Here is a 57,671-nt window from a genome sequence, read left to right as displayed (position 1 = left end):
GAACGGCAGCAGCCGGATCTCGATGTCGCCCCGGTTGGTCTTCAAGGTGGCGTAAAGCTGCTCGGCCACGATCTGCCTTCCTCTTCTTCCCTCGCCTGCCGTCAAATCCTTCGCTGACGTCCGGCGATCCTCCCACGGACCGGGAAACGTACGGCCGGATGCCCGGCGAACCGGCGCGTTCACCGCCGAACCATGGCATTGTCGTCGGCACACTTCACATGGACCGTTTTGACCGCAAATGACGATCATGACCCGGATGCCCGTCCCGCGTGCCGGGCATGGACCCAACAGGCATGATTTTGGACTGGGCGGACAGGCGGAGTACCTACCCGCCACCAAGGAGGAGGATCTCGTGACCCGCATCGACAGCGTGCGCGCCGCAACCGACTCGGCGAAGGACAGCGCGCAGCACGCCGCGGAAGTGGTGGCGCCCTACGCCGACATGGCCAAGGAGCAGGCGGCCCACTACGCGCACGAGGCGCGCGTACGCCTCGCACCCAAGGTGACGAAGGCGGCCAAGCAGGCCCGTGTCCAGTACGCGTCCCACCTCGCACCGCGCATCGAGCAGGCCCGTACGCACGTGCCGCCGCGGGTCGACGAGGCCGCGCAGCGCGCCGCGGTCTCCACCCGGAAGGCCGCGCGGAGCGCCGCCGACTACACCGCACCCCGCGTCGAGCACGCCCGGGCGGTGACCATGCCGGTCGCCGAGCAGGCGTCCGCCCGCAGCGCGGCCGCCCTGGCGGCGCTGCGTACCCAGGTGACGGCCAAGGAAATCCAGAAGCTGGCCCGGAAGCACCAGCGGCGGGCCAAGGCCGGCCGGGCCGCGAAGGGGTTCCTGGTGCTGGGCGTCCTGGCGGGCGGCGCCTATGCAGCCTGGCGCTGGTGGGACAAGCAGGCCAACCCGGACTGGCTGGTCGAGCCGCCCGTCGCCACCGAGGTGGGCGACGAGCGCTCGCCGCTCAGCTCGGTCGACGGCAGCCCGCGCGCCGGCCTCGACCCGGAGGTCGAGGCCAAGCAGGCCGAGGCCGAGGCCGAGGCCGAGTCCGAGGCCGGCAAGGGGGACACCCCGGGCCTCGACGACCGGCCCTGACAGGCCGGCAGAACGGCAGAGCGACGGAAAGAGCGCGGCCGCGGAGACCGCCTGAGCGGTTTCCGCGGCCGCGCTCGCGTGTGCCCACCGACGCGTACGGAGGGACGCCGGGGACGCCTACCGGCTGACGGCGAAGCGCATCAGGGCGTGCTCGTCACCCTGCTTGATCTTCCCGGTCTCGTTGATCACCTGAAGCTTCCAGCCCGCGCCCTCACGGATCGCCTTGGCGACGGCGACGCCGTTGTCCTGGGTGAGCATGCTCGGCCAGATGTCGGCGACCTGCTGCGAGCTGCCGCCCGTCGCGTCGTACACCTTGAAGCTGATGTTGCGCGCGTTGCTGAACGAGCTGCGCTTCTTGTAGGCGGCCGCGATGAAGACGATCGACGTGATGTTCGAAGGAATCCTGGCGAACTCGACGGTCACCGTCTCGTCGTCGCCGTCACCGTGCCCGGTCTGGTTGTCCCCGCTATGCACCAGCGAGCCGTTGCCCAGCGGGTCCAGGGAGTCCAGTCCGGCCAGCCGCACCGGGTCGCCGCCCTGCAGCGCGATGGCGATCAGGTCGAGGTCCGTACCGGCCTTCTGCCGGATCTTCCCCATCAGACCGCCGCTGCTCCCGACGGTCGGGTCCCAGGACGCCCCGATGGACAGGTGAGTCACCCCGCCCAGGTCCGCCGGGCCGTCTTCCTTCGTCAACGTGATCATGCCTGAGTCCTTTGTGGCTCGACTGTTTATGTATGAAGTGTGCCTGGTGCAGCGGAGAAGGAACGCAAAAGAACCCCTCCAACCACGTTTCCGCAGGTTGGAGGGGTTCAATCAAGTGGAGCCTAGGAGATTCGAACTCCTGACATCTGCCTTGCAAAGGCAGCGCTCTACCAACTGAGCTAAGGCCCCGGGTCACCGTCGGGACCAGAGTACCGGGTACCCCCCGGGTTCTTCCAAAAGGATAGGGACTCCCCGGGAACGACCACGCTCCGTAAGATGCTCGCAAGGTTCGCAGCAGCGAAGCCGCAGCGATGGGGAGACGCCATGGACGCAGCGCAACAAGAGGCGACGGCAAGAGCCAGAGAGCTTCAACGCAGTTGGTACGGAGAGCCGTTGGGGGCGCTCTTCCGTCGGCTGATCGATGATCTCGGCCTGAACCAGGCCCGGCTGGCCGCTGTTCTCGGGCTCTCCGCCCCCATGCTGTCGCAGCTGATGAGCGGCCAGCGGGCCAAGATCGGGAACCCCGCGGTGGTCCAGCGCGTGCAGGCGCTCCAGGAGCTGTCGGGCCAGGTCGCGGACGGCAGCGTCAGCGCGGGCGAAGCCACCGACCGGATGGAGGAGATCAAAAAGTCGCAGGGCGGGTCCGTCCTGACCGGCACCGGCCAGACCACCTCCACCGGCGGCGCTCCCACCGTCCGCCGCGTGGTGCGCGAGATCCAGTCGCTGCTGCGGTCGGTCGCGGCGGCCGGCGACATCATCGATGCCGCCGACGCCCTCGCCCCGACCCACCCGGAGCTGGCAGAGTTCCTCCGGGTGTACGGAGCGGGCCGCACCGCGGACGCGGTCGCGCACTACGAAGGACACCAGAGCTAGCCGGTCGGGAGCACGACGGCACAGCCGCACGACGGCGGACCGGGGCCTCGCACACAGCCGGGGCCCCTGGTCCCCTCGAAGCCGCGGAGACAACGGGAACGGGGAGCGGGCGCAGCGCAATGGGTGAGGTTTTCGCCGGTCGGTACGAGCTGATCGATCCGATCGGGCGGGGTGGGGTCGGCGCCGTCTGGCGGGCCTGGGACCACCGGCGCCGCAGGTACGTCGCGGCCAAGGTGCTCCAACAGAGCGACGCGCACACGCTGCTGCGCTTCGTCCGCGAGCAGGCGCTGCGCATCGAGCACCCGCACGTGCTGGCCCCGGCCAGCTGGGCCGCCGACGACGACAAGGTCCTGTTCACCATGGACCTGGTGAGCGGCGGCTCGCTCGCCCATGTCATCGGCGACTACGGCCCGTTGCCCCCGCGCTTCGTCTGCCTGCTGCTGGACCAGCTGCTCTCCGGACTCTCCACGGTGCACGCCGAAGGGGTCGTGCACCGCGACATCAAGCCTGCCAACATCCTGATGGAGGCGACCGGTACGGGCCGGCCGCATCTGCGCCTGTCCGACTTCGGCATCTCGATGCGCAAGGGCGAACCCCGGCTGACCGAGACCAACTACGTGGTCGGTACGCCCGGTTACTTCGCCCCCGAGCAGATGATGGGCGCCGAACCCGACTTCCCCGCGGACCTGTTCGCGGTCGGCCTGGTCGCGCTCTACCTCCTCCAGGGCCGGAAGCCGGACTCCCAGGCGCTGGTGGAGCACTTCGCCACGCACGGCACCCCGGGCGCCCCCGAGGGCATTCCCGAGCCGCTGTGGCAGGTTCTCGCCGGTCTGCTCCAGCCCGACCCGCACGCCCGCTTCCGTACCGCGACAGGCGCGCGCAAGGCCCTGACCGCGGCCGTCGAGATGCTGCCCGAACCCGGCCCGGACGACGAGCCGGTGGAGGTCTTCGATCAGATCGGGCCGCTGCCCGAGGGATTCGGCCCCGACGGGCCCGTCACCGCCCCGCAGCAGCCCTCGGCGCCCGCACCGGGTCCGGTGGCCGGAGCGGCTCAGCAGGACGCCTCCCCGCCCCCCGTGTCGATGTCGGAGACGGGCAGCTTCCACCTCGCGCCCCCGCCCGTGGCCGCGCAGCAGCCCGTGGCCCCGCAGCAGCCCGCGGCCGCGCAGCAGCCCGCGGCCGCGCACCAACAGCCCTACCCGCAGCCGGGGTTCCAGCAGCCGCCGGCCGCACCCTTCGCCGCCGACGGGCCGCCCGCGTACGCCGCCGGCGCGCCGGACCCCTCCCAGGCGCCGACCTCCGGCGTACCGCACGATCCCTCCGCCACCCGCCCCTACACCGCCCAGCACCAGCAGCACCCGCCGGTGCCGGCCCCTCCGGTGCAGCACGCGGCGCCCCACCCGCCCGTACGGCGAACGCGCCCGGGACCGCCCCCGAAGGTGGCGGTCCCGGTGCTGGTGGTGGCGCTGATCTGCTTCGCGGTCGGGATCTGGGCCCTCACCCAGATCTGACGGCTACCAGCCCTGCGGCGGAGGCTGGTGGCCCCCGCCGGCCGGATGACCGGCGGCCGGAGCGGCCGACGCGCGGCGGCGGGCCAGCAGGGTCCAGACGCCCAGACCGAGCACCAGCACCGACCCCGTGCCGATCCCGGCCGCCGCGACCACGGTCATCGGGCCGCTCTTCGCGGCCTGCTCGGCGTTCTGCCCCTTCCGGGCCACTTCCCGGTCCTGGTCGGTGACGCCGAAGACCCCGGCGTCACCCTCGTACGGGGATTCCTCGGGCTGGTTCTTCACCTGGACCGACAGCTCGAACGGGATCGGCTCGGCGCCGTAGGAGTCCTTCAGCTTCGGGCTGAGGGAGACCGACAGGTAGTACCAGCCCGCGAAGCGCATGGCGCTGACCTGGGACGAGGAGTCGAACCGGTTGCGGTAGGCCACCGGCGGCAGCGGCCGCAGGGACGCGGACGCGGGGCCTCCGGAGTAGGAGAGCGTGGCGTCGGAGACCGGCCCCTGAGCGGGGTTGGCCAGCGCCAGGGTGAGCGCGCTGCCCACGAAGTCCGTGCCGCCGCTCGTGCTGTTGGAGAGCCCCGCGGTGGCGTGGATCTGCTGGCCCCAGTCCACCGGCACCCGGTAGAAGCGGGTCTGCCCCGGGGCGACCGTGTCCTGCCAGCGGCCGTTCTCCAGGCTGGTGGCCTCGGAGAACCCGGACCCGCCGGACCGCTTCTGCTGCTTCCCGGTCAGCGGCTTCGCCGAGGCCGAGGGCCAGCTCTCCGGGGCCTCGGTCGGCATGGACGTACCGCTCTTGAGCTTCGGCTCCTCAAGGAAGCGCAGCTCCAGGCCCCAGGCCTCCTGGCTGGAGTCCGCCTTGCTCTCCCGCTCGACGAGAACGTCGTACGGACCGCCCTCCTGGCAGGTGCTGCCGCCCTCCTTGACGGTCCGGGAGGCGTACGCGGTGATGGGACGGGCGTACGCGCCCGAGCCGAAGCTCGCCCGCCCCGTGTCGCACTGGGTGTTGTCGGTCTCCCGGAGGCTGATGCTGATGCCGTCGCCGTAGGCGACCGCGCCGCTGTCGCCGGGCACCGCGACCGCCGAGACATAGGCGGCGGAGACGTCGTCCAGCGTGACCCGGTAGTAGAGCTTCTCGCCGGGCTCGATCAGGCTGCGGTACGAAACGCCCTCGTCCAGCGTGGACGCCTCGACGTTGGTCACCGCGCCCTGCACGTTCTTCGCGTCGGGGTCGAACGCGTACACCCCGGGGCCCGCCGCGTGGGCCTGCCCCGGCAGGACCGCCGCCGCGCACATCGCCGCGAGTGCCGCGGCCATCACCCGGCCCCTGTTGCGCTGCCTGTTCACGCGCTTCCCCTCGTCGTCCTCACCCACCGGTACCCCTCGGCCGCCCAGCTGCCCGGCGCCCCCGACCGCTCAGCCGCGGCGGCCACTGCGGCCACGGCTGCCGCGACGGCGGACGAGCAGGAGCCCTCCGGCCGCGACGACCAGGGCGCCCGCCCCGGCAGCGGTCGCGATGCCGGTCCATCCTGCCCCGCCCGCACCGCCGCTGTCTCCGGCCACAGCCGCATTACCCCTCTTGTCCCTGTTCTTCCCCTCGGCCTCCCGGACCAGGGCCAGCGGCGTTCGAGCCGATGGATGACATTCGGACCCTCGCCGTCCGGATCGCCGGCCCCGGGGCACACCACCGCGGCACGACGCCGGTGACGTGCCGTCACCTGGCGCGCCCTCAGCCATGAAGTCCGAACCCCACCAGCTCATTTGCTTCAGCAAGGTAGCGATTCGCTCTAGTGAACTCACGAGTGGTGCGTCACGGTCCCGCACCAGCGAAAGGGGCCGACGCGTCGGCGCCGGCCCCGGACAGCACGAAGCCCCGGCCGCTCAGCGACCGGGGCCCGTAACAGACTGTGCCGTCTCACACACCCGAACCTGCGGGCACGGAGTCGGTCGCCTCCGTCCACAGATCCTGCTCGGCGCGATCCGCCTGGATCTGGCGGTACACGAGGAGCCCGCCGATGGCGGCCAGTGCGACCAGGAGAAGCTTCTTCACCGCGCGACCTCGTCTTTCCTTGGCGTAAGGGCCTTATGGCGCCGACTATACACACCGGCCGATACCGATCGGTGACCTGCCCGGACCCCTGTGACGCCCCCTCCACGGCGTCCGGAACGGCCTCCCGGCAGCCCTTCCCGACCGCCCACGGGGGCCCGTCCAGCCCGGTTGCACCATACGAGTGGTGTTAATCCGAAGATCGGCGCAGAGCGGGCGTCGCTCCCCGGAATCGCGGCCGGGATCCACATGATCGGAGAAGTCAGCAACCGGACCGTCCGAAAGCGAGGGGCCATGAGCACCTTCAAGCCCAAGAACCTCTGGACCGCCTTCATCACCGCGCTCTTCGCCCTCCTGGCGTCGCTGGGCCTCGCCACCGCCGCGGCGAGCACCGCCGGCGCCACGAACGCCGCCGCGCAGCCGGGCACCACGACCCACGAGCACACGGGTGCCACCGCGGCAACCCCGATCGCTCCCTCGGTCCGATGGACCCTTCCGCGTGACCGGGCCCTGCCGCCCACGATGAAGCAGCGCATCCGAGCCGAGGCCCACGGCTCCTCCCCGGCCACCCGCCACCTGTCCCTCGACCCCGCGCAGGCAGCACGGACGACCGCCCTGAGCGGCTCCCACCACACAGCCCCGGAAGGCGACTCCCCGGCCCCGCCCCCCTGATCGTGGCGGCCCACCGCACTCCGGGGCCCCTGGTCCGGTTCACACCGGCCGGGGCCTTTTCGTGTGCCCGGCGGCCGACGAGCGGTCCCTCCCGGGCCGGACGACCATGGAAGGACCCGGCGCCCCGCCGAAAGGACCCTCCGATGAGCTCTCGTGGCAGTACCCTCGCGGCCCTCGGAGCCGCCTCCGCGCTCCTCATGGTCACCGCCTGCGCGGCGGCCACCTCGTCTGGTACGACGCCGAGCCCCGGCAGCGCCGTACCCGCGGCGGCGACGACCACCGACCCGGACGCGGGGGCCCCACCGGGCGCGGAGATCCTGGGCCGGGCCGCCGTCGGGGAGCCGTTCGAGCTGACCATCGACTCCTCGGACGGGACACGGCCCGACGAGTTCGAGATCACCGTCGAGGACGTCACCTGCGGCGAACCGCTGGACCCCGAGGTCCTGGCGCACGACTCCCTGAGCGCACCGACAGAGCCCCCGACGCCCGAGGACGGGAAGCAGTTCTGCGTGGCCCGCATGGAGGTGCTCAACGTGGGCAAGGGCGAGGCCCGATGGACCGCCGAGGACACGGTCACCCTGAACGTGGGCGACACCGCCTACAGCCAGACCCCGAACGACGTCCAGCTCACGGCCGCCTACGAGGAGTACTGGTACGACCAGGGGAAGCCCCGGCCGTCGTTCGGTCTCAACCCGGCGAGCAAGGGCCCGGTGAACGCCGTCTTCCAGATCCCCGCCGCCGACGAGCCCACCAGCCTCTGGTTCGCGGCCGCCAGATGGCTGGAGCTCACCGGCCCCGAACCCGGCTACCTCATCCGGATCCAGTCCACCACCCGGAGCTGATCCCGCCCACGCGAAAGGCCCCCCACCGTCTCCGGTGAGGGGCCTTCAGTCTGGTGGGGCTAACAGGATTTGAACCTGTGGCCTCATCCTTATCAGGGATGCGCTCTAACCAACTGAGCTATAGCCCCGCCGCGCTGTACTGCTCCGCGCTGACCTCTGAAGATTAGCGCACGTCGGGGCCAGTCCCAAAATCGATACCCGCGGCCCTACTCGTCCTCGGCCAGCGTGAGCTCGACGCCGCCCACGAAGCCCGCCGACAGGTTGTAGATGAAGGCGCCCAGCGTCGCCAGCGCGGTGGCCAGAACCACGTCGATCACGGCGATGACCGAGGTGAAGATGAGCACGCGCGGCAGCGACAGGAACGACTGCAGGTCGAAGCCGTTGCTCTCGTTCGAGCCGGTGGCCTCGCTGATCGTGCCGCCGACGGTCTCGAAGACGCCCATCGCGTCCATGACCATCCACAGCACCGCCGACGCCACCACCGTGCAGATGCCCAGCGCGATCGACAGCAGGAAGCTGACCTTCATCACCGACCACGGGTCGGCCTTGGCCACCCGCAGACGGGCCTTGCGGGTACGGGGCGTCGTCCGCGCCCCCGTGCGCGGCTTGCGCGTCGCCTGGGCGCCGCCCACGCCCTGCGCACCGCCCAGCGTGCCGTCGCCCTGTCCGGGGCGCTGCCGGCCGCCCTGGGTGCCGCCGCCGGGCGCCTGGTACGCCTGGGGCGGGTGGTACGGCCCCGACGGCCCCGGTGCGGGCTCACGCTCACCGGGCAGGGGCCCGGTCGCGTAACCCTCGTACTGGGGCTGAGGCCCTCGTGTGTCCGTCACAGTGCCCCCTTGGGAGTCCGTGGCAGGGCCACGGGCACCGTTCGCTCCAGCTCCGGAAGCGGCCGAACCGGCGCCCGTGGCTCCACTCACGCTCTTACTCCTCGTGCTCCCCGGTCGAGGGCTCCGTGCCCTCGACAGTGCCCTCTGCCGTGGTTACGGCGTGGGCCTCGGCCGTCTCGCCCTCGGCGTCATCGGTCCCGTCGACCTCTTCCGCCTCACGGCCGGCCTCGGCGTTGCGCGCGATGCCGACGACGGCGTCACGCTTGCCCAGATTGATCAGTTGGACGCCCATGGTGTCACGGCCCGTCTCCCTGACTTCATTGACTCGCGTACGAATCACACCACCGCCGAGCGTGATGGCGAGAATCTCGTCGGTCTCCTCGACCACCAGCGCACCGACGAGCGATCCGCGGTCCTCCACGATCTTGGCGGCCTTGATACCGAGGCCGCCGCGGCCCTGGACGCGGTACTCGTCGACGGGGGTGCGCTTGGCGTACCCGCCGTCGGTAGCGGTGAACACGAACGTACCGGGCCGGACGACATTCATCGAGAGGAGTTCGTCGCCCTCGCGGAAACTCATCCCCTTCACACCCGAGGTGGCACGGCCCATCGGGCGCAGCGCGTCGTCCGTCGCGGTGAACCGGATCGACTGGGCCTTCTTGCTGATGAGCAGCAGATCGTCCTCGGCCGAGACCAGCTCGGCGCCGATCAGCTCGTCGTCGCCGCCGTCCGGCATCTCGCGCAGGTTGATCGCGATGACACCGCCCGAGCGCGGGGAGTCGTAGTCCTTGAGCGCGGTCTTCTTCACCAGACCGCCCTTCGTCGCCAGGATCAGGTAGGGCACGGCCTCGTAGTCGCGGATCGCGAGGATCTGGGCGATCTTCTCGTCCGGCTGGAAGGCCAGCAGGTTGGCGACGTGCTGGCCGCGCGCGTCCCGGCCGGCGTCCGGGAGCTCGTACGCCTTGGCCCGGTAGACCCGGCCCTTGTTCGTGAAGAACAGCAGCCAGTGGTGGGTCGTCGAGACGAAGAAGTGGTCGACGATGTCGTCTTCCTTGAGCTTCGTCCCGCGCACGCCCTTGCCGCCGCGCTTCTGCGAGCGGTAGTCGTCCGTCTTCGTGCGCTTCACATAACCGCTGCGGGAGATCGTGACGACGATGTCCTCCTCGGCGATCAGGTCCTCGATGGACATGTCGCCTTCGAAGGGCACGAGCTTGGAGCGCCGGTCGTCGCCGAACTTCTCGACGATCGCCGCCAGCTCCTCGCTGACGATCTGGCGCTGCTTGGCCGGCGAGGCCAGGATCTCGTTGTACTCGTTGATCTTCGCCTGGAGCTCGTCGTGCTCGGCGGTGATCTTCTGGTGCTCCAGTGCGGCCAGCCGGCGCAGCTGCATCTCCAGGATCGCGTTGGCCTGGAGCTCGTCGATCTCCAGCAGGCCCATCAGGCCCTCGCGCGCGATCTCCACCGTGTTCGAGCGGCGGATGAGGGCGATGACCTCGTCGATGGCGTTCAGGGCCTTGAGGAGGCCGCGCAGGATGTGCGCCCGCTCCTCGGCCTTGCGCAGCCGGAACTTCGTCCGCCGGACGATGACCTCGATCTGGTGCGTCACCCAGTGGCGGATGAACGCGTCGATGGAGAGGGTCCGCGGCACACCGTCGACGAGCGCCAGCATGTTGGCGCCGAAGTTCGTCTGGAGGTCGGTGTGCTTGTAGAGGTTGTTCAGGACGACCTTGGCGACCGCGTCCCGCTTGAGGACGACGACCAGGCGCTGCCCCGTACGCGAGGAGGTCTCGTCGCGGACGTCCGCGATGCCGCCGACCTTGCCGTCCTTGACCAGGTCGGCGATCTTCTGCGCGAGGTTGTCGGGGTTGGTCTGGTACGGCAGCTCCGTGACGACCAGGCACTGGCGGCCCTGGATCTCCTCGACCGCGACGACCGCGCGCATCGTGATCGAGCCACGGCCGGTGCGGTACGCCTCCTCGATGCCCTTGCGGCCCACGACCAGCGCGCCGGTGGGGAAGTCGGGGCCCTTGATGCGCTCGATCAGCGCGTCCTGCAGCTCCTCGTGCGAGGCCTCCGGGTTCTCCAGGTACCACTGGGCACCGGCGGCGACCTCACGGAGGTTGTGCGGCGGAATGTTGGTCGCCATGCCGACCGCGATCCCGGCGGAGCCGTTGACCAGCAGGTTCGGGAAGCGCGCCGGCAGGACCGTCGGCTCCTGGTTGCGGCCGTCGTAGTTGTCCTGGAAGTCGACGGTCTCCTCGTCGATGTCCCGGACCATCTCCATGGACAGCGGCATCATCTTGCACTCGGTGTACCGCATGGCGGCGGCCGGGTCGTTGCCCGGGGAACCGAAGTTGCCGTTGGAGTCCACCAGCGGCATCCGCATCGACCACGGCTGGGCGAGGCGCACCAGGGCGTCGTAGATGGAGGAGTCACCGTGCGGGTGGTACGTACCCATGACGTCGCCGACGACGCGGGCGCACTTGTAGAAGCCCTTCTCGGGGCGGTACCCGCCGTCGTACATCGCGTACAGCACCCGGCGGTGGACGGGCTTGAGGCCGTCCCGTACGTCAGGCAGCGCACGCGAGACGATGACGGACATCGCGTAGTCGAGATAGGAGCGCTGCATCTCCGTCTCGAGCTGGACGGGCTCGACACGCATCCCCACGCCGGGGATGGTGCCCTCCTCCTCGGGCGTCACGGATTCGGGTGTCACAGGGGTGTTCTCGTCGGCCATTGCTGGTCAAAGTCCTTTCGAGCTGCGGCGTGGCTGGTGCGGCCGACTCAGATGTCGAGGAAGCGGACGTCCTTGGCGTTGCGCTGGATGAACGAGCGCCGCGCCTCGACGTCCTCACCCATGAGCACCGAGAACAGGTCGTCGGCCTGCGCCGCGTCGTCCAGCGTGACCTGGCCGAGGACCCGGTGGTCGACGTCCATGGTGGTGACGCGCAGCTCCTCGGCGTTCATCTCGCCGAGACCCTTGAAGCGCTGGATCGAGTCTTCCTTGATCCGCTTGCCGTTCTGCTTGCCGAGCGCCACCAGGGCGTCGCGCTCCCGGTCCGAGTACGCGTACTCGAAGTCGTCCCGGCCCCACTTGATCTTGTAGAGCGGCGGGCGCGAGAGGTAGACGTGCCCGGCCTCCACCAGCGGCTTCATGAAGCGGAAGAGGAAGGTCAGCAGCAGGGTGTTGATGTGCTGGCCGTCGACGTCGGCGTCCGCCATCAGGATGATCTTGTGATAGCGGAGCTTCTCGATGTCGAAGTCCTCGTGGACCCCGGTGCCAAACGCCGAGATCAGCGCCTGGACCTCGGTGTTCTGGAGGATCTTGTCGACCCGGGCCTTCTCGACGTTCAGGATCTTGCCCCGGATGGGCAGGATCGCCTGGTACATCGGGTTGCGGCCGGACTTCGCCGAACCACCGGCGGAGTCACCCTCGACGATGAAGATCTCGCACTTGGTGGGGTCGTTCGACTGGCAGTCGCTGAGCTTGCCCGGCAGCGAGGCGCTCTCCAGGAGCCCCTTGCGCCGCGTCAGGTCACGCGCCTTGCGGGCCGCCACCCGGGCGGTCGAGGCGGCGATGCCCTTGCGGATGATGTCGGCGGCCTCGTTGGGATTCCGGTCGAACCAGTCCGTCAGCTGCTCGTGGACGACCTTCTGCACGAAGGTCTTGGCCTCCGTGTTGCCCAGCTTGGTCTTGGTCTGGCCCTCGAACTGCGGCTCGCCCAGCTTCACCGAGATGATCGCGGTCAGACCCTCGCGAACGTCCTCACCGGTGAGGTTGTCGTCCTTGTCGCGCAGCAGCTTCTTGTCCCGCGCGTACCGGTTGACCAGCGAGGTCAGCGCGGCGCGGAAGCCCTCCTCGTGCGTGCCGCCCTCGTGCGTGTGGATCGCGTTGGCGAAGGAGTAGACGCCCTCGGTGTACTGCGTGTTCCACTGCATGGCGATCTCGACCGACAGGAGCCGGTCCTTGTCCTCGGCCTCGATGTCGATCACCGACTGGTGAATGACGTCGCCCTTGCGGGAGTTGAGGTACTTGACGAAGTCGACGATGCCGTTCTCGTAGTGGTACGTGACGGACCGCGTCGCCTCCTCCTCGGGGACCTCGGTCGCCTCGGCGCTGTCCGCACCCGCCGTCGCCTTCGCCGACTCACGCTCGTCGGTCAGCTTCAGGGTGAGGCCCTTGTTGAGGAACGCCATCTCCTGGAAGCGGCGCGAGAGGGTCTCGAAGCTGTACTCGGTGGTCTCGAAGATGTCCCCGTCGGCCCAGAAGGTGACCGTCGTACCGGTTTCGTCCGTGGCCTCCTGCTTGGCCAGCGGAGCGGTCGGGACGCCGAGCTTGTAGTCCTGGGTCCAGCGGTAGCCGTCACGCTTGACCTCGACGGCGACCCGGGTGGACAGGGCGTTGACGACGGAGACGCCGACGCCGTGCAGACCGCCGGAGACGGCGTAGCCGCCACCGCCGAACTTGCCGCCCGCGTGCAGCACGGTCAGCACGACCTCGACGGCCGGCTTCCCTTCGGACGGCACGATGTCGACCGGGATACCGCGGCCGTTGTCGATCACGCGCACCCCGCCGTCGGGGAGGATCGTGACGTCGATGGTGTCCGCGTGACCCGCCATCGCCTCGTCGACGGAGTTGTCGACGACCTCCTGCACGAGGTGGTGCAGGCCGCGCTCACCGGTCGAGCCGATGTACATGCCAGGTCGCTTGCGGACCGCGTCCAGCCCTTCCAGCACGGTGATCGCGCTGGCGTCGTACGAGGCGTCGACGGTGGCGGCGACCGCTCCCGCTTCAGCGGCTGTGGACGGAATGTTCTCGTTGGGGTTGCCGGAATCGGCCACGAAGCGCCCTTTCTGGCACAGCACAGGCCGTTCTCCGGACAGGCGGGAGCGGCTGCGTCGTTCGGCTTGTATCGACGACTCCCGCCTCGGCAGCGGGATTACTCACCAGTCTACCGGTAGCGCTGACATGAATGGGGGTTTGCCGGTACCTGAGTACGCATGTGCCGCCCTGAATGAGCGGCTGACGACTCCCCATATTCGGGAAGGGGCTCCAAGAGGCCCTGAAGGGCTTTGAGCGCTTCGGCCTGTCAACCCACCGCTACGGTGAGGGACGCTCCGGCCGTACCGCCCGGTTTCCCGTCGCGCGAACCCCGCCGAACCCACCCACAAGCTCGCCCGGGACACGACAATTTTACGCCGAAAGTGCAGCTCAGGGTTGCCATCGGCCAAGCGGCACGACCACTGCGGCCAACGCTCCAGGGCTCAGCCGTAGGTGTCGCCCGGGCCCTTGCTGCCGGGGGCCCGCAACGGTCCGTACCGGCGCTCCGGGCCCCCCGGCCCGACCACCTTGATCATCCGTACGGTGCCCTGCCCCAGATCCGTGTTCAGCCGGGCCACCAGCTGCGGGGCCAGCAACCGCAGCTGCGTCGCCCACGCCGTCGAGTCACAGCTCACCGTCAGCACCCGGGCGGCCGGATCGTCGTCGTACCGCAGGGGCACGCAGTGCTTCGCCAGATCGTCGCCGACGATCTGCGGCCACCGGCCCATCACCCCGCCGACCGCCGCAGGCGTCTCCCAGCCCCGCTCGGTGATCAGCCGGCTGATCGCGGAGCCCAGCGCCTGCGGATCCCGGCCGTCCGACCGGGCCCCCGAACGCAGCCCGCCGCCCCGCCGGGCCTGCTTCTTCTGCTGCGCCGCCGCACCCCGCGCCCGGGCCTGCTCCTTCGCCGCCCGCAACGCGACCCGGGCCAGATCGACCCCGGACACCTCCGGCGGCTTCGCGCCCCCGGCCTCCGGCGTACCGCCGGCCGCGCCCGCCTCGCCCGGCCGCTCGTCCCGGCCGGTCATACGCGCTCCACCTCGCCCGCGGTCACCGCGTACCGCGTCCCCGCCAGCACCCCCGGCACGTCCTCCGCCACCGCGGCCGTCACCAGCACCTGCTCGCCGGGGGCCACCAGCTCCGCCAGCCGCTCCCGGCGGCGGGCGTCCAGCTCGGCGAAGACATCGTCCAGCACCAGCACCGGCTCGTTGCCCTCGGAGCGCAGCAGCTCGTAACTGGCGAGCCGCAGCGCCAGCGCGTAACTCCACGACTCGCCATGACTCGCGTACCCCTTGGCCGGCATCCCGCGCAGGCCCAGCAGCAGATCGTCGCGGTGCGGACCGACCAGGGTCACGCCCCGCTCGATCTCCTGCTTCCGGACCCCCGCGAGCGCCGCGATCAGCTGCTCGTACAGCTCGTCGCGGGTGCGCTCGGCACCCACGTCCTCGCCGACCGAGCTGCGGTACTCCAGCGCGACCGGACCACCGCCCGGCGCCACGTCCCCGTACGCCTTGTCGGCCAGCGGCTGGAGCGTGGCGATCAGATCGAGGCGCTGCGCGAGCAGCTCGGCGCCCACCCGGCCCAGGTGCTGGTCCCAGACGTCCAGGGTGGACAGATCCATCGAGCGGCCGCCGTGCCGTCGCGCCATCGCCGCGGACTTCAGCAGGGTGTTGCGCTGCTTGAGCACCCGTTCGTAGTCGGAACGGACCCCGGCCATCCGGGGCGAGCGCGCGGTGACCAGCTCGTCCAGGAACCGCCGCCGCTCGCCGGGATCACCCTTGACCAGCGCCAGATCCTCCGGGGCGAACAGCACGGTCCGTACGATGCCGAGCACGTCACGGGGTCTGACCTGCGAGGACCTGTTGATACGGGCCCGGTTCGCGCGACCCGGGTTCAGCTCCAGCTCGACCAGCTGCGAGCGCTCGCCCTGGGTCACCGCCGCCCGGATCACCGCCCGCTCCGCGCCCATCCGCACGAGCGGGGCGTCCGAGGAGACGCGGTGGCTGCCGAGGGTGGCGAGATAGCCGACGGCCTCGACGAGATTGGTCTTGCCCTGCCCGTTGGGCCCCACGAACGCGGTGACGCCCGGGTCGAGAGGGACCTCGACCCGGGCGTACGAGCGGAAGTCGGCCAGCGAGAGGTGCGTGACGTGCATGGTGGCCGACCTCTCCCGACAGTGCTTCGCAGGTTGTTGTGTGCCGGCGCGTGGCCGGCGGGCCGATCAGTGCTCGGACTTGGACTCGACCGCGTGGCCGCCGAACTGGTTGCGCAGCGCGGCGATCATCTTCATCTGCGGCGAGTCGTCCTGACGCGAGGCGAACCGCGCGAACAGCGACGCCGTGATCGCGGGCAGCGGCACCGCGTTGTCGATCGCGGCCTCCACCGTCCAGCGGCCCTCGCCCGAGTCGGCGGCGTAGCCCCGGAGCTTGTCCAGGTGCTCGTCGTCGTCCAGCGCGTTGACCGCGAGGTCGAGCAGCCAGGAACGGATGACCGTGCCCTCCTGCCAGGAGCGGAAGACCTCGCGCACGTCCGTGACGGAGTCGACCTTCTCCAGCAGCTCCCAGCCCTCGGCGTAGGCCTGCATCATGGCGTACTCGATGCCGTTGTGGACCATCTTCGCGAAGTGGCCGGCGCCGATCTTGCCCGCGTGCACGGATCCGAAGTCGCCCTCGGGCTTGAGCGCGTCGAAGATCGGCTGGACCTTCGCCACGTTCTCGTCGGTCCCGCCGTACATCAGCGCGTAGCCGTTCTCCAGGCCCCAGACGCCACCGGAGACGCCGCAGTCGACGAACCCGATGCCCTTCTGGCCCAGCTCGGCGCCGTGCTTCTCGTCGTCGGTCCAGCGCGAGTTGCCGCCGTCGACGACGACGTCGCCGGGCGAGAGCAGCTCGGCCAGCTCGTCGATCGTGGACTGGGTGGCGGCACCGGCCGGGACCATGACCCAGACGACCCGCGGGCCCTTCAGCTTGCCCACAAGCTCTTCGAGACTGTGGACATCGGCGACATCCGGGTTGCGGTCGTAACCGATGACGGTGTGGCCTGCGCGGCGGATGCGCTCGCGCATGTTGCCGCCCATCTTGCCGAGGCCGACGAGACCGAGCTCCATCAGAGATTCCTTAAGCGTCGTGGCGATAAGCGTCGGGGCGTTTGCACCCATGACCGAGCCTACGCCCGGCGGGGGACAGCGCGGCGGGCCCGCTCCGCGCCGAGCGGGCCCGCCGGAAACTGCCGCGGAAACGTCCCCCGATCGGGCGGGGGACGCGGGATCAGCCGGAGAGGCGCACCGGCATGATCAGGTACTTGTACGTGTCGTCCGCCTCGGCGTCGACGGCCGGGCGGCCGCTGAGCAGGGCGGGCTTGGTGGAGGTGGTGAACGAGAGCTGGGCGACCGGGGAGTCGATCGCGCTCAGCCCGTCCAGCAGGAACGTCGGGTTGAAGGCGATCGAGATGTCGTCGCCCTCCAGCACCGCGTCGACCCGCTCCACAGCCTGTGCGTCGTCGCTGGAACCGGCCTCCAGGATGAGGACGCCCTGCTCGAAGCTGAGCCGTACGGGGGTGTTGCGCTCGGCGACCAGGGCCACGCGCTTGACGGCCTCGACGAAGGGGGCCGTCTCGATCACCGCGACGGAGTTGAACTCGGTCGGGAACAGCGTGCGGTACTTCGGCAGGTCGCCTTCGAGCAGCCGCGTCGTCGTGCGGCGCCCGGCGCCCTCGAAACCGATCAGGCCCTCGCCCGCACCGGAGCCGGAGAGCGCCAGGGTGACCGTGTCACCGCTGGTGAGCGCCTTGGCGGTGTCCAGGAGCGTCTTGGCGGGCACCAGGGCGACCGCGGAGGCGTCGGCGTTCTCCGGCTTCCACAGGAACTCGCGGACCGCGAAGCGGTAGCGGTCGGTGGAGGCGAGGGTGACCGTGTCGCCCTCGATCTCGATCCGCACACCGGTGAGCACGGGCAGCGTGTCGTCGCGGCCGGCGGCGATGGCGACCTGGGCGGCGGCCGAGGCGAAGACCTCACCGGGGACGGTGCCCGTGGCGGTCGGCATCTGCGGCAGCGCGGGGTACTCCTCCACAGGCAGTGTGTGGAGGGTGAAGCGGGAGGAGCCGCAGACGACCGTGGCCCGCACACCGTCGGTGGAGATCTCCACCGGGCGGTTGGGGAGGGCGCGGCAGATGTCGGCGAGCAGCCGGCCGGAGACGAGCACCGTGCCGTCCTCGTCGATCTCCGCGTCGACGGAGACCCGCGCGGAGACCTCGTAGTCGAAGCTGGAGAAGCTGAGAGCTCCGTCCTCGGCCTTCAGCAGAAGGCCCGCGAGAACGGGCGCCGGCGGACGGGCCGGGAGGCTGCGGGCCACCCAGGCCACCGCCTCCGCGAGTACATCGCGCTCCACCCGGATCTTCACCGGAACCGCCTCCTGCTGTTGCTCGCTCGCCCTGCTGGCCTTCGTCGTCTGGACCGGAGCCCGCTGCCGGGACGGCCGAGGCTCCGGGGTCCAGTCTGACGTACGGCGCCGACAGCCGTTGCTGCTCGGGGTCAAGTCGGGCCAAGAGGTTCGCGGCGGCCGACGGTCGAGTTGTACACAGGCCCCACTTCGAAGCGGATTCCTGGCTAACTCTGGGTGGTAGTAGTAGTAGGCCTTGTGGATACCGTGGATAACGTCGTTTGCGCAGGTCAGCGACTGTTTTTTGTCCACCGGTCCTGTGGGTGGCACCCGTGGACAACCCGGGCCTTCTGTGGATGGGCGGAAGTTCTGCACACCCGATGCACAGGAGGGGGCCACTTCTCCCCAGACCTGTCCCCAGCTTTACCCCTGTTCCCCACAGCCCAACCCAGCCCCTTGGTGTGACGCCTTTCACTCCGGGCGGTGAGAGCGAGTGTTGCGTTGCCGAACAGTGGACAGGGGTGTGGAGAAGCAGGGCAAAGCTGGGGACAACACTGCCCAGCCTGTGGGCTGCCGGTGGACAACATCGACACCCCCTTGTGGACGAAGATTCTGTCCACAGGCTGTGGATCATCGTTGGCCACAAATCCCCAACCACGTGACCTGGCCTGATGGAGTATCGGCAGCGGGCCCTGTGGACGCAATATGGACAACTTCCCGGTCCCCAGGCTGTGGACGGAAAATTGTTCGCACATCTGTGGAGAAGGGCCTCTGAGCTGCCCGTATTCGAACAGCGGGGGTGCGGCGGGGCGCTCGTCGCGGGCTCCGGAAACGCGAAAAGCGTCTGCCGCGGACCGTGGGAGGTCCGCGGCAGACGCCTCGGAGAAACGCTTCGGGAGAAGCAGCGGACGAAGGCCTCAGGAGAGGCCGGCAAGCCGGTTGCGAGCGGGTGAGGGCCTGCAGGAGGGCCTGCAGGAGGGCTTGAGAGGGCTTGCGGGAGGGGCGCGGGGCGGGAGCCGGGGTCAGCCGTTCTTGATGCGGTTGGTCAGCTCGGTGACCTGGTTGTAGATGGAACGGCGCTCCGCCATCAGTGCCCGGATCTTCCGGTCCGCGTGCATCACCGTCGTATGGTCACGGCCGCCGAACTGCGCGCCGATCTTCGGCAGCGAGAGGTCGGTCAGCTCGCGGCAGAGATACATGGCGATCTGGCGTGCCGTCACCAGCACCCGGCTGCGCGAGGATCCGCAGAGGTCGTCCACGGTGAGCCCGAAGTAGTCCGCGGTGGCCGCCATGATGGCCGGCGCCGTGATCTCCGGGGCCGACTCCTCGCCGCCCGGGATCAGGTCCTTGAGGACGATCTCGGTCAGTCCGAGGTCCACCGGCTGCCGGTTCAGCGAGGCGAAGGCGGTCACCCGGATCAGGGCGCCCTCCAGCTCACGGATGTTGCGCGAGATCCGCGAGGCGATGAACTCCAGTACCTCCGGCGGGGCGTTGAGCTGCTCCTGCACCGCCTTCTTGCGGAGGATCGCGATCCGGGTCTCCAGCTCGGGCGGCTGGACATCGGTCGTCAGACCCCACTCGAAGCGGTTGCGCAGCCGGTCCTCCAGCGTCACCAGTTGCTTGGGCGGCCGGTCGGAGGAGAGCACGATCTGCTTGTTCGCGTTGTGCAGCGTATTGAAGGTGTGGAAGAACTCCTCCTGCGTCGACTCCTTGCTCGCCAGGAACTGGATGTCGTCGACCAGCAGGATGTCCACATCCCGGTAGCGCTTGCGGAAGGTGTCGCCCTTCCCGTCGCGGATCGAGTTGATGAACTCGTTGGTGAACTCCTCCGAGCTCACGTACCGCACCCGGGTCCCCGGGTAGAGGCTCCGCGCGTAGTGCCCGATCGCGTGCAGCAGGTGGGTCTTTCCGAGCCCCGACTCCCCGTAGATGAACAGGGGGTTGTACGCCTTCGCGGGCGCCTCGGCCACGGCGACGGCCGCGGCGTGCGCGAACCGGTTGGACGCCCCGATGACGAAGGTGTCGAAGAGGTACTTCGGATTCAGCCGGGCATGCGGTTCGCCGGGGCCCGGCGCGGGGGCCGGCTGAGCGCCCATCGGACCGGGGACCGAGCCGCCGGTGCGCCCGGGGCCGTGGCCCGGACCGGTCTGGCGGTGCTGCGGCTGCTGCTGGTCCTGGCGGTCGGGGCGCTGCTGCTCGTACCCCTGGCGCTCGGGCGGCTGCGACCGGTAGTCGTGGCTCGGCTGCTGCGGACGCCCGGTGCCGTACGGCTCGCGCCACTGCTCGGCGGACTGGTCCCGGTACTGCTCGCTCTCGCGGTACTGCTCGGCGGGCTGCTCCCGGTACTGCTCGCTCTCCCGGTACGCGTCACTCTCGCGGTACGGCTCACCGGCCGGCTGCTCGCGGTCCTGGTAGCCGCTGTGCCGCGGCTGCTGCCAGGAGAGATCCTCCTGGGTACGCGGCCAGGCGCCAGGCTCCGGGCGTTGCTGCTGGTAGTCGGGGTAGGCCGGACGGGCCGTCGGCATGCCGTCGTCGGAGGGCCGGTGGCCGTATCCGTCGTACGCGTCCCCCCGAGGAGCGTCGTCGCGCGGCTGCGCCGGGTAGCGGTGGTCCTGCTGGCTCCCGTGCGGCTGATGCGACGGGTGCATCGGAGGCGCCGGCGGAGCGGGGGAATCGCCCGCCGAGTCGTCGACGGTGATCGCGATCCGGATGGGGCGGCCGCACTCCCGGGTCAGCGACTCGCTGATGAGCGGCGCGAGCCGGCCCTCCAGGACGCGCTTGCCCCATTCGTTGGGGACGGCCAGCAGTGCGGTGTCGGCGACGAGTGCCAGCGGCTGGCAGCGCTCGATCCACTGCTTGTCCTTCGGCTCGATGCCCTGCTGGCCCTCCCCGAGGAGTTGTTCCAGCACTCGCGGCCACACTGCGGCAAGATCGGCAGGTACGTCAGCCACAAGGCACGCTCTCTCGCATGTCCCACGAATGTGTGGTTCTCGGGACGGGATGGGTCGGGTGGGGTGAGGCCCGGCAGTCGGGAAGGAAAAGAACCGGAGTTCAGCCACGGTAGTCAGGCCGACCCGCGCGGTTCAAGTTGTTGTCCACAGGCTGTGCACAATGGGGGGCCGCGCGGAGCTGGTTTGACCGGATGGCGTAGCCGCGCGTACCGTGACCAGGTCGAGTTGTCGATGGCTGCTGCCGCCTGCCTCCGATGGGCAAAGATCACGATCTGTGATTGTGAAGCGGTGCACTAAGGCGTTTACGCGAGTTCCTCGTGGGCGCACGGTGACAGCCAGGCGATGTCCCGCCAAGACACGAATCATTTCTGGAGCCCCCGAGTGAGCAAGCGCACCTTCCAGCCGAACAACCGCCGTCGCGCCAAGACCCACGGCTTCCGTCTGCGCATGCGTACCCGTGCCGGCCGTGCGATCCTCGCGAACCGCCGCGGCAAGGGCCGCAGCAGCCTGTCCGCCTGATCGCTAACAGGTCCATGACGTGCTGCCTACCGAGAATCGGCTGAGGCGGCGCGAGGACTTCGCGACCGCGGTACGACGAGGACGTCGAGCCGGACGTCCGCTGCTCGTCGTCCATCTACGCAGCGGTGAAACGGACCCGCACGTGACGGGGGAGACTGTTCCCCCGCCGCGTGCGGGTTTCGTTGTCAGCAAGGCCGTGGGGGGAGCCGTCGTCCGCACCGCGGTGAAACGGAGGCTTCGCCACCTGGTCCGGGACCGGCTGGCTCAGCTGCCCCCCGGTAGCCTTGTTGTCGTACGGGCGCTGCCCGGTGCGGGCGACGCCGACCATGCACAGCTGGCCCGAGACCTGGATGCCGCTCTTCAGCGGCTGCTGGGAGGGGGCGCGCGATGAAGTACCCGCTGCTTGCTCTCATCAAGCTGTACCAGTGGACGATCAGTCCACTCCTCGGGCCTGTCTGCCGTTATTACCCGTCGTGTTCCCACTATGGATATACGTCGATCGACAGGCACGGCGCCATCAAGGGAACAGCGCTGACCGCTTGGCGCATCCTGCGGTGCAACCCGTGGTCACCCGGTGGTGTGGATCATGTTCCGCCTCGTAAGCGTCCGCGGTGGCACGAGCTGCTGCGCAACGCCCTGCGCGGCGAAAAGGGCGGGGAGTCCGCCGCTGAAGTGCCGTCCGGGGGGTCGGTCTCCGAACCTCCGAGCCCGGCCGCAGAGACCTCGCCCAATGCTCAAGGAGCCTGATTAGTGGACACGATTGCCAGTCTGTTCAGCTTTATCACCACACCTGTCTCATGGATCATCGTCCAGTTCCACAAGGTCTACGGAGCGCTCTTCGGCGATGACTCCGGATGGGCCTGGGGCCTGTCGATCGTGTCCCTGGTGGTGCTGATCCGGATCTGCCTGATCCCGCTCTTCGTGAAGCAGATCAAGTCGACCCGCAATATGCAGGTGCTCCAGCCGAAGATGAAGGCGATCCAGGAGCGCTACAAGAACGACAAGCAGCGTCAGTCCGAAGAGATGATGAAGCTGTACAAGGAGACGGGCACCAACCCGCTCTCCTCGTGCCTTCCCATCCTGGCGCAGTCCCCGTTCTTCTTCGCCCTGTACCACGTGCTGTCGTCCATCGCCTCGGGCAAGAAGATCGGCGCGATCAACCAGGACCTGCTGGACAGTGCGCGTCAGGCGCACATCTTCGGCGCTCCGCTGGCCGCGAAGTTCACGGACAGCGTCGAGAAGGTCACCTCGCTCGACGCGTCCCTCACCGACGTCCGGATCGTCACCGCGATCATGATCGTGCTGATGTCGGCCTCGCAGTTCTTCACCCAGCGCCAGCTGATGACGAAGAACGTCGACCTGACGGTGAAGACCCCGTACATGCAGCAGCAGAAGATGCTGATGTACATCTTCCCGGTCATCTTCGCCGTGATGGGCATCAACTTCCCCGTCGGTGTCCTCGTCTACTGGCTGACCACCAACGTCTGGACCATGGGTCAGCAGATGTACGTGATCAACCAGAACCCGACGCCGGGCAGCAAGGCGCAGGACGCCTACCTTCAGCGGGTGCTCAAGAGCGTGACCTCCCACGGCGAGGTGCGTGGCCGTACCCGGCGCAAGATGGTCAAGGCGATCGTCGCCAAGGGCTCCGACCGCAACGACATCGAGCGCAAGTTCATCACCGGTCTCGGCAAGCTGGGTCTCGCGGCCCAGGAGGACGGCACGGTGGCGAAGAGCGAGACCGCCGCGGCCGACGCCGAGGGCGGCCAGGCGCACAGGCGCCAGCAGCCCAAGCGCCAGACCAAGGCGAAGCGTCAGACGACCGGTCACGCGACGGCGGGAGCCAAGGCCACGGAGCCCGAGGCCGCCGGTTCCAAGACCTCGCTCGAGAAGGACGCACCGCAGGACAGCAAGCCGAAGTCGGCGGGCAAGTCCGCCTCCGGCTCCTCACGCCAAGCCAAGTCCGGACAGCGCAAGGGTCCGCAGCGGCCCAAGCACCCGTCCAAGAAGTAAGAAGGAGTCCATCCGTGACGGAAGGCACCACCTCCACGGCCCCCGCTGAGGCGGGCAGCGACACCCTGACGCGCCTGGAGCAGGAGGGCGAGATCGCGGCCGACTACCTTGAGGGACTGCTCGACATCGCCGACCTCGACGGCGACATCGACATGGACGTCGAGGCGGACCGGGCCGCGGTGTCGATCATCAGCGAATCGGCACGCGACCTCCAGAAGCTCGTGGGCCGCGACGGTGAGGTCCTGGAGGCGCTCCAGGAGCTGACGCGGCTGGCCGTGCACCGGGAGACCGGTGACCGCAGCCGTCTGATGCTGGACATCGGCGGCTTCCGGGCCAAGAAGCGCGCGGTCCTCGCGGAACTGGGTGCCAAGGCCGCGAACGAGGTCAAGAGCACGGGCGAGCCCGTGAAGCTGGACCCGATGACACCGTTCGAGCGCAAGGTCGTGCACGACGCGATCGCCGCGGCCGGTCTGCGGAGCGAGTCGGAGGGCGAGGAGCCGCAGCGCTTCGTCGTCGTTCTCCCGGCCTGACCGGATCCTTGTACTGTCGGCCCCGTCTGTACGCAGGCGGGGCCGATCTTTGTCAGCCTGATAGTCAGCCACCCACAGTGCGCTAGTGCGGTATGGAAGGACGGTCCCCGTGACGGAGGCAGCAGAGCTCCCCCAGGCACCTGCGGAGGCGCGGGAGGTGTTCGGAGAGCTCTTCCCGGAGGCTGTCCGGTACGCGGAGCTTCTGGCGGATGCCGGGGTCAAGCGCGGTCTGATCGGCCCGCGTGAGGTCCCCCGGCTGTGGGAGCGGCACCTGCTGAACTGTGCGGTGCTCTCCGAGGTCGTGCCCGAGGGCGTCACCGTCTGCGATGTGGGCTCGGGCGCGGGCCTGCCCGGCATCCCGCTGGCCCTGGTGCGACCCGACCTCAAGATCACCCTGCTGGAGCCGCTGCTCCGGCGGACGAACTTCCTCCAGGAGGTCGTCGAGCTGCTCGGCCTGGACCATGTGACGGTCGTGCGCGGCCGGGCCGAAGAGGTTCTCGGGACGCTGCAGCCCGTTCAGGTGGTGACCGCCCGTGCGGTGGCGCCGCTGGACCGGCTGGCGGGCTGGGGCGTTCCCCTGCTGAAGCCGTACGGGGAGATGCTCGCGCTCAAGGGCGACACCGCGGAGGAGGAGATCGCCGGCGCCAGGGCCGCGCTCAGCAAGCTGGGTGTTGTGGAGACCGAGGTGCTTCACGTCGGTGAGGGTGTGGTCGATCCGCTCTCCACGGTGGTCCGTGTCGTGGTGGGCGAGAGCCCGGGCGGTGTGAGGTTCGCCGCAAAGAGGGCCAAGGCCGCTCGCACAGGGCGCACCCGCCGACGTCGCTGAGACGGGCCGCGAAGCGGCGTCGCCATCCGGTCGAGCGCTCCGGACGGTCGGCGTGCGGAGTGTCGTGGCCTGGTAGTTGCTCCGCAGGGGCATCGTGTTTCACGTGAAACGTCGCTCTCTGCTGCAGGGAATCATCAGCCGCGGTCGTGCGGCTGCCACGCCGCGCGACCGCAAGCCCGGACGGGTGGCCGAGTTGTCCACACGCACGGATTCATCCACAGAACAGCGGGCCTCGCTGGTTCACGACCCCGAAAGCATGGCAGGCTCTGTTCATTGCGAGCCTGAAGTCGAGGAGAGTGAATCCTTGCGGTCCGACGCCAACATCGCGGGACCGATGACCGAACCGGTCCCCGGTCCCCGAACCGAGTCCGTGGGTGAGGGTGTTTCACGTGAAACACCGCCGCCGATGGACGACACACCCATCGGCCATGCCGCTCAGCTGGCGGTCGAGGCCCTTGGCCGCGCCGGCGAAGGGCTGCCCCGTCCTGACCGCACCCGCGTCATGGTCGTGGCCAACCAGAAGGGCGGGGTCGGCAAGACGACCACGACGGTCAACCTTGCGGCTTCTCTCGCCCTGCACGGGGCGCGCGTTCTGGTGGTCGATCTCGACCCGCAGGGCAACGCCTCCACGGCTCTGGGCATCGATCACCACGCCGATGTCCCCTCGATCTACGACGTTCTGGTGGACAGCCGCCCCCTCTCCGAGGTGGTCCAGCCCGTGCCGGACGTCGAGGGTCTCTTCTGTGCCCCCGCGACCATCGATCTCGCCGGTGCGGAGATCGAGCTGGTCTCGCTGGTGGCACGGGAGAGCCGCCTTCAGCGGGCGATCCAGGCGTACGAGCAGCCGCTGGACTACATCCTCATCGACTGCCCGCCCTCCCTGGGACTGCTGACGGTGAACGCCCTGGTGGCCGGTGCCGAGGTGCTGATTCCCATCCAGTGCGAGTACTACGCGCTGGAAGGGCTGGGACAGCTCCTGCGCAACGTCGATCTGGTGCGGGGCCATCTCAACCCGGAGCTGCATGTCTCGACGATCCTGCTGACGATGTACGACGGCCGGACGCGGCTCGCCTCCCAGGTCGCCGAGGAGGTGCGTACCCACTTCGGTAAAGAGGTGCTGCGGACGAGCATCCCGCGGTCGGTGCGTATCTCGGAGGCGCCGAGCTACGGGCAGACCGTGCTGACCTACGACCCGGGATCCAGCGGCTCTCTCTCGTACCTCGAAGCCGCGCGGGAGATCGCCCTGCGGGGCGTCGGCGTGCACTACGAGGCTCAGCACGCCCACACGAGCAGTCAGAACAACCAGCAACACGTTGCGGAGGGCCTTCAGTGAGTGAGCGTCGTAGAGGACTGGGGCGTGGGCTCGGTGCGCTGATCCCCGCCGCTCCTCAGGAGAAGCAGGTGCAGACGCCCGGAAACGGCGCGGCGTCCGGCACGGGCCCGGTGCTGACGGCGGAACGCGGGGTGGCCGCCGCGAAGGTGACCGCGCTGCCGTCCTCTCCGGTGGTGCCGGAGCCGGCGTCGGCCCCGGAGGACCGGTCCGAGCAGGGTGTCGGGACGTCCGGTGCGTACTTCGCCGAGCTGCCGATCGGGGCGATCACCCCGAACCCGCGTCAGCCCCGTGAGGTCTTCGACGAGGACGCGCTGGCCGAGCTGGTCGTCTCCATCAAGGAGGTCGGCCTTCTCCAGCCGGTCGTCGTCCGCAAAGTGGGCGCGGACAACTATGAGCTCATCATGGGTGAGCGTCGGTGGAGGGCTTGCCGTGAAGCGGGCCTGGAGCGGATTCCCACGATCGTCCGCGCCACGGACGACGAGAAGCTGCTGCTGGACGCGCTGCTGGAGAACCTTCACCGGGCTCAGCTGAATCCGCTGGAGGAGGCCGCTGCGTATGACCAGCTGCTCAAGGACTTCCAGTGCACCCATGACCAGCTGGCCGACCGGATCGGCCGCTCCCGTCCGCAGGTGTCGAACACGCTGAGGCTCCTGCGGCTCTCCCCGCCGGTGCAGCGCCGGGTTGCCGCAGGGGTTCTCTCCGCCGGTCATGCCAGGGCCCTGCTGTCCGTGGACGATTCCGAGGAGCAGGACCGGCTGGCCCACCGGATCGTGGCCGAGGGGCTGTCGGTGCGGGCGGTCGAGGAGATCGTGACGCTGATGGGCTCGCGGCCCACGAGCTCCCCGAAGTCCAAGGGACCGAGGGCCGGCGGGCGTCTGTCCCCCGCCCTGACCGACCTGGCAACACGTCTGTCCGACCGCTTCGAGACCCGGGTGAAGGTCGACCTGGGGCAGAAGAAGGGCAAGATCGTCGTGGAGTTCGCCTCGATGGAGGACCTGGACCGCATTCTCGGCAGCCTCGCTCCCGGCGAGGGCCGGGTGCTGGAGCGCCGACTCGCCGAGGCGTCCGAGGAGGACGCCGAGGGCTGAGCCTCAGGGGTTCCTCGAAGGGCGGGCCGTGTGCCGGTGCATACCGGAACACGGCCCGCCCTTTGCCCTCTCTCGGTATCCGCATCACCTCTGGGTGGATACGATGCGTTCTGGGACGGCCCATCCACCGTGATCGATCTCAGAGGAGGGCGGAGGCCTTGCGAAGAGTGAGCCGCAGTCGGCTCGTCACAGTCGGTCTCGGCCTGGGTGCCGTCGGGGGATTCGTCGGCAGCCTGTTCCACGAACGGAGCGCGCTGGCGGCCGCACGGGGTGCGGCGGGCGAAGGAAGTGAGGAATCGCCGTCATGGGGCGTCGGCTCGTACCACTCACCCTGGACAACCTTCCGGATCTCCCCGAGCGTTGCCGCTCGTGCGTCTTCTGGGAGCTTGACCCGGTCAGTGGGGAAGCCGCGGTAAAGGCGGGCAAGCCGGAGCTGGAGAAGGAAGCCTGGATTTCCGCGGTTCTCCTGGAGTGGGGGTCCTGCGGCCGGGTGGTCTATGTGGACGACGTGCCGGCCGGGTTTGTGCTCTACGCCCCGCCCGCGTACGTGCCCCGTTCGACGGCGTTCCCGACCAACCCGGTCTCCCCCGATGCCGTGCAGCTCATCACCGGCCTGATCGTTCCCGAGTACCAGGGCCAGGGGCTCGGCCGTGTCATGGTTCAGACGGTGGCCAAGGACGTTCTGCGCCGGGGCTTCAAGGCGATCGAGGCGTTCGGAGACGCACGGTCGGAGCGGGGAACGTGCGTCCTTCCTGCGGATCATCTGCTGGCCGTCGGCTTCAAGACCGTGCGGCCGCATCCCGTGCACCCACGGCTGAGGCTGGAGCTGCGGACGACGCTCTCCTGGAAGGAAGACGTGGAGATGGCGCTCGACCGGCTTCTGGGAGCGGTTCAGAAGGAGCCGGTGTTGCGGCCGCTGTGAGTTGCCGCGCCTCCTGTTGCTATGCGAAACGGGCCCGCCCCTTTCCAGGGGTGGGCCCGTTTCACGTGAAACATCGCGCCGCGGCGCCGCTGGGCGGTCAGGCGCTGATGAAGCCTTCGAGGTCGCGGAGGATCGCGGCCTTGGGCTTGGCGCCGACGATGGTCTTGGCGACCTCGCCGCCCTGGTACACGTTCAGGGTGGGGATGGACATCACGCCGTACTTGGCGGCGGTGGCCGGGTTCTCGTCGATGTTGAGCTTGACGATCTCGATCTGGTCGCCGTGCTCGGCCGCGATCGCCTCCAGCGAGGGGGCGATCTGGCGGCACGGGCCGCACCAGGCGGCCCAGAAGTCCACCAGAACCGGCTTGTCGCTCTTGAGAACGACCTCGTCGAAGTTGGCATCCGTAACGTGCTTCAGGTCGCCGGCCACGGCGGCCTCCTTAGTCTCTTGTGGTGGTGGGGTGTGGTGCGGACGTTCAGACGGCCGGGGTCTTCTCCGGCTCGGCGGGCTCGGCGTCGGCCAGGGCCGCGAGGAAGCGCTCGGCGTCCAGGGCGGCGGAGCAGCCGGTGCCCGCGGCCGTGATGGCCTGACGGTAGGTGTGGTCGACCACGTCGCCGGCGCCGAAGACGCCGGTGAGGTTGGTGCGCGTGGAGGGCGCCTCGACCTTCAGGTAGCCCTCGTCGTCGAGCTCCAGCTGGCCCTTGAAGAGCTCGGTGCGCGGGTCGTGGCCGACGGCGATGAAGAGGCCGGTCACGGGGAGGTCGGAGGTCTCGCCGGTCTTGGTGTTGCGCAGGGTCAGACCGGAGAGCTTCTGGTCGCCCTTGATCTCGGCGACCTCGCTGTCCCAGGCGAACTTGATCTTCGGGTCGGCGAAGGCACGGTCCTGCATGGCCTTGGAGGCACGCAGGGTGTCACGGCGGTGGACGATCGTGACGGACTTGGCGAAGCGGGAGAGGAAGGTCGCCTCCTCCATCGCGGTGTCGCCGCCGCCGATCACGGCGATGTCGTGGTCCTTGAAGAAGAAGCCGTCGCAGGTGGCGCACCAGGAGACGCCGCGTCCGGAGAGGGCGTCCTCGTTGGGCAGTCCGAGCTTGCGGTGCTGGGAACCGGTGGTGACGATGACCGACTTGGCACGGTGGACCGTACCCGCGGTGTCGGTGACGGTCTTGATGTCACCGGTGAGGTCGACCGCGACGACGTCGTCGGGAACCAGCTCGGCGCCGAAGCGCTCGGCCTGGGCACGCATGTTGTCCATGAGCTCGGGGCCCATGATGCCGTCCTGGAAGCCGGGGAAGTTCTCCACGTCGGTGGTGTTCATCAGCGCTCCACCGGCCGTGACGGCGCCCTCGAAGACCAACGGGTTCAGCGAGGCACGGGCGGTGTACAGCGCGGCGGTGTACCCGGCCGGTCCGGAGCCGATGATGATCACATTACGGACGTCGCTCACGGGTTTCTTCCTCGTTTCTGCAGACTGCCTAACTGCCTACGGGGTCGGTCAACGACTCACACCCCACCCAACGGATCCTACGGCTGATGCATTCCCGAAGACGCCGCGGCGGTCGTGGGCGGCCTTCAGGGGCGGTTGTAGGACCGTGTGAGCAGTAGCTGGCCCGAGGACTCCGGGGCGGTGTCCACACAGGCGGAGGCGACGAGGTAGGCCTGCACGCGTGAGGAGTCGCTCGTGTGCGGCAGGACGACGAGATAGGTGTCGGTTCCCCGGTACGTTCCCTCCTCCAGGGCGAGGGCCGGCGTGGTGCGGCCGGTTGCCTTCTGGACGCAGGGCGGCACGGCGACGGCGGGAGCCTTCATGGGGCTCCTGGACGGCTCGGCTTCAGGCGTGAGGGCTTCGTTCGACGACTTGGTGTCGGCCTCCGGGGGCACCTTCTTGGCACCCGGGCTCTCCTGGCTCGCCTCGTCGCCGAGGAGGTCTCGCACCTGGGCTTCGAGTGTGCCGTCCGCGTAGACGGGCGCGCTGCTGTCGGCGGCGCTGACTCCGCTGTCGGTGACCGACTTGGCCGCGTCGTCGGAGGGAGTGAGGTTCTGGAGGAAGAAGACGCTCATCCCGATGACCGCGGCGCCGAAGGCGGTGCCGAGAACCACGGTGCGTCGACGGCGGCGGGCGGGACGACGGCCCGGTCCTGTCGCGGCTGAGGACCGGCCCGCGGGACGGTCCGGGGCAGTGGTGCTGCCACATACGGAAGCGGCCCCGGTGGTCGTCCTGCCGACCGTCGCACCTTCGTCGGTCGTTGTTTCACGTGAAACAACGACCGGCTCGTCCTCGGTGGAAGAGGCGGGGCGGGCTTCCGCCGCGAGAGCCGCGTCGATGCGGGCGGCGATGTCCTCGGGCATCGGCTCGGGGTCGGGCATCGTGCCGAGCAGTCCGCGGATCTCCTCCAGGGAGTTCCGGACCTCTGCACAGAGGTCGCACTCCGCGAGGTGCTGCTGGAGTTCCGCCGTCCGGGAAGGGGTGAGCAGTCCCTCGGTGAGATCGGAGATCTCGGAGACCTCCGGGTGCTGAGCCGTGTCGGCCGTGGGTTTCACGGGCGCCCACCTCCTCCCTTCGTGGCGGCAGGATCGCTTGCTCCTGTGTCTCTGGAGTCTGACGCAGGTGGGACGGATGCTTCGCGCGTCCGGTTCCTTCCGTCCGCGCCGTTCTCCCCGTCGGGGGTCTGTCCTCCGGTTTCCGCGCGCAGATGGCGGACCAGAGGGGCCAGTCTTGCCCGGCCCCGGGCGCACCGGCTCTTCACGGTGCCGGTCGGAACCTCCAGGATGTCGGCGGCCTCCGCCACGGGGTAACCCTGCATATCGACGAGGACCAGGGCTGCCCGTTGTTCGGCGGGCAGCGTGTCCAGGGCCTTCTGGAGCTGACGGTGGAGGTCCTGCCGTACGGCGGGGGCCTCGGCGGATTCGTGGGGCTCCAGGAGTTGGTCGAGCCGTTCGGCGTCGTCCACGGGGGATGTCTTGCGGGAGGCGGCCTTGCGTACTCGGTCGAGGCAGGCGTTGACGGTGATCCGGTGGAGCCAGGTGGTGACGGCGGACTGGCCGCGGAAGGTGTGGGCGGCGCGGAAGGCCTTGACGAGGGCGTCCTGGACGGCGTCGGCTGCTTCTTCCCGGTCCCCCAGGGTCCGCAGCGCCACGGCCCAGAGCCGGTCGCGGTGACGGCGTACGAGTTCACCGAAGGCGTCGGGGTCGCCCGCCACATGCTGGGCGAGCAGATCCGAGTCGCTCGGCGCCTCGGGTGGAACGGAATCCACCGTGCTCCCCCTCCGAACCGGATCCGATGTCACATATGGGCCGCTCCCGGCGAAGCGGTGCGACGGGGAGAAGCCTGCCGTCACGGGCGTGACGGCCGCAACCCTTGTCGCCGCAGGTGCTCGGTGGGTCGGGGCGGACCGCCCCACAGTAGCGGGCTGGTGGGGGCGGTGATCACGGGCCGGTACGCGAAGTCAGGCGTACCGGCCCGTGATCAGCCGAGGACGGAGATGTCGGTGATGCCGCCGCGGTATCCGCCCGCGCCGTCCGACGGGAGTTCCGTGATGTGGATGAGGACGTAGCGCGTGCGGACGGGCTCGTCGAGCGTTTCCTTGAGCGTCGAGCCGGCGACCGTCCGCTTGACGATCTGCTGGTCGAAGTCGGCCGTCGAGGAGGGCGACGTGGCGTCCGGGGACGCGGCGGAGACGGTCGTCGTCTGCCCGCTGCGGTACATGGACACATCGACCCCGGAGACGTCCCGCACCTTGCCGAGGTCGACGATGATGCCGCTGCCCTGCTTGCGCTGGGGGAGGTTGCCGAAGTTGGCGAAGCCCTTGTACTGCGGGGTGACCCAGTGGGTTCCCCGGTCACCGTCCACGGTGTTCGCCACATCGCGCTGCTTGATTCCGGAGCCGTCGGGCATGAACTCCGTGGCCCCCGCGATGTCCAGGGGTTCGGCGGACGGTGCGGGCTTGTCGTCCTTGTTCTTGTCGTCCTCGTTCGGCTCGGTGACGCCGGTGTCGTCGGAGCCCTTGGTCCGGTCGAGCAGCGCTTCCGCGAGCTGCCAGCTGCCGAGGCCCAGGGCGGCGATGAGGAGAGCGGACACGGTCCACTTGAGTACGCGGCCGGTACGGCTCTGCAGGGGCGCCGGAGGGACCGGCATCACGGGCTGCGCGGCGGAGGACGGGTGGGAGGACGGGCGTCCGTACGTGCCCTGCTGATAGGTCGTGCGCTGGTAGGCCGGCGGCGCGGTGAACGTGGGCTCCGGCGGAAGGATGCGCGGCATCGCCGCGACGGCCTTGGCCAGTTCGTCCGGCGTGGTGCAGGGCGGGTCCTGGCGGGAGGCGGTGGCGCCGTCGTTGGCGAGCGCCCGCATCGCGAGCTCGGAGAGGCCGCGGTGGACTCCGGCCCGGACCTGGTCGGGGGCGATGAGGCCCAGGCCCTTGGGCAGCCCGGCGAGCCCGTGGGCATCGTCCCCGTACGGCCAGCGGTGGGTCAGGGCGGCGTACAGGAGGGCGCCGATGGCCTCGGTGTCCGTGCGCAGAGGGCGCTCGGCGGTGATGCCTCGCAGGGCGGCGTTCACGGCGAGGCCGCGGATGCGGTACTGCCCGGTGGAACTGCGCAGGACCGCGCCGGGGGTGAGGCGCAGATGGGAGAGACCTTCGCGGTGGGCGGCGGCCATCGCCTGGGAGAGCTGGCTGACGAGCTGGTAGGCGTCGTGGGCCTCCATCGGTCCGGCGGCCAGCAGAGCGGTGAGCTCGGTGGCGTCCGGCAGCCATTCGTGGACCACGTAGACGAGGTCGTTCTCCTCGACGGCGTCCAGGACCTGGACGAAGCGGGGGTCCCCGAGCAGGGCCGAGGAGCGTGCGGCGGCCAGCACCGAACGGGCCCGCGGGTGGTCGGCGGGAAGCAGATGGACACCCACGGCCCGGCGGAGCTTCTCGTCGACCGCGCGCCAGCTGCTGAAGCCGTCCAGTCGGGTGACGCACTCCTCCAGGCGGTAGCGCCCGGCGAGTTTGTGACCGCTGTGCAGATCGGGTGACGCCGGAACGATCTCGGAACGCTTCCGCCCACCGTCCGTGTTCTCGGTGTCCTTGGGGCTCGCGCCCTTGGTGTCCTCGGCTTCCGCCGTCCCGTCGGTCGTGGCCTCGTCCGCCTTGGCGGTCAGCGGCTTGTCACCGCTGTTGTCGGCCACGTCGACGGCAGCCGTGCTACGTTCCGCCACCGTCGTTCCTGCCTCCCCATCCGTTGCGCGATGCCAGCCAGCCCTGCACAGTCACGCCAATTGTGCCCACACTCCGGCGCTATGCACGACACGCGGAGTGCGGCGATGGTTGTGCGGGCGGGTGCTCATTCAGCGTCCGAGCCGTCCACGGACCATGCCGACCAGGCCGTTGACCTCCTCGATGCGCATCTTCTTCGCCGCGACGAAGAAGATGCCGAGGAGAAGGACGCCGCCGCAGATCAGTGCGGCCAGGGAGCCCAGGGCGCCGGTGCCGGCCAGTTCCAGGACCCCGAAGCCGGCGGCGCCGCCGACGAGCGCGGCGGGCACCGCGGCCATGCAGAGGCGGGCGTAGGTCCGCACGATGTGCGCGCCGTCCAGGTCGCCGCCCAGCCGGTTGCGCAGGCGGCGCCAGGCGACGCCGACGCCGACCGCGTAGGCCAGACCGTAGGAGAAGGCCATGCCGACGACCGCCCAGCGGGCGGGCAGGACGACGTAACAGAGAGCGGAGGCCGCGGCGTTCACGGCGGCCACGATGACCGTGTTGTAGAAGGGGGTGCGCGTGTCCTCGTAGGCGTAGAACCCGCGCAGCACGACGTACTGCACGGAGTACGGGATCAGGCCGAGCGCGAAGGCCATGAGGATGAAGCCCATGGACCGGGCGGCCTCGATGCCGCTGGAGGCGTACAGCAGGGTGGCCATCGGCAGGCCGAGCGCGAGGAAGGTGAAGGCCACCGGCACGATGGCGACGGCCGAGTTGCGCAGTCCCTGCGAGATGTCGTCGCGGACCGCACCCGGGTCGTTGTCGTGGGCCGCCCGGGAGATGCGGGGCAGCAGCGCGGCCATGACCGAGACGGTGATGATGGCCTGTGGCATGCCCCAGATCAGCTGGGCGTTGGAGTAGGCAAGGAACCCGGTGCCGTCGTGGCCCGAGGCGGTGCCGGCCGCTGTGGCGAGCTGAGTGACGACCAGGACGCCCGCCTGGTTGGCCAGGACGAAGAGCACGGTCCATTTGGCCAGCTTGACGGTCTTGCCGAGGCCGTGGCCCTTCCAGTCGAAGCGGGGGCGGAACCGGAAGCCCGTCTCGCGCAGGTAGGGGATCATCGCCAGGGACTGCACGACGAGTCCGAGCAGGGTGCCGATGCCGAGCAGCCGGACGCCCTCCGGCGGGATGGTGTCGACGCCCATCCGCGATTCGGCGGAGGTTCCGTAGACCCAGATGAACAGCCCGAACGTGATGATCATGACGATGTTGTTGAGGACCGGGGTCCACATCATCGCGCCGAACTTGCCGCGGGCGTTGAGGATCTGACCCATCACCACGTGCACGCCCATGAAGAAGATGGTGGGCAGGCAGTAGCGGGCGAAGGTGACGGCCACGCTGTTGGCGGCCACGTCGTCGGCGATCGTGCTGGACATCAGCTGGATCAGCACCGGTGCGACGAGAACGGCGGTGACGACGATCAGGCCGAGTGCGACCATCACCAGGGTCAGGAGCCGGTTGGCGAAGGCCTCGCCGCCGTCCTCGTCGTCCTTCATGGCGCGGACGAGCTGGGGGACGAAGACCGAGTTCAGACCGCCGCCGACGGTGAGGATGTAGATCATCGTCGGCAGGGTGTAGGCGATGGTGAAGGTGTCCCCGAGCATCGCGGCGCCGAGCGCGGCGGTGATCACCAGGGACCGGACGAATCCGGTGAGCCGGGAGACGAGGGTTCCGGCGGCCATGACCGCGCTGGACTTGAGGAGCCCGGAGACCTTGCCGCCGCCCTTGGCGGGCGCGGGTGCCGGAGCCGGTTCGGGCTGGGGCGGTACCGGAGGCTTCCCCGACCCCTCCTGGTCCCGGAAGAGATGCGCGAAGGCGTCCGGCTCCTGTCGGTCGTCCGAGGCCCGGGTCACGAGGTCGTCGACGCCGACGAACTGTGTGGTCGCCGGACGGTCCCCGTACGGCAGGTGCCGGGAGGGCCCCGCCGGCTCGGGGGGCGGGGTCTGGGCCCAGATGCGTGGGTCCGGGGCGTACGGGGCGGGGGGCGGCTGCTGGTAGAGCGGCGCCGGCTCCTGGTAGGTGCCGGGAGGCGGCGGTGGGTGGGCGGCGCGGTCGTAGAGCGCCTCGCCCACCGGGTCCTGGGCGGTCAGGTCCTGCGCCCGGTAGGGGTCGTCGTCGTAGGCCTGCTGGAGGTACGGGTCGGGTTGCTGGAGGTACGGGTCGGGCGGCACGGAGCCGTCCTGGCCCGCGCCCGGAGGAACCGGAGGCCCGCCCGGAGACGCTGCTCCGCCCGCGCCCTGCCCGCGGTCACCGTCGTACGGCGCGTTCATCGAAACCCCTACCTCATCGTCCCCGGCCGACCGGCCACGACAGACATCGCTCAACGGTCCACTTTCTCACCCGTTCCCGACGGGGCCCCGCTTTCCGGTCCGGTGTCCGGAGCCGGGTCACTCGGCTGCTCGGGTCCGTCACCGTTGCCGTCCGCCGTGTCGCTTGCCACGGCGCGCTTGCGGTGGGTGTACATCCTGATGCCCGCCAGCACCAGGAGCAGCAGTCCGCCGGCGATCACGAGCAGCACGGTGGGCGTCACCTCGGAGACCTTCACGGTGAAGGTCATCTCCTCGCCGTACGGCGTGCCGTTCTCCGTGAACAGCCGGGCGGTCACCTGGGCCCGGCCGTTGGCGCTGGTCGCCGTGTCGAACTTCACGGACTGGCTGTGCCCGCCCGCGATGCTGACGGGCAGCTTGGCCGTGGTCCCGTCGTCGTTGAACTTGAGCCGGAGGTTGTCCGAGGTCAGCTGGAGAACCAGCCGGTCCACGCCCTGCACCAGCTTGTTCTGCACGGTGACCGGGATGGTCGCGCTGCGCCCGGAGAGGGTGACGTCGGACTTCTCGATGAGCTGCACCTCGGAGGTGAGGCTCTGCAGGTAGTCGCGGACCGCGTCCCGGTACTGCTGTGCCTCCAGGGACCGCCCGCGCCAGGACGTCGACATCGAGCGGTTGACGGCGTTGCCGAAGGGCGTCACCACGCGCTCGGGCTGCGTCAGGATCGTCTCGAAGCTGTCGAGGGACCCCTGGGTGGTGCGGATGTCCTGGAACGCCTGTGTGGGCAGTTCCTGGGCGCGGAGCTTCTTCGGGTACGCGGAGGCGCGGGGGACCTTGGTGGTGGCCCTCGGGTCGGGCTTCACCTCGGCGGCGGCGACCAGGTCGAGGGGCTGTGTCCACCGGTTGCCGGACAGCCCCTCCAGGGCGCGTGCCATGGTCTGGGCCTGCGCGGCGCTGGGCATCCGTGGCGGGGCCACGACGATGCTGCGCTCGTTGTCCGGTGTCTGCTCGGTCAGCGCGAGAGTCTGGGCCAGGAACTTCTGGACCGCGAGGGTGGAGGCGCCCGCCCTCGACATGTCGCCGTCGAACAGGGTCGACAGCCGGGCGTCCGCGACGACCGCGGTGGTGCCGCCGCCGATCGGCCGTGCCGCGCTCGGCGTGTACGGAAGCGCCGCGGTCTCCCGGAAGCTGTCGCTGCGGGCGATCACGTTGTGAGCGCCCGCCGACGTCGCCACATCGACGATGGAGGAGTCCACTGCGCCGTTCACGGGCCAGGCGAAGTCGGTGGACGGTTTCACGTGGAGGATGGTCTCCACGGTGGTCGCAGCCACCGTGGAGGCGTTCTGCAGATGACTGAGCGTCCCGGAGACGGCTTTGCCGCGGTGGGCGATGGAGGCCAGATCCGGGTCGGCGAACGGCAGCGCGATCACCTTGCCGTCCTCGACCACCTTCTCCAGGGCGGTGAGCCACTGCTTGGCGACGGTCTGGTTCTTGCCCGGGACGGTCGTGTCACCCGACTCGACCTCGTACTTCCCGGCCATCGCCGCGACGCTCGCCAGGAGGTCCGGGTCGATGACCCAGGTCACGGGGAGCCTGCTGCCCAGGGCCACCATCTGTTCCAGGCGGCCGCCGGGCGCCAGCTCCTTGGCGAGATCGTCGTCGGTGAACACGGGGGTCTGCTGTTCGTCCGAGCGGGTCTCCGCCGTGACGTGGGGAGACGCGATCAGCGGCCAGAGGAAGGTGAGCTTCGTCCTCTTGTCGCTCGCCTCGGGCTGCCAGGGCAGGAAGGAGCGCTGGATGCCCAGCACCTGCTCGTAGGGGGCGGTGGTCGTCCGGCCGGAGACCGAGACGCCGAGCTGGTAGACGCCCGGGTCGTCGAGGCCCAGCTTGTCGACGGGAACGGTGAGCGTGAAGTCCTGGCTGATGCCCCTGGCGAGCTTGGGGAACTTCACCGTGTACTTGCCGCCGACGGCGACCGGGTCGACGCCGGGAACGTACGCGGAGCGCTTCGCGGCGTCGTCGACCTCTCCACGCCCGGTGAGTTGTGGCCCGACCCGGAGATCGACCTCGGCGCTGCTGATCGTCTCCTTGCCCCTGTTGGTGACTGTCCCGGAGACGGTCAGGGTGTCGTCCTCCGAGGGCACGCTCGGGGCGAGCGTGTTCAGGGACACATCGACCGTGCGGGAGCCCGTGGGGGCCTTGGCGGGCTCGGCGGCCGGGGCGGCACCCGAGGCCGGAACGGCCAGGAGGCCGGCCATCAGCGGCGCTCCGAGCACCGCCGAGGCCGTGCGCCGGAGCCACCGGCGGGCAGGAGAGGGACGAGTCCCCTGGAAATCTGCCGCCTCGGCCACGCGCCTACCCGTCCCTCGTCGTCGTCAGCTGCTGTCGATCGTTCGGTTCTGCGTCCCCGCATGGTAACGAGACGCGGGGGGCCGAAGTGCTGGGGTCCATCGCACATGATCGCGGCTATCCCGCAGGGCCGCCGTAAACGATGACGTCACGACGGGCCCGTGCACGTACCCTTTTCTGTTGTGCCGAACGCCAACGAAGAGAACGCCAGTGCACTGAGCCAGGTGCAGCACCGCGCGGTGAACGAGCTGCTGCGGGTGTCCCCGGTCGCCGACGACCTCGCCCGCCGATTCCAGGAGGCCGGATTCGGCCTCGCGCTGGTCGGCGGGTCGGTCCGCGATGCTCTGCTGGGCAGGCTCGGGAACGACCTGGACTTCACCACCGATGCCCGCCCCGAGGACGTGCTCAAGATCGTCCGCCCCTGGGCCGACTCGGTGTGGGAGGTCGGGATCGCCTTCGGCACCGTCGGCTCCCAGAAGGACGGCTACCAGATCGAGGTCACGACCTACCGGTCCGAGGCCTACGACCGGACCTCGCGCAAGCCGGAGGTCTCCTACGGCGACTCCATCGAGGACGACCTCGTACGCCGCGACTTCACGGTCAACGCGATGGCCGTCGCGCTGCCGGAGAAGGAGTTCGTCGACCCGTACGGAGGGCTGAAGGACCTCGCCGACCGGGTGCTGCGCACTCCGGGCACGCCCGAGGCGTCCTTCTCCGACGACCCGCTGCGCATGCTGCGTGCGGCCCGTTTCGCCGCGCAGCTCGACTTCGAGGTAGCCCCCGACGTCGTCACCGCCATGACGGAGATGGCCGCGCGGATCGACATCGTCTCCGCGGAGCGGGTCCGGGACGAGCTCAACAAGCTCCTGCTCTCCCAGCACCCGCGCAAGGGCCTGGGGCTCCTGGTCGACACCGGGCTGGCCGCCCATGTGCTGCCTGAGCTTCCCGCGTTGCGGCTGGAGAGTGACGAGCATCACCGCCACAAGGACGTCTACGAGCACTCGCTGACCGTTCTGGAGCAGGCCATCGATCTGGAGGAGGACGGCCCCGACCTCGTTCTGCGGCTCGCCGCGCTCCTCCATGACATCGGCAAGCCGCGGACCCGCCGCTTCGAGAAGGACGGCCGCGTCTCCTTCCACCACCACGAGGTGGTGGGCGCGAAGATGACGAAGAAGCGCATGACCGCGCTCAAGTACTCCAACGAGCTGGTCAAGGACGTGTCGAGACTGGTGGAGCTGCACCTGCGCTTCCATGGGTACGGCGACGGCGAGTGGACCGACTCCGCGGTGCGCCGGTACGTGCGCGACGCCGGTCCGCTGCTGGAGCGGCTCCACAAGCTGACCCGGTCGGACTGCACGACCCGAAACAAGCGGAAGGCCAACGCACTCTCCCGTACCTACGACGGACTGGAGGAGCGCATCGCTCTGTTGCAGGAGCAGGAGGAGCTGGACTCGATCCGCCCCGATCTGGACGGCAACGAGATCATGCAGATCCTCGGCGTCGGGCCGGGGCCGGTGATCGGCAAGGCCTACGGCTTCCTGCTGGAGCAGCGCCTGGAGCACGGCCCCATGGAGCGGGACGCCGCGGTGGCGGCGCTCAAGGAGTGGTGGGCGCGGCAGGACTGACCCAGACCGGGCGATGTTTCACGTGAAACATCACCGACTGGATGTGCCGAGGGGCGTTGTTTCACGTGAAACAACGCCCCTCGGCATATCTATGGCCGGCTACCGATGGGCATCGGTACGCCGCCAGCGGAACATCGTCACCGCGACCGTCGCGTACAGCACCGCCACGACCACCACGACGGTGACCGATCTGCCGTCCGGTGGGAGCATCAGCGCCGCCACCCCCGCGGCGCTCACGAACGCGACGTTGAAGAGCACGTCGTAGAGCGAGAAGACCCGGCCGCGGAAGGAATCGTCGACCGAAGTCTGGACGACGGTGTCGGTCGCGATCTTCGATCCCTGTGTCACGACGCCGAGCACAAACGCGGCGATCAGCATCGGGACGGGAGCGAAGGAGAGGCCCAGGGCGGGCACCAGGACCGCTGCCGCCCCGGCGCAGCCCACGATCCAGCCGTACCGGCCGAGTCGGCCCACCGCCCAGGGGGTGAGAACGGCGGCGGTGAAGAATCCGGCACCGGACACCGCGACCGCCAAGCCGAGCAGGGCCAGGCCGTCGGACTCGGTCGCGGACCAGGCGTAGCGGCACAGCATGAGCACCATGACGGTGAGCGCGCCGTAGCAGAAACGGATCACGGTCATGGCGGCCAGAGCCTTGGCCGCATGGCTCCTCTGCGCCAGATGGCGCAGCCCGGCGACGAGCCCACGGGCGGTGACGGCGAGAGCTGCCCGCAGCCGCATCGGGCTCCCGTCGATGTCCGGACCCAGCAGCGTGCGGGAGAGGCTCAGCGAGGCCAGCGCGGAGAGCAGATAGAGCATCGCCCCCAGCAGGACGACCGCCGCGTCGGACTCGTCGGCGACCAGCCGCACGACGAAGGCGAGGCCGCCTCCCGCGGTGGCCGCCAGGGTGCCGGCGGTCGGGGAGAGGGAGTTGGCCACGACGAGGCGATCGGTGTCGACCACCCGGGGCAGGGCGGCGGAGAGACCCGCCAGCACGAAGCGGTTGACGGCGGTGACGCAGAGAGCCGAGGCGTAGAAGAGCCAGTCGGGCACCGAGGCGAGAATCAGCAGGGCCGTGGAGCAGGCCAGGGCGGCCCGCAGGAGGTTCCCGTAGAGGAAGACCTGACGCCGGGGCCAGCGGTCCAGCAGCACCCCTGCGAAGGGTCCGATCAGGGAGTAGGGCAGCAGGAGCACGGCCATGGCGGAGGCGATGGCGGCGGCCGACGTCTGCTTCTCCGGGGAGAAGACGACGTAAGAGGCGAGGGCGACCTGGTAGACGCCGTCGGCGGACTGGGACAGCAGCCGCACGGTGAGCAGGCGGCGGAAGTTCCGCAGGCGCAGCAGGGTGCGCAGATCACGCGCGACAGACATGGGAGCAAGCGTCACACACGTCGGGGGTCCGCGGGCGGATTGCCCGGGACCCCCGACGTGCGGCAGGAAGAGACTGAGCGTCTCCGCTCAGTGCTCCCGATGAAGCGGCCGACGCTTCGGTGAAGCAGTCAGTGCTTCGGTGGAACTGTCAGCCGAGAGGGCCGATTCAGCGCTCCGTCTCACCCTTGATGAACTTCTCGACGTTCTCGCGCGCCTCGTCGTCGAAGTACTGGACGGGCGGCGACTTCATGAAGTAGCTGCTCGCGGAGAGGATGGGGCCGCCGATACCGCGGTCCTTGGCGATCTTCGCCGCACGGACGGCGTCGATGATGACACCGGCCGAGTTCGGGGAGTCCCACACCTCGAGCTTGTACTCCAGGTTCAGCGGAACGTCGCCGAAGGCGCGGCCCTCGAGGCGCACGTACGCCCACTTGCGGTCGTCCAGCCAGGCCACGTAGTCCGAGGGGCCGATGTGGACGTTGCCGTCGCCGAGCTCGCGGTCACGGATCTGCGAGGTGACGGCCTGCGTCTTCGAGATCTTCTTGGACTCCAGGCGCTCACGCTCGAGCATGTTCTTGAAGTCCATGTTGCCGCCGACGTTCAGCTGCATGGTGCGGTCCAGGATGACACCGCGGTCCTCGAAGAGCTTCGCCATCACGCGGTGCGTGATGGTGGCGCCCACCTGGGACTTGATGTCGTCGCCGACGATCGGGACACCGGCCTCGGTGAACTTGTCCGCCCACTCCTTGGTGCCGGCGATGAAGACCGGGAGAGCGTTGACGAAGGCGACCTTGGCGTCGATGGCGCACTGCGCGTAGAACTTCGCGGCGACCTCGGAACCGACGGGCAGGTAGCAGACGAGAACGTCGACCTGCTTGTCCTTCAGGACCTGGACGACGTCGACCGGGGCGTCCGTGGACTCCTCGATCGTCTCGCGGTAGTACTTGCCGAGACCGTCGTGGGTGTGGCCGCGCTGGACGGTCACGCCCGTGTTCGGCACGTCCGCGATCTTGATGGTGTTGTTCTCGCTGGCGCCGATGGCGTCCGCGAGGTCGAGGCCGACCTTCTTCGCGTCGACGTCGAAGGCGGCGACGAACTCTACGTCGCTGACGTGGTAATCGCCGAACTGGACGTGCATCAGGCCGGGCACCTTGCCGGCCGGATCGGCGTCCTTGTAGTACTCGACGCCCTGCACCAGCGAGGCGGCGCAGTTGCCCACGCCTACGATGGCTACGCGAACCGAACCCATTCCGGTTGCTCCCTGTGTAATCGGTGTTTCCGATGAAGTCGCCGCGGAGTGCGATGACTTCACTTGGCGGTGTCGTCGGACGGATCCGGCGGGGTGTTGTCCCGGTGCCGGGGCAGGCCGCCCGTCTCTCCAGGTGTGTCCTGCTGAGCAGAGCCCTCGGGCGAGGATCGTCGCCGATCCCGTCCCGACCGCTCGCTCTCGATGAGCTCGTTCAGCCAGCGCACTTCGCGCTCCACGGACTCCATGCCGTGCCGCTGCAGCTCAAGTGTGTAGTCGTCGAGTCGTTCACGGGTGCGGGCGAGCGAGGCGCGCATCTTCTCCAGACGCTCCTCCAGCCGGCTGCGCCGGCCTTCGAGCACCCGCATCCGCACATCGCGTTCGGTCTGGCCGAAGAAGGCGAAGCGCGCCGCGAAGTGCTCGTCCTCCCAGGCGTCCGGACCGGTGTGCGACAGCAGCTCCTCGAAGTGCTCCTTACCTTCTGGCGTCAGCCGGTAGACGATCTTCGCCCGGCGTCCCGTCAGTGAGGAGGAGGAAGCGGACGCGCGTCCGGTGACCGGCGCGGTGTCCGCAGAGTCCCCGGCGGGCTCCTCGATCAACCAGCCGCTGGCAACCAGCGTCTTGAGGCAGGGGTAGAGGGTCCCGTAACTGAACGCACGGAAGATCCCCAGCGAGGTGTTGAGGCGTTTGCGCAGCTCGTAGCCGTGCATCGGCGATTCGCGGAGCAGGCCGAGCACGGCGAACTCGAGGATGCCGGAGCGTCGGCTCACCGGTGCCTCCTCCTTCTCCCGCTGCTTCGGTCGGCAGGGTCCACCGAAAGCACCGGTGCCCTTATGCCGTGCTGATGTATCGACTCGATACATCAGCACGATAGATCGGTCGGTCCTGTTCGACAAGGGTGACCTTCGTGAGCGGCGTCACATCAGCAATTCCCAGGGTTCGACTTGCGTTGTTTGGGGTGAAGTTCGGCCCTAGGCGGGTTTTGACCGTGCGTAGTCTGTGCGGCATGCAGACCACCGGGAACCGCGAGACGCTGGCGCGCGTCAGTCATCGCGGACTGCCGGATGTACTGCGGATGAGCCTTCCGCAGTGGCTTGTCCGTAATTCGGGGGGACCGGATCTCAACTGCCGCTTCCAGGCGCTCTCGCCTGCCCGAGGAGTAGTCGTTCCATGAGCGAGCACCGTCGCAAATCGCCGCAGCCACAGGGTGGCGGGCGTGCCGCGGCCAGACGAGCCGCCCAGCAGTCGACCGGACGCCGAGCAGCTCCGTCACGCAGAGCCACTTCCGTATCACCTTCCGAATCGCCGTCCGAGGCGTACGGCGAGGAGCGCCAGTACGGCAGCCGCGCCGAGGCCCGCCGCGCGGCGCAGCGCGGCGGCCGCCGACGCGGTGGCGACGGCCCCGGGGGCCGGGGGCGCGACCACGGTGGTCCCGGCAAGAAGCGGATGATCGACTACCCGCGCTACGGCAAGTACGGGTTCCGTCGCTGGGTGCCCTCGTGGAAGCTGGTCTCGGGGCTCTGTCTGGGGTTCCTCGGGGTGCTGATGGGCGTGGGGGGGATCTCGTACGCCTTGGTGGCCAAGCCGAACATCAACGAAACGGCCAAGGCCCAGAACAACGTCTACTACTGGGCCGACGGCAGCCAGATGGTCGCGACCGGTGGTGCGGTGAACCGCCAGATGCTCAAGTACGAGCAGATTCCGGAGGCGATGCGCAACGCCGTGATCTCTGCCGAGAACAAGAGTTTCGAGACGGACCGGGGCATCGACCCGATGGGTATCGGGCGCGCGGTGTGGAACATGGCCACGGGTGGTGAGACCCAGGGCGGGTCGACCATCACCCAGCAGTACGTCAAGAACTCCAGGCTGTCCCAGGACCAGACGTTCACCCGAAAGTTCAAGGAACTCTTCATCACGCTCAAGGTGGCCGGCGAGGAGAAGAAGGAAGACGTGATGGCCGGCTACCTCAACGTCTCCTACTACGGGCGGGGAGCCTCCGGTCTGCAGGCGGCCGCCCGCACCTACTACGAGAAGGACGCCACCGAGCTGGACCCGAGCGAGTGCGCCTTCCTGGCCACCCTGCTCAAGGGCGCGAGCTACTACGACCCCGCCGGTGCTCCCGACATCGACAAGAACAACGCGACTGCGGAGAAGAACACGAAGCGGGCCAAGGCTCGGTGGAAGTGGATCCTTGACGAGCAGGTCAAGGACGGCCGGATGACGGCGGCCGAGCGCGCCAAGTACACGAAGTTCCCGATGCCGCGACCGAAGGTGAAGGACGCCAAGCTGGGCGGCCAGACCGGCTACCTGGTGGAGCTCGCCAAGAACTACTTCCTCGCCAACAACGACAAGGGCATCACCGCCAAGGAGCTCGAACTGGGCGGCTTCGAAATCCACACCACCTTCCAGAGGAAGCGGGTGGAGCAGCTCGAAGCAGCGGTGACGAAGGTCTACAAGGCGAAGATCCGGCCCGAGGAGCGCCCGGACACGGACACGCACGTCGAGTTCGGCGGAGCGTCCGTGGACGCGAAGACCGGCGCCATCATCGCCACGTACGGCGGCCAGGACGCCACCACGCACTTCACGAACAACGCCGACGCCACCGGCGCCCAGGTCGGTTCGACGTGGAAGCCCTTCGTGCTGGCTGCGGCCATGCAGTACGGCGTGCGCGACCCCTCCGGTCCTGCGGACCAGCCCCAGTCCCAGCGCACCCAGATCTCGCCGAAGAGCATCTACAACGGCGACAACCGCCTGCGGATCAGGGACTACACGGGCAAGATCTGGCTGGACCCGGACGACAACGAATGGCGTCAGGTCAACGACGGCGACTACGACTACGGCGAGATCGACCTGCGGACGGCCATGGAGAAGTCCGCCAACTCCCCGTTCGTGCAGCTCGGCATGGATGTCGGTACGGACAAGGTCAAGGACGTCGCCGTCGCCGCCGGTCTCAAGGACGACAAGTTCATGGCGAACTCGACCGTGCCCTCGTTCTCCATCGGTACCTCGTCGCCCAGCGCCATCCGCATGGCCGGGGCCTACGCGACCTTCGCCACGAGTGGTCAGCAGAACGACACCTACTCGGTGACCGAGGTGAAGCAGGGGGGCGTGGTCGTCTTCCAGCACAAGAAGAAGCCCAAGCGTGCCTTCAGCCCGATGATCGCCGACAACGTCACGGACGTCCTGAAGAACGTCGTGGAGAACGGGACAGGCACTCCCGCCCGCCTGGAGGGGCGTGAGGCCGCGGGCAAGACCGGTACGACGGACGGCAACCGGTCCGCCTGGTTCGTCGGGTACACCCCGCAGATCTCGACCGCCATCAGCATGTTCCGGCTCGACGACGACGAGACGAACAAGGAGCGAGAGTTCGAGAAAATGTTCGGAACGGGGGGCGAGAAGAAGATCCACGGAGCCTCGTTCCCGGCCTCCATCTGGCACGACTACATGACCGGGGCGATGAAGGGCAAGAAGGTCATCTCTTTCCCCGAGCCGCAGGACCCGGGCGAGGTCGTGTGGGGCGGCGGCGCGGTCAGCCCCAGCCCGACCCCCAGCCCGACGCCCTCGGAGGAGCCCTCCGAGGAGCCGAGCCCGACTCCGACGCCGACCCAGACCACCCCGAGCCCGACCCCGACGCCGACCAGGACCTGCGGGATCTTCGACCCGAACTGCCAGGCGGCCGACGGTGGGGCGAACGCGGGCGCTGACGGCGGAGCCCATAACGGCGGCGCGGACGGTGGTGGCGACAGCACCGGAGCCGACGGTGGTGGCGACAACACAGGAACGACCGACGGCGGTGACAACGACGGCGGAGCCCAGGGAGCCAACGGCAACCCGGGTGGGACCGGCTCCATCTGGGGCAACTCCGGATAGCCGGACCGTCGGCCGCTTCCCTCATGGGCCGGCTCAGCACCGTGGCGAGGGCCGCCGTACCCACCGGTACGGCGGCCCTCGCCACGTTCCCGGACCCCGGCGGCCTCCTTTTGTGTCCCCCGGACGGTCCTTGCCCCGCACACAGCCCCGTACGGCAGGATGTGCGGCATGCCGAGCCCCAGCGCAGAAGACACGAGCGTGCACGAGGAACCGCCCGTCGTGCGGCCCACCGATCAGGACGAGGTCGCGGCGGCCGGCAGCGAGCTGTTCGGTGGCCGCGTGGGGCGCTGGGCGCGGCTGGGCGACGGTCCGCTCACGCCCGTGCGTGTCGTCGCGCTGGTCATGATCGGGATGTTCGCCCTCGGCATGGTGCAGAAGATCCCCTGCTACGAATGGGCCTGGTTCCGGGGCGCCACCTCGCAGTACACGCACGCCTGCTACTCCGACATTCCGCACCTCTTTCTGGGACGCGGCTTCGCCGACGGCCTCGTGCCGTACTTCGACCGGCTGAGCGGCGATATGCAGTACCTGGAGTACCCCGTGCTGACCGGGGTGTTCATGCAGGTGGCGGCCTGGCTGACGCTGACGCCCGACAGCGACCCCATCCAGCAGCGCGAGCAGATGTACTGGATGGTCAACGCGGGCATGCTGATGATCTGCGCGGTGGTCATCGCCGTCTGCACCGTCCGCACGCAGCGGCGGCGCCCCTGGGACGGTCTGCTGGTCGCGCTGGCGCCCGCGTTCGTCCTCACCGCGACCATCAACTGGGACCTGCTGGCCGTCGCCCTGACGGCCGCGGCGATGCTCATGTGGTCCCGGGGCCGGGTGCTCGCCTTCGGGATCCTCATCGGCCTGGCCACGGCCGCCAAGCTCTATCCCGTCCTGCTGCTCGGCCCGCTCCTGGTGCTCTGCTGGCGGGCGGGCCGGTGGCGCGAGTTCGGGACGGCGCTGCTGGGCGCGGGCGCGGCCTGGCTGGCGGTGAACCTGCCAGTGATGATCTTCGCCCCCGAGGGGTGGCGGAAGTTCTACACCTTCAGTCAGGAGAGGCCGATCGACTTCGGCTCGTTCTGGCTGATCATCACGCAGCGCACCGGCAAGCCCATCGACGTGGAGACGGTCAACACCGCCTCGGTCGTCCTCATGGTCGTCTTCTGCGCGGGCATCGCCGGGCTGGCGCTCTCCGCGGCCCGCAGGCCGCGCTTCGCCCAGCTGGCGTTCCTGGTGGTGGCCGCGTTCATCCTGACGAACAAGGTCTACTCACCGCAGTACGTGCTGTGGTTGATTCCGCTGGCCGTCCTGGCCCGGCCGCGCTGGCGCGACTTCCTCATCTGGCAGACCTGCGAGGTCTTGTACTTCCTCGGGATCTGGTTCTACCTCGCCTACACCAGCGGCGGGGACACGCACCAGGGGCTGCCGCAGGAGGGCTATCAGGTCGCGATCGCCCTGCACCTGCTGGGCACGCTGTACCTGTGCGCGCTGGTCGTCCGGGACATCCTGCTGCCGGAGAAGGACCCGGTGCGCGCGGACGGGTCGGACGACCCGTCGGGCGGTGTGCTCGACGGGGCTCCGGACGCGTTCGTGCTCGCACCCGAGGCCCGTCCGTCCGGGCACGCGGCTCGGACGGACGGGCCTCAGGTGGAGTGGGGTGCGACGCCCACCCGGAACGGCTGAGCCGGGGGGCTTCTCGGAACGGCCGGCTCAGCGGCTCAGCGGTCGACGAGCCGGTCGTACTGGGTGGTCGTGTGGCGCAGATGGGCGACCAGCTCGTCGCCGACCCGCGGCTCCTGGGCGTCCGAGGGGACGAACAGGATCGACACCTGCATGTGCGGCGGCTCGGCGAACCACCGCTGCTTGCCCGCCCAGACGAACGGCGACAGGTTGCGGTTGACCGTGGCCAGGCCCGCGCGGGCGACGCCCTTGGCCCTCGGCATCACGCCGTGCAGCGCCTTGGGCGCCTCCAGGCCGACCCCGTGGGACGTGCCTCCGGCCACGACGACCAGCCAGCCGTCGGACGCGGCCTTCTGCTGGCGGTAGCCGAACCGGTCGCCCTTGACGACCGGCGTGACGTCCAGGACGGCCCCCCGGTACTCGGTGGCCTCGTGGTCGCCGAGCCAGAGCCGGGTGCCGATCCGGGCGCGGAAGCGGGTCTGCGGGAACTGCTGCTGGAGCCGGGCCAGCTCCTCGGCGCGCAGGTGGCTGACGAACATGGTGTGCAGCGGCAGCCGGGCCGCGCGCAGCCGGTCCATCCAGCCGATGACCTCCTCGACGGCGTCGGAGCCGTCGGTGCGGTCCAGCGGCAGGTGCAGCGCGAAGCCTTCGAGCCGTACGTCCTCGATCGCCGCGTGCAGCTGCCCCAGCTCCTCCTCCTTGACGCCGTGGCGCTTCATCGAGCTCATGCACTCGATGACGACCCGGGCGCCCACCAGGGCGTGCACCCCGTCGACGGAGGAGACGGACCGGATGACGCGGTCCGGCAGCGGTACGGGCTCCTCGCCCCGCCGGAACGGGGTCAGGACGAGCAGGTCCCCGCTGAACCAGTCCTTGATCCGGGCCGCTTCGTAGGTCGTCCCGACGGCGAGGGTGTCGGACCCGAAGCGGATCGTCTCGTCGGCGAGGCGCTCATGGCCGAAGCCGTAGCCGTTGCCCTTGCAGACGGGTACGAGACCGGGGAACTGGTCGATCACGGACTTCTGGTGCGCCCGCCAGCGCGCGGTGTCGACGTAGAGGGAGAGCGCCATGGCCGGCCCGGAACCTTTCTGGTGGCTGCGGTGAATCAGGGAACGAACGGGTGGTGCCGTGAGGGGTATTGAAGTCGGTCAGCGGCGCGACATATAGATGTCGAGCGCCTTGTGAAGCAGCTTGTTGAGCGGGAAGTCCCACTCGCCGACGTACTCGACGGCCTCGCCGCCGGTGCCGACCTTGAACTGGATCAGGCCGAAGAGGTGGTCGGTCTCGTCCAGCGAGTCGCTGATGCCGCGCAGGTCGTAGACGGTCGCGCCCATCGCGTAGCTGTCGCGCAGCATGCGCCACTGCATCGCGTTCGACGGCCGGACCTCGCGCCCGATGTTGTCGGAGGCGCCGTAGGAGTACCAGACGTGTCCGCCGACGACGAGCATCGTGGCCGCGGAGAGGTTCACGCCGTTGTGCCGGGCGAAGTAGAGCCGCATCCGGTTGGGGTCCTCGGAGTTGAGGACGGTCCACATGCGCTGGAAGTACGAGAGCGGGCGCGGCCGGAAGTGGTCGCGCACGGCGGTGATCTCGTACAGCCGCTGCCACTCGGCCAGGTCCTCGTAGCCGCCCTGGACGACCTCGACGCCGGCCTTGTCGGCCTTCTTGATGTTGCGGCGCCACAGCTGGTTGAAGCCCTTGAGGACGTCTTCCAGGGAGCGGTTGGCCAGTGGCACCTGGAAGACGTAGCGGGGCTGTACGTCACCGAATCCGGCGCCGCCGTCCTCGCCCTGCTGCCAGCCCATCTTCCGCAGCCGGTCCGCGACCTCGAAGGCGCGCGGTTCGATGTGCGTGGCCTCGACGTCGCGCAGGCGCTTCACGTCCGGGTCCTGGATGCCGGACTTGATGGCCGCAGAGTCCCAGCGGCGGATGACCACCGGCGGGCCCATCTTCACGGAGAAGGCGCCCTGCTGCTTGAGGTGGGCGAGCATCGGCTGGAGCCAGTCGTCCAGGTTCGGCGCGTACCAGTTGATGACCGGGCCCTCGGGGAGGTACGCCAGGTAGCGCTTGATCTTGGGCAGCTGGCGGTACAGGACGAGGCCCGCGCCGACGATCTGGCCGTCCCGGTCGAACCAGCCCAGGTTCTCCGAGCGCCATTCGGTCTTCACATCAGCCCACGCCGGGACCTGGCAGTGACTGGCCGAGGGCAGGCTCTGGATGTACGCCAGATGCTGCTCTCGGCTGATGGTCCTCAGGGTCAGGCTCATGCGGGGCGCTCCTCGGCAGGTGTGTCCCCATCGGTCAGGGGCTCCGGCTCTCGCGCCGAAGCCTACTGTGGCCGAGGGGCGCCCGGCCTGGCCCCCGGGGGACCGGACGCGACGCCGGCCGGTGCGAGTGCCCGGGCACCCGCACCGGCCCGCGTTCCGGCCGGTGCTCCGGTCAGGTGATCACGCCGCCGAAGAGACCGCCGTGGGCCATGCCGAGGAAGAAGCCGACGGCGGACGCGCCGAGCCCGATGATCAGGCCGAACCGCTCGCCGGTGGTCCTGGAGACGTACATCCCGTATCCACCGGTCAGGATGCCGACCAGCCCGGCCCACGAGCTGATCAGGTGGAGGTGGTGGAACATCGCCGTCACGAAGGCGAGGGCGCCCAGGACCAGGGTCACGGCGAGCAGGGTGTCCTGGAGCGGGTGCGGCTTGCCGTCCGTCGCGAAAAGCGAACCGGTTGCGGGGCGGATGGTCTGTGCCATGGAGTACCTCCTGGCCGGACAGGTGGGGCGGGTGGATCCAGCGCCTCAGCCGCTGCGGCGGGTGTAGCGCCTCTCACACCGCATCTGTCTCGATTGTGCCCTCTGAGCTCCCGATTTCAACCGGAAGCCGGTCTGCGGGTACTCTGTACGGTCTGCACCGGTGTCTGCCCAGGCCACCACGGCGAGCCTCTCCCCGAACCTCCTCCACGGGATCGTTCGGGAGCGGATTCTCCATGCCGGGTGTGCTCCTCGGAGACGCCGTTGCATCACGCATCACGACCCTCCTGCCACGGAACGACCGTGGCCGCTGAGTCCAAAGGAGGTGGGTTCCACATGCGTCACTACGAGGTGATGGTCATCCTCGACCCCGATCTCGAGGAGCGAGCAGTCTCCCCGCTGATCGAGAACTTCCTTTCCGTCGTCCGTGAGGGCAACGGAAAGGTGGAGAAGGTCGACACCTGGGGCCGTCGTCGGCTCGCCTACGAGATCAAGAAGAAGCCCGAGGGCATCTACTCGGTCATCGACCTGCAGGCCGAGCCTGCGGTCGTCAAGGAGCTCGACCGCCAGATGAACCTGAACGAGTCGGTCCTCCGGACCAAGGTCCTCCGTCCCGAAGTCCACTGAGCATCTAGCTCAGCGGTTTTCGGGTCCGAGTAGCAGCAAGCAGCCAGAAGCAATCCCCGCCGAGAGGTTCACCCATGGCAGGCGAGACCGTCATCACGGTCGTCGGCAATCTCGTCGACGACCCCGAGCTGCGCTTCACCCCGTCCGGTGCGGCGGTCGCGAAGTTCCGTGTCGCGTCCACTCCCCGCATCTTCGACCGGCAGACCAATGAGTGGAAGGACGGCGAAGGCCTGTTCCTCACCTGCTCGGTCTGGCGTCAGGCGGCGGAGAACGTCGCGGAATCGCTCCAGCGAGGCATGCGCGTCGTCGTGCAGGGCCGGCTGAAGCAGCGGTCCTACGAGGACCGTGAGGGCGTCAAGCGCACGGTCTACGAGCTGGACGTCGAGGAAGTCGGCCCCAGCCTCAAGAACGCCACGGCCAAGGTCACCAAGACCACCGGTCGCGGTGGTCAGGGCGGCCAGGGTGGATACGGCGGCGGCCAGCAGGGCGGCGGCAACTGGGGCGGCGGTCCCGGTGGCGGTGGCCAGCAGGGCGGCGGCGGTGCATCCGCCGACGACCCGTGGGCGACCGGCTCGCCGGCCGGCGGCCAGGGCGGGGGACAGCAGGGCGGCGGAGGCGGCTGGGGCGGAAGCTCCGGCGGTTCCGGCGGCTCCTCCGGCGGCGGCTACTCGGACGAGCCGCCCTTCTAGGGCAGCTCGTACCCCCACTTCTTGATCACACAGGAGAAACACCATGGCGAAGCCGCCTGTGCGCAAGCCTAAGAAGAAGGTCTGCGCGTTCTGCAAGGACAAGACCCAGTACGTGGACTACAAGGACACGAACATGCTGCGGAAGTTCATTTCCGACCGCGGCAAGATCCGTGCCCGCCGCGTCACCGGCAACTGCACGCAGCACCAGCGTGACGTCGCCACGGCAGTCAAGAACAGCCGTGAGATGGCGCTGCTGCCCTACACGTCCACCGCGCGATAAGGGAAGGGTGACAACAGCATGAAGATCATCCTCACCCACGAGGTCTCCGGCCTCGGTGCCGCCGGCGACGTCGTCGACGTCAAGGACGGGTACGCCCGCAACTACCTGGTTCCGCGTGGCTTCGCCATTCGCTGGACCAAGGGCGGCGAGAAGGACGTGGCGCAGATCCGCCGCGCCCGCAAGATCCACGAGATCGCGACGATCGAGCAGGCCAACGAGATCAAGGCCAAGCTCGAGGGCGTGAAGGTCCGTCTGGCCGTTCGCTCCGGCGACGCCGGCCGTCTCTTCGGCTCCGTGACCCCGGCCGACATCGCCTCGGCGATCAAGGCTGCCGGTGGTCCCGACGTCGACAAGCGTCGCGTCGAGCTCGGCTCGCCGATCAAGACGCTCGGCGGACACCAGGTGTCCGTCCGTCTGCACCCCGAGGTCGCAGCGAAGCTCGGCGTCGAGGTCGTTGCTGCCTAAGGGCAGAGCTCAGCAGAGCCACTGAAGGGCCGCACCCAGTGGGTGCGGCCCTTCGCTGTGTCTGGATGCATCGTGTTCGGAGGCGTTGCGACCGGACGCCACGTGTTTCACGTGAAACACGTGGCGGTTCAGCGAGGGGCTGTTTCACGTGAAACAGCCCCCGGGGAAGACGTCGGAACAGTCGGCGGATCGAGTTGATCAGCGCGTGGCTCCGGTCACGATCCACCGGCCCGACCGGGTGCGCACCCAGAGCGTGATCAGACGGACGGCCATCATCAGGGTCATCGCCCACCAGAGCGCGGTGAGCCCGCCGTCGAGTGAGGGCACCAGGAGTGCGACGGGGGCGAAGACGGCGAGCGTCACCAGCATCGCCCAGGCGAGATAGCGTCCGTCACCGGCTCCCATCAGAACGCCGTCCAGGACGAAGACCACGCCCGCGATCGGCTGGGAGACCGCCACGACCAGGAGCGCGGGGAGCAGGGTGTCCTTCACCGAGGGGTCGCTCGTGAAGAGCGGGATGAACAGGGGCCGCGCGAGCACGATAAGGACGCCGAGCACAATGCCGCAGCCGATACCCCACTCGACCATGCGGCGACAGGCTTCGCGCGCGCCCTTCTCGTCGTCCGCCCCGAGGTACCGGCCGATGATCGCCTGGCCCGCGATGGCGATGGCGTCGAGGGCGAAGGCGGTCAGGCTCCAGAGGGAGAGGATGATCTGGTGCGCGGCGATGTCGACATCGCCGAGCCGGGCGGCGACGGCGGTGGCGATCATCAGCACGGCTCGCAGGGACAGGGTCCGGATCAGCAGGGGTACGCCGGCCCGTGCGCTGGCCCGGATCCCGGCCGCGTCGGGGCGCAGGGACGCACCGTGCTTCCGGGCGCCGCGGATCACCACGACGAGGTAGGCGGCGGCCATACCCGCCTGGGCGATCACCGTTCCCCAGGCGGACCCGGCGATGCCGAGCCCGGCGCCGTGGACGAGGGTCACGCTGAGGACGGCGTTCGCCGTGAAACCGGCGATGGCGACGTACAGCGGGGTGCGGGTGTCCTGGAGGCCACGCAGTACGCCGGTGGCGGCGAGCACGACGAGCATGGCCGGGATGCCGAGGATGGAGATTCTCAGATAGGTGATGGCGTAAGGAGTCGCGGTGTCGGAGGCGCCGAAGATGTCGACGAGCCAGGGGGCCGTCGGCATCGCAAGGGCGACGACTGCGGCTCCGAGCAGCAGGGCGAGCCAGATACCGTCCATGCCCTGACGGATGGCGGCGGGCAGATCGCCCGCCCCCACTCGGCGGGCGACGGCCGCCGTGGTCGCGTAGGCGAGGAAGACGAAGACGCTCACGGCCGTCATCAGGAGGGCCGCGGCGATGCCGAGGCCGGCCAGCTGCGGGGTGCCGAGGTGGCCGACGACGGCGCTGTCGACCATGACGAACAGGGGCTCGGCGACGAGTGCGCCGAACGCCGGGACGGCGAGGGCGATGATCTCGCGGTCGTGTCGTCGGCGGCCGTTCTTCGGGGTCGCGGGGGCCTGGGTCATGGGGGCCAATCTAATCTTCCACAGGTAAGAGATGCAACTGGCCAGTGGTCCTTACTGATGCTTGGCTGGGGGTAGCCGCCTCGCACCGTTTGCGGTGATCTTGAAATGAGGGCGAAAGTTTTTCTCCCCCACAGTCAGTGGACGGAGAACGTGCAGGTCAGAGTGGCTGTGGTGGTGACGCTATGAGTTTGTCCACAGTGCTGTCCCCCGATCCGTGCACAGGTTCGGCAGGGTTCTCCACAGCATCTGGTCCGTCGTCCACATGCCCTGTGGATAACCAGATTGGCTGACGGTGCGGAGGGGCCTACCGTGGTGCGGCGCCCGCACTCCGTTCCGGCACCGGATTCCTCCGAACCAGACGCGCCGGAAGTGGAGTCGGGCGACCTGTTTGTCGGTGCCGTGCCGTAAGAAAGAGTGGCACGGCTAGGTCCGCGACGCGGACGGGAGGAGGCGGCCCGGTGAGCATTCCCGAGCCTTTGGACGACCCCTGGACCGAGACCGGTCCCGGGGACCGTCTGCCTGTCTCCCGCCAGCGTCGCGGGGACCGCAAGGGGCGCGAGGACCGCCACGACCGCGGCTCGGACGAGGCCTGGGACAGTGGCGCCCCCAGCTTCGAGCGGGTCCCGCCCCAGGATGTCGACGCCGAGCAGTCGGTCCTCGGCGGCATGCTGCTGTCCAAGGACGCGATCGCCGAGGTCGTCGAGGTCATCAAGGGCCACGACTTCTACCGCCCCGCCCACGAGACCGTCTTCACGGCGATCCTCGACCTCTACGCCAAGGGCGAGCCGGCCGACCCGATCACGGTCGCCGCCGAACTGGTGAAGCGCGGAGAGATCACCAAGGTCGGCGGAGCGCCGTATCTGCACACCCTCGTGCAGTCCGTGCCCACCGCGGCCAACGCCTCGTACTACGCGGAGATCGTCCACGAACGGGCGGTGCTGCGGCGGCTGGTCGAGGCGGGCACGAAGATCACGCAGATGGGATACGCGGCGGACGGGGACGTCGACGAGATCGTCAACTCCGCCCAGGCTGAGATCTACGCGGTCACCGAGCAGCGCACCAGCGAGGACTACCTCCCCCTCGGCGACATCATGGAGGGCGCGCTCGACGAGATCGAGGCCATCGGCTCGCGCAGCGGCGAGATGACCGGTGTGCCGACGGGCTTCACGGACCTCGACGCCCTGACGAACGGCATGCATCCCGGCCAGATGATCGTCATCGCGGCCCGCCCCGCGATGGGCAAGTCCACGCTCGCGCTGGACTTCGCGCGCGCCGCGTCGATCAAGAACAACCTGCCCAGCGTCATCTTCTCCCTCGAAATGGGGCGCAACGAGATCGCGATGCGTCTGCTGTCGGCCGAGGCGCGGGTGGCACTGCACCACATGCGGTCCGGCACGATGACGGACGAGGACTGGACGCGGCTCGCGCGCCGGATGCCCGAGGTCTCGGCCGCCCCGCTCTACATCGACGACTCCCCCAACCTGTCGATGATGGAGATCCGCGCGAAGTGCCGACGGCTCAAGCAGCGCAACGACATCAAGCTCGTGATCATCGACTATCTGCAGCTGATGCAGGCCGGTGGGTCGAAGCGGTCCGAGAGCCGTCAGCAGGAGGTCTCGGACATGTCCCGAAACCTGAAGCTGCTGGCCAAGGAGCTGGAGGTCCCGGTGATCGCGCTCTCGCAGCTGAACCGTGGCCCCGAGCAGCGTACGGACAAGAAGCCGATGGTCTCCGACCTGCGTGAATCCGGCTCCATCGAGCAGGACGCCGACATGGTCATCCTGCTCCACCGCGAGGACGCGTACGAGAAGGAGTCACCGCGCGCGGGCGAGGCCGACATCATCGTCGGCAAGCACCGTAACGGCCCGACGGCCACCATCACCGTGGCGTTCCAGGGCCACTACTCCCGCTTCGTCGACATGGCACAGACCTGACGCTGAAGACGCGGAGGCCGTGACGGTCGCGGGTGCGGAGCCGGCGGACGGCATCGGGCTCGACCGGGTGACGAGGTCGCAGGGGGCGCGGCGACTGGGCGTGAAGGGCGCGAGCCTCTACACACACGTCTGCGGCCTGGAGGATCTGCGTGGCCGGGTCGCCCTGCTGGCAGCGGACGACCACCACTTGCTGTGACCATGCCGGGGCTTCCCGGAAAATGGGTTCGTCAGGGAGCGGCCGGTCGGATAAGGGTTGGACCATGACTTCTCTCGGCGAAGACCTGCTTCCCAGTACCCGGCGCGCTCTGCTGCACCGCATCGCCGTCGCCCAGCGCGACGGGCGTGCGCCGTCCCTCGTGGCTGCGGTGGGGCGGCAGGGGCGGAAGGTGTGGAGCGGGGCGCGTACGTGTGTCGACGGGCATGCTCCCGACGCCGATACGCAGTACCGGATCGGCTCGATCACCAAGACGTTCACGGCCGTTCTGGTGCTGCGGCTGCGGGACGAGGGGCTCATCGACCTGGACGACCCCCTGGAGAAGCACCTTCCCGGTACGGGCGTGGGCGGGGCGACCGTCCGTCAGCTGCTCTGCCACAGTGCGGGGCTCGGAGCTGAGACGCCGGCGCCCTGGTGGGAGCGGACGCCCGGCAGCCTGCGGCCGGAGATCGCCGATGTGCTGGGCGACCGTCCGCAGATGCATCCGGCCGGGCACCGCCATCACTACTCCAACCCCGGTTACACGCTGCTCGGTTCGCTGGTGGAAGCGGTTCGCGGCGTCTCCTGGGATGAGGCGTTGCGCCGCGAGATCCTGGAACCGCTGGGCATGCACCGTACGACGAACACCCCCGTGGCACCGCACGCGGGCGGATGGGCTGTCCACCCCTGGGCGGACGTCATGCTGAGCGAGCCCGCCGAGGATCTCGGGATCATGGCGCCCGCCGGTCAGCTCTGGTCCACCGCGGAGGACTTGCTGCGGTTCGCCGCCTTCTTGACCGAGGGCGACGACCGGGTCCTGGTGGCTTCCTCGGTGCGGGAGATGCGGACGCCCGCCGTTCCGGTCGAGGAAGGCGGGAGCGGTTACGGCCTGGGGCTCCAACTCGTCGGCGGAGAGGGGCGCGTGCTTTTCGGGCACTCGGGATCGCTGCCCGGATTCGTCGCCGGCCTCTGGGTGTGCGAGGAGGAGGGCGTGGCGGCGGTCGCCCTCGCCAATGTCACCTCCGGGCTGCCCGCCGCGACGGTGGCCGCGGAGCTCCTGGGCATCGTCGTCGAGGCCGAGCCACGGATCCCGGAGCCCTGGCGTCCGCTGCCCGAGGTGGACGACGAACTGCTCGCGCTGACCGGCGTCTGGCACTGGGGCACCAGCACGTTCACGCTGAGCCTCACGGGGGACCGGGGCCTCCAGCTCACACCGCTCGGCGGCAAGGGGCGCGGTGCGGCCTTCACCTACCGGTCGGACGGCACCTGGACGGGCCAGAACGACTACTACGCGGGGGAGACCCTGCGTGTCGTGCGCAAGGACGACGGCTCGGTGGACCACCTCGACCTCGGCTCGTTCGTCTTCACACGTGAGCCGTACGAGGCGGGGGCAGCCGTGCCCGGCGGTGTGGACGCGGAAGGCTGGCGGGGGCTCGGCGGCTGAGTCCAGGACCGGTGAACGGGTGGGTGTTCCACGTGAAACACCCACCCGGCTTTGTCTGTCAGAGCGCCAGCTTGAAGCCCACATGGCTCGCTGTGAAGCCGAGCCGCTCGTAGAAGCGGTGAGCGTCCTCGCGGGTGACATCCGAGGTCAGCTGCACCAACTGGCAGTTCTGGCGGCGGGATTCGTCCA

The 57,671-nt window shown here is 69.3% G+C and carries 50 protein-coding genes, 2 tRNA genes and 3 pseudogenes (2 of these 55 cut by a window edge); 24 read left to right on the top strand and 31 right to left on the bottom strand.

Features of this window, described 5'->3' with window-relative positions; translation table 11 throughout:
• Nucleotides 1-69: the 5' end (the start) of a peptidylprolyl isomerase gene (locus tag IE145_RS04560; protein ID WP_189519001.1), read on the bottom strand. 459 nt of this gene lie to the left of the window's left edge; 69 of the gene's 528 nt are visible here — the first part of the coding sequence; it begins with the start codon at nt 67-69; the stop codon falls past the left edge of the window.
• A 283-nt stretch (nt 70-352) separates the two neighbouring features.
• On the opposite strand from IE145_RS04560, the gene IE145_RS04555 reads away from it, so the two are divergent.
• Nucleotides 353-1,090 (top strand): DUF5324 family protein, encoded by a 738-nt coding sequence (locus IE145_RS04555; protein WP_189518999.1) that lies wholly within the window; start codon nt 353-355, stop codon nt 1,088-1,090.
• Between the two features lie 117 nt (nt 1,091-1,207).
• Here the strand turns inward: IE145_RS04555 and IE145_RS04550 are convergent, their stop codons facing one another.
• Together IE145_RS04550 and IE145_RS04545 are read right to left on the bottom strand one after the other, a co-directional pair.
• Complete coding sequence (locus IE145_RS04550) at nt 1,208-1,792, bottom strand: TerD family protein (protein WP_010071383.1); 585 nt, start codon at nt 1,790-1,792, stop codon at nt 1,208-1,210.
• Between the two features lie 116 nt (nt 1,793-1,908).
• Nucleotides 1,909-1,981 (bottom strand) — tRNA-Ala (locus IE145_RS04545).
• A gap of 135 nt (nt 1,982-2,116) precedes the next feature.
• Between IE145_RS04545 and IE145_RS04540 the strand changes: the two genes are divergently transcribed.
• Entirely contained in the window at nt 2,117-2,665 is a 549-nt protein-coding gene (locus tag IE145_RS04540; RefSeq protein ID WP_069735713.1) for a helix-turn-helix domain-containing protein, read from the top strand.
• 119 nt (nt 2,666-2,784) lie between these two features.
• On the top strand, nt 2,785-4,176 hold the full coding sequence (locus tag IE145_RS04535; RefSeq protein ID WP_189518997.1) for a serine/threonine protein kinase: 1,392 nt from the start codon (nt 2,785-2,787) through the stop codon (nt 4,174-4,176).
• Between the two features lie 3 nt (nt 4,177-4,179).
• Here IE145_RS04535 and IE145_RS04530 read toward each other — a convergent pair whose 3' ends face one another.
• From IE145_RS04530 to IE145_RS33300, 3 genes are all read right to left on the bottom strand, one after another.
• Nucleotides 4,180-5,517, bottom strand: a complete 1,338-nt coding sequence (locus IE145_RS04530) for a hypothetical protein (protein ID WP_189518995.1) — start codon at nt 5,515-5,517, stop codon at nt 4,180-4,182.
• 69 nt (nt 5,518-5,586) lie between these two features.
• On the bottom strand, nt 5,587-5,733 hold the full coding sequence (locus tag IE145_RS04525) for a hypothetical protein (RefSeq protein WP_189518993.1): 147 nt from the start codon (nt 5,731-5,733) through the stop codon (nt 5,587-5,589).
• Nucleotides 5,734-6,085: 352 nt separating this feature from the next.
• Entirely contained in the window at nt 6,086-6,220 is a 135-nt protein-coding gene (locus IE145_RS33300; protein WP_003958712.1) for a DLW-39 family protein, read from the bottom strand.
• 291 nt (nt 6,221-6,511) lie between these two features.
• Here IE145_RS33300 and IE145_RS04515 point away from each other — a divergent pair, with 291 nt between their 5' ends.
• The gene (locus IE145_RS04515) at nt 6,512-6,889 is read left to right on the top strand and encodes a DUF6344 domain-containing protein (protein WP_189518991.1); all 378 of its coding nucleotides are present in this window, start codon (nt 6,512-6,514) and stop codon (nt 6,887-6,889) included.
• A gap of 143 nt (nt 6,890-7,032) precedes the next feature.
• Nucleotides 7,033-7,731 carry a hypothetical protein gene (locus IE145_RS04510; protein WP_189518989.1) on the top strand — a complete coding sequence of 233 codons (699 nt, stop codon included), beginning with the start codon at nt 7,033-7,035 and terminating at the stop codon, nt 7,729-7,731.
• A 51-nt stretch (nt 7,732-7,782) separates the two neighbouring features.
• Here IE145_RS04510 and IE145_RS04505 read toward each other — a convergent pair.
• From IE145_RS04505 to dnaA (IE145_RS34130), 10 genes and pseudogenes are all read right to left on the bottom strand, one after another.
• Nucleotides 7,783-7,859 (bottom strand) — tRNA-Ile (locus tag IE145_RS04505).
• Between the two features lie 78 nt (nt 7,860-7,937).
• Nucleotides 7,938-8,558 carry a DUF3566 domain-containing protein gene (locus tag IE145_RS04500; protein ID WP_189518987.1) on the bottom strand — a complete coding sequence of 207 codons (621 nt, stop codon included), beginning with the start codon at nt 8,556-8,558 and terminating at the stop codon, nt 7,938-7,940.
• 94 nt (nt 8,559-8,652) lie between these two features.
• The gene (gene gyrA, locus IE145_RS04495) at nt 8,653-11,295 is read right to left on the bottom strand and encodes a DNA gyrase subunit A (RefSeq protein WP_189518985.1); all 2,643 of its coding nucleotides are present in this window, start codon (nt 11,293-11,295) and stop codon (nt 8,653-8,655) included.
• A gap of 47 nt (nt 11,296-11,342) precedes the next feature.
• Complete coding sequence (gyrB, locus tag IE145_RS04490) at nt 11,343-13,424, bottom strand: DNA topoisomerase (ATP-hydrolyzing) subunit B (RefSeq protein ID WP_189518983.1); 2,082 nt, start codon at nt 13,422-13,424, stop codon at nt 11,343-11,345.
• A gap of 399 nt (nt 13,425-13,823) precedes the next feature.
• Nucleotides 13,824-14,327, bottom strand: a complete 504-nt coding sequence (locus IE145_RS04485; RefSeq protein WP_189519285.1) for a DciA family protein — start codon at nt 14,325-14,327, stop codon at nt 13,824-13,826.
• A 77-nt stretch (nt 14,328-14,404) separates the two neighbouring features.
• The gene (recF, locus tag IE145_RS04480; protein WP_189518981.1) at nt 14,405-15,535 is read right to left on the bottom strand and encodes a DNA replication/repair protein RecF; all 1,131 of its coding nucleotides are present in this window, start codon (nt 15,533-15,535) and stop codon (nt 14,405-14,407) included.
• Between the two features lie 66 nt (nt 15,536-15,601).
• Complete coding sequence (gene gnd, locus IE145_RS04475; protein ID WP_189518979.1) at nt 15,602-16,486, bottom strand: phosphogluconate dehydrogenase (NAD(+)-dependent, decarboxylating); 885 nt, start codon at nt 16,484-16,486, stop codon at nt 15,602-15,604.
• 160 nt (nt 16,487-16,646) lie between these two features.
• Nucleotides 16,647-17,777, bottom strand: a complete 1,131-nt coding sequence (gene dnaN / locus IE145_RS04470) for a DNA polymerase III subunit beta (RefSeq protein ID WP_032764581.1) — start codon at nt 17,775-17,777, stop codon at nt 16,647-16,649.
• Between the two features lie 1,001 nt (nt 17,778-18,778).
• Nucleotides 18,779-20,032: pseudogene (dnaA, locus tag IE145_RS04465) on the bottom strand (chromosomal replication initiator protein DnaA); the annotation flags it as partial.
• Between the two features lie 129 nt (nt 20,033-20,161).
• A pseudogene (gene dnaA, locus IE145_RS34130) lies at nt 20,162-20,707 on the bottom strand (chromosomal replication initiator protein DnaA); the annotation flags it as partial.
• Between the two features lie 381 nt (nt 20,708-21,088).
• On the opposite strand from dnaA (IE145_RS34130), the gene rpmH reads away from it, so the two are divergent.
• The 9 genes from rpmH (at nt 21,089) to IE145_RS04420 (ending at nt 27,938) form a co-directional block, all read left to right on the top strand.
• Nucleotides 21,089-21,226 (top strand): 50S ribosomal protein L34, encoded by a 138-nt coding sequence (gene rpmH / locus IE145_RS04460; RefSeq protein ID WP_003967884.1) that lies wholly within the window; start codon nt 21,089-21,091, stop codon nt 21,224-21,226.
• A 19-nt stretch (nt 21,227-21,245) separates the two neighbouring features.
• Entirely contained in the window at nt 21,246-21,617 is a 372-nt protein-coding gene (rnpA, locus tag IE145_RS04455; RefSeq protein WP_073875176.1) for a ribonuclease P protein component, read from the top strand.
• Entirely contained in the window at nt 21,614-21,973 is a 360-nt protein-coding gene (yidD, locus tag IE145_RS04450) for a membrane protein insertion efficiency factor YidD (RefSeq protein ID WP_079134237.1), read from the top strand. Before rnpA ends, yidD begins: the two co-directional genes overlap by 4 nt.
• Nucleotides 21,974-21,976: 3 nt before the next feature.
• Nucleotides 21,977-23,239 carry a membrane protein insertase YidC gene (yidC, locus tag IE145_RS04445; RefSeq protein WP_189518975.1) on the top strand — a complete coding sequence of 421 codons (1,263 nt, stop codon included), beginning with the start codon at nt 21,977-21,979 and terminating at the stop codon, nt 23,237-23,239.
• Nucleotides 23,240-23,253: 14 nt separating this feature from the next.
• The gene (locus IE145_RS04440; RefSeq protein ID WP_069735702.1) at nt 23,254-23,769 is read left to right on the top strand and encodes a Jag family protein; all 516 of its coding nucleotides are present in this window, start codon (nt 23,254-23,256) and stop codon (nt 23,767-23,769) included.
• Nucleotides 23,770-23,878: 109 nt separating this feature from the next.
• Nucleotides 23,879-24,595, top strand: coding sequence for a 16S rRNA (guanine(527)-N(7))-methyltransferase RsmG (gene rsmG, locus IE145_RS04435; protein WP_010071393.1), 717 nt, complete (start codon nt 23,879-23,881; stop codon nt 24,593-24,595).
• A gap of 256 nt (nt 24,596-24,851) precedes the next feature.
• Nucleotides 24,852-25,928 (top strand): ParA family protein, encoded by a 1,077-nt coding sequence (locus tag IE145_RS04430; protein ID WP_189519283.1) that lies wholly within the window; start codon nt 24,852-24,854, stop codon nt 25,926-25,928.
• Complete coding sequence (locus IE145_RS04425; RefSeq protein WP_189518973.1) at nt 25,925-27,016, top strand: ParB/RepB/Spo0J family partition protein; 1,092 nt, start codon at nt 25,925-25,927, stop codon at nt 27,014-27,016. Before IE145_RS04430 ends, IE145_RS04425 begins: the two co-directional genes overlap by 4 nt.
• A gap of 304 nt (nt 27,017-27,320) precedes the next feature.
• Nucleotides 27,321-27,938 carry a GNAT family N-acetyltransferase gene (locus tag IE145_RS04420; RefSeq protein WP_189518971.1) on the top strand — a complete coding sequence of 206 codons (618 nt, stop codon included), beginning with the start codon at nt 27,321-27,323 and terminating at the stop codon, nt 27,936-27,938.
• Between the two features lie 97 nt (nt 27,939-28,035).
• On the opposite strand, the gene trxA is transcribed toward IE145_RS04420, so the two are convergent.
• From trxA to IE145_RS04385, 7 genes are all read right to left on the bottom strand, one after another.
• The gene (trxA, locus tag IE145_RS04415; protein WP_189518969.1) at nt 28,036-28,368 is read right to left on the bottom strand and encodes a thioredoxin; all 333 of its coding nucleotides are present in this window, start codon (nt 28,366-28,368) and stop codon (nt 28,036-28,038) included.
• 46 nt (nt 28,369-28,414) lie between these two features.
• A complete protein-coding gene (gene trxB, locus IE145_RS04410) occupies nt 28,415-29,386 on the bottom strand; it encodes a thioredoxin-disulfide reductase (protein ID WP_006125994.1) in 972 nt (323 codons plus the stop codon).
• Between the two features lie 125 nt (nt 29,387-29,511).
• Nucleotides 29,512-30,480, bottom strand: a complete 969-nt coding sequence (locus IE145_RS04405) for an anti-sigma factor family protein (protein WP_189518967.1) — start codon at nt 30,478-30,480, stop codon at nt 29,512-29,514.
• Nucleotides 30,477-31,193, bottom strand: coding sequence for an RNA polymerase sigma factor SigM (sigM, locus tag IE145_RS04400; protein WP_189518965.1), 717 nt, complete (start codon nt 31,191-31,193; stop codon nt 30,477-30,479). The genes IE145_RS04405 and sigM overlap by 4 nt, the downstream gene beginning before the upstream one ends.
• A 212-nt stretch (nt 31,194-31,405) precedes the next feature.
• Nucleotides 31,406-33,136 (bottom strand): protein kinase family protein, encoded by a 1,731-nt coding sequence (locus IE145_RS04395; RefSeq protein ID WP_189518963.1) that lies wholly within the window; start codon nt 33,134-33,136, stop codon nt 31,406-31,408.
• Nucleotides 33,137-33,265: 129 nt separating this feature from the next.
• Entirely contained in the window at nt 33,266-35,446 is a 2,181-nt protein-coding gene (gene murJ, locus IE145_RS04390) for a murein biosynthesis integral membrane protein MurJ (protein ID WP_189518961.1), read from the bottom strand.
• Nucleotides 35,447-35,496: 50 nt separating this feature from the next.
• The gene (locus IE145_RS04385) at nt 35,497-37,791 is read right to left on the bottom strand and encodes a DUF6049 family protein (protein ID WP_189518959.1); all 2,295 of its coding nucleotides are present in this window, start codon (nt 37,789-37,791) and stop codon (nt 35,497-35,499) included.
• A 180-nt stretch (nt 37,792-37,971) separates the two neighbouring features.
• On the opposite strand from IE145_RS04385, the gene IE145_RS04380 reads away from it, so the two are divergent.
• Nucleotides 37,972-39,414 carry a CCA tRNA nucleotidyltransferase gene (locus tag IE145_RS04380; RefSeq protein WP_189518957.1) on the top strand — a complete coding sequence of 481 codons (1,443 nt, stop codon included), beginning with the start codon at nt 37,972-37,974 and terminating at the stop codon, nt 39,412-39,414.
• Between the two features lie 99 nt (nt 39,415-39,513).
• Here IE145_RS04380 and IE145_RS04375 read toward each other — a convergent pair whose 3' ends face one another.
• From IE145_RS04375 to IE145_RS04365, 3 genes are all read right to left on the bottom strand, one after another.
• Entirely contained in the window at nt 39,514-40,782 is a 1,269-nt protein-coding gene (locus IE145_RS04375; protein ID WP_189518955.1) for an MFS transporter, read from the bottom strand.
• A gap of 166 nt (nt 40,783-40,948) precedes the next feature.
• The gene (locus tag IE145_RS04370; RefSeq protein WP_065482086.1) at nt 40,949-42,031 is read right to left on the bottom strand and encodes an inositol-3-phosphate synthase; all 1,083 of its coding nucleotides are present in this window, start codon (nt 42,029-42,031) and stop codon (nt 40,949-40,951) included.
• Nucleotides 42,032-42,090: 59 nt separating this feature from the next.
• Nucleotides 42,091-42,798 (bottom strand): PadR family transcriptional regulator, encoded by a 708-nt coding sequence (locus IE145_RS04365; protein ID WP_189518953.1) that lies wholly within the window; start codon nt 42,796-42,798, stop codon nt 42,091-42,093.
• Nucleotides 42,799-43,198: 400 nt separating this feature from the next.
• Between IE145_RS04365 and IE145_RS04360 the strand changes: the two genes are divergently transcribed.
• A complete protein-coding gene (locus tag IE145_RS04360) occupies nt 43,199-45,898 on the top strand; it encodes a transglycosylase domain-containing protein (RefSeq protein ID WP_229825322.1) in 2,700 nt (899 codons plus the stop codon).
• A 159-nt stretch (nt 45,899-46,057) separates the two neighbouring features.
• Nucleotides 46,058-47,569, top strand: a complete 1,512-nt coding sequence (locus tag IE145_RS04355) for a glycosyltransferase family 87 protein (protein WP_189518951.1) — start codon at nt 46,058-46,060, stop codon at nt 47,567-47,569.
• A gap of 35 nt (nt 47,570-47,604) precedes the next feature.
• On the opposite strand, the gene IE145_RS04350 is transcribed toward IE145_RS04355, so the two are convergent.
• From IE145_RS04350 to IE145_RS04340, 3 genes are all read right to left on the bottom strand, one after another.
• Nucleotides 47,605-48,636 (bottom strand): alanine racemase, encoded by a 1,032-nt coding sequence (locus tag IE145_RS04350; protein ID WP_003967862.1) that lies wholly within the window; start codon nt 48,634-48,636, stop codon nt 47,605-47,607.
• Between the two features lie 78 nt (nt 48,637-48,714).
• Nucleotides 48,715-49,833, bottom strand: coding sequence for a lipid II:glycine glycyltransferase FemX (locus IE145_RS04345; RefSeq protein WP_006126009.1), 1,119 nt, complete (start codon nt 49,831-49,833; stop codon nt 48,715-48,717).
• 172 nt (nt 49,834-50,005) lie between these two features.
• Nucleotides 50,006-50,317 (bottom strand): hypothetical protein, encoded by a 312-nt coding sequence (locus IE145_RS04340; protein ID WP_006126010.1) that lies wholly within the window; start codon nt 50,315-50,317, stop codon nt 50,006-50,008.
• A gap of 333 nt (nt 50,318-50,650) precedes the next feature.
• Here IE145_RS04340 and rpsF point away from each other — a divergent pair, with 333 nt between their 5' ends.
• The 4 genes from rpsF (at nt 50,651) to rplI (ending at nt 52,375) form a co-directional block, all read left to right on the top strand.
• Nucleotides 50,651-50,941: a 30S ribosomal protein S6 gene (gene rpsF / locus IE145_RS04335; protein WP_006126011.1), complete on the top strand. Its 291-nt coding sequence runs from the start codon at nt 50,651-50,653 to the stop codon at nt 50,939-50,941.
• 74 nt (nt 50,942-51,015) lie between these two features.
• The gene (locus IE145_RS04330) at nt 51,016-51,630 is read left to right on the top strand and encodes a single-stranded DNA-binding protein (protein WP_032764602.1); all 615 of its coding nucleotides are present in this window, start codon (nt 51,016-51,018) and stop codon (nt 51,628-51,630) included.
• A 43-nt stretch (nt 51,631-51,673) separates the two neighbouring features.
• Nucleotides 51,674-51,910: a 30S ribosomal protein S18 gene (gene rpsR / locus IE145_RS04325; RefSeq protein ID WP_003967857.1), complete on the top strand. Its 237-nt coding sequence runs from the start codon at nt 51,674-51,676 to the stop codon at nt 51,908-51,910.
• Nucleotides 51,911-51,928: 18 nt separating this feature from the next.
• The gene (gene rplI, locus IE145_RS04320) at nt 51,929-52,375 is read left to right on the top strand and encodes a 50S ribosomal protein L9 (RefSeq protein WP_030576021.1); all 447 of its coding nucleotides are present in this window, start codon (nt 51,929-51,931) and stop codon (nt 52,373-52,375) included.
• A gap of 198 nt (nt 52,376-52,573) precedes the next feature.
• Here the strand turns inward: rplI and IE145_RS04315 are convergent, their stop codons facing one another.
• Nucleotides 52,574-53,911: an MATE family efflux transporter gene (locus tag IE145_RS04315; protein WP_189518948.1), complete on the bottom strand. Its 1,338-nt coding sequence runs from the start codon at nt 53,909-53,911 to the stop codon at nt 52,574-52,576.
• A gap of 458 nt (nt 53,912-54,369) precedes the next feature.
• Here IE145_RS04315 and dnaB point away from each other — a divergent pair, with 458 nt between their 5' ends.
• From dnaB to IE145_RS04300, 3 genes and pseudogenes are all read left to right on the top strand, one after another.
• Complete coding sequence (gene dnaB, locus IE145_RS04310) at nt 54,370-55,845, top strand: replicative DNA helicase (RefSeq protein WP_006126016.1); 1,476 nt, start codon at nt 54,370-54,372, stop codon at nt 55,843-55,845.
• 19 nt (nt 55,846-55,864) lie between these two features.
• Nucleotides 55,865-56,026 (top strand): annotated as a pseudogene (locus IE145_RS04305) (TetR/AcrR family transcriptional regulator); the annotation flags it as partial.
• Nucleotides 56,027-56,105: 79 nt separating this feature from the next.
• Entirely contained in the window at nt 56,106-57,482 is a 1,377-nt protein-coding gene (locus IE145_RS04300) for a serine hydrolase domain-containing protein (RefSeq protein ID WP_189518945.1), read from the top strand.
• A 58-nt stretch (nt 57,483-57,540) separates the two neighbouring features.
• On the opposite strand, the gene IE145_RS04295 is transcribed toward IE145_RS04300, so the two are convergent.
• Nucleotides 57,541-57,671: the final stretch of a GNAT family N-acetyltransferase gene (locus tag IE145_RS04295; RefSeq protein WP_128818052.1), read on the bottom strand. Its footprint extends 322 nt past the window's final position; 131 of the gene's 453 nt are visible here — the last part of the coding sequence; the start codon falls outside the window, past its right edge; its stop codon occupies nt 57,541-57,543.

The sequence above is a fragment of the Streptomyces sindenensis genome, from assembly GCF_014649035.1.
Classification (GTDB): domain Bacteria; phylum Actinomycetota; class Actinomycetes; order Streptomycetales; family Streptomycetaceae; genus Streptomyces; species Streptomyces sindenensis.
Note: the sequence above shows the minus strand (reverse complement) of the source record. Positions and strands in the feature narration are given on the sequence as shown.

Excerpts from the sequence above, each read along its gene's own strand:
- IE145_RS04550 (WP_010071383.1), bottom strand. The coding sequence starts at position 1,792 with ATGATCACGTTGACGAAGGAAGACGGCCCGGCGGACCTGGGCGGGGTG.
- IE145_RS04540 (WP_069735713.1), top strand. The coding sequence starts at position 2,117 with ATGGACGCAGCGCAACAAGAGGCGACGGCAAGAGCCAGAGAGCTTCAA.
- IE145_RS04535 (WP_189518997.1), top strand. The coding sequence starts at position 2,785 with ATGGGTGAGGTTTTCGCCGGTCGGTACGAGCTGATCGATCCGATCGGG.
- IE145_RS04515 (WP_189518991.1), top strand. The coding sequence starts at position 6,512 with ATGAGCACCTTCAAGCCCAAGAACCTCTGGACCGCCTTCATCACCGCG.
- IE145_RS04510 (WP_189518989.1), top strand. The coding sequence starts at position 7,033 with ATGAGCTCTCGTGGCAGTACCCTCGCGGCCCTCGGAGCCGCCTCCGCG.
- gyrA (WP_189518985.1), bottom strand. The coding sequence starts at position 11,295 with ATGGCCGACGAGAACACCCCTGTGACACCCGAATCCGTGACGCCCGAG.
- recF (WP_189518981.1), bottom strand. The coding sequence starts at position 15,535 with ATGCACGTCACGCACCTCTCGCTGGCCGACTTCCGCTCGTACGCCCGG.
- gnd (WP_189518979.1), bottom strand. The coding sequence starts at position 16,486 with ATGGAGCTCGGTCTCGTCGGCCTCGGCAAGATGGGCGGCAACATGCGC.
- yidD (WP_079134237.1), top strand. The coding sequence starts at position 21,614 with ATGAAGTACCCGCTGCTTGCTCTCATCAAGCTGTACCAGTGGACGATC.
- IE145_RS04430 (WP_189519283.1), top strand. The coding sequence starts at position 24,852 with ATGGCAGGCTCTGTTCATTGCGAGCCTGAAGTCGAGGAGAGTGAATCC.
- IE145_RS04420 (WP_189518971.1), top strand. The coding sequence starts at position 27,321 with ATGGGGCGTCGGCTCGTACCACTCACCCTGGACAACCTTCCGGATCTC.
- murJ (WP_189518961.1), bottom strand. The coding sequence starts at position 35,446 with ATGAACGCGCCGTACGACGGTGACCGCGGGCAGGGCGCGGGCGGAGCA.
- IE145_RS04375 (WP_189518955.1), bottom strand. The coding sequence starts at position 40,782 with ATGTCTGTCGCGCGTGATCTGCGCACCCTGCTGCGCCTGCGGAACTTC.
- IE145_RS04370 (WP_065482086.1), bottom strand. The coding sequence starts at position 42,031 with ATGGGTTCGGTTCGCGTAGCCATCGTAGGCGTGGGCAACTGCGCCGCC.
- IE145_RS04360 (WP_229825322.1), top strand. The coding sequence starts at position 43,199 with ATGAGCGAGCACCGTCGCAAATCGCCGCAGCCACAGGGTGGCGGGCGT.
- IE145_RS04355 (WP_189518951.1), top strand. The coding sequence starts at position 46,058 with ATGTGCGGCATGCCGAGCCCCAGCGCAGAAGACACGAGCGTGCACGAG.
- IE145_RS04350 (WP_003967862.1), bottom strand. The coding sequence starts at position 48,636 with ATGGCGCTCTCCCTCTACGTCGACACCGCGCGCTGGCGGGCGCACCAG.
- IE145_RS04345 (WP_006126009.1), bottom strand. The coding sequence starts at position 49,833 with ATGAGCCTGACCCTGAGGACCATCAGCCGAGAGCAGCATCTGGCGTAC.
- IE145_RS04340 (WP_006126010.1), bottom strand. The coding sequence starts at position 50,317 with ATGGCACAGACCATCCGCCCCGCAACCGGTTCGCTTTTCGCGACGGAC.
- rpsF (WP_006126011.1), top strand. The coding sequence starts at position 50,651 with ATGCGTCACTACGAGGTGATGGTCATCCTCGACCCCGATCTCGAGGAG.
- IE145_RS04330 (WP_032764602.1), top strand. The coding sequence starts at position 51,016 with ATGGCAGGCGAGACCGTCATCACGGTCGTCGGCAATCTCGTCGACGAC.
- rpsR (WP_003967857.1), top strand. The coding sequence starts at position 51,674 with ATGGCGAAGCCGCCTGTGCGCAAGCCTAAGAAGAAGGTCTGCGCGTTC.
- rplI (WP_030576021.1), top strand. The coding sequence starts at position 51,929 with ATGAAGATCATCCTCACCCACGAGGTCTCCGGCCTCGGTGCCGCCGGC.
- IE145_RS04315 (WP_189518948.1), bottom strand. The coding sequence starts at position 53,911 with ATGACCCAGGCCCCCGCGACCCCGAAGAACGGCCGCCGACGACACGAC.
- IE145_RS04300 (WP_189518945.1), top strand. The coding sequence starts at position 56,106 with ATGACTTCTCTCGGCGAAGACCTGCTTCCCAGTACCCGGCGCGCTCTG.